The sequence below is a fragment of the Bacteroides muris (ex Fokt et al. 2023) genome (assembly GCF_024704895.1).
In the GTDB taxonomy this organism is placed as follows: domain Bacteria; phylum Bacteroidota; class Bacteroidia; order Bacteroidales; family Bacteroidaceae; genus Bacteroides; species Bacteroides muris.
In genome coordinates, this window is sequence record NZ_JAMZEE010000008.1 from 1 (window position 1) to 57,671 (window position 57,671).

At 45.7% G+C, this 57,671-nt stretch carries 40 protein-coding genes, 1 tRNA gene and 3 pseudogenes (1 of these 44 running past the window's edge); 30 read left to right on the plus strand and 14 right to left on the minus strand.

The genetic code is table 11. The features are described 5' to 3' along the window. Positions 1 to 249: 249 nt before the first annotated feature. From M1B78_RS04745 to M1B78_RS04770, 6 genes are all read left to right on the plus strand, one after another. Positions 250 to 3,714, plus strand: a complete 3,465-nt coding sequence (locus M1B78_RS04745) for a SusC/RagA family TonB-linked outer membrane protein (protein ID WP_257940034.1) — start codon at positions 250 to 252, stop codon at positions 3,712 to 3,714. A 12-nt stretch (positions 3,715 to 3,726) separates the two neighbouring features. Continuing rightward, complete coding sequence (locus M1B78_RS04750) at positions 3,727 to 5,589, plus strand: RagB/SusD family nutrient uptake outer membrane protein (protein ID WP_257940035.1); 1,863 nt, start codon at positions 3,727 to 3,729, stop codon at positions 5,587 to 5,589. 192 nt (positions 5,590 to 5,781) lie between these two features. Then, complete coding sequence (locus M1B78_RS04755; RefSeq protein WP_257940036.1) at positions 5,782 to 6,396, plus strand: hypothetical protein; 615 nt, start codon at positions 5,782 to 5,784, stop codon at positions 6,394 to 6,396. A 110-nt stretch (positions 6,397 to 6,506) separates the two neighbouring features. Then, on the plus strand, positions 6,507 to 6,863 hold the full coding sequence (locus M1B78_RS04760) for a hypothetical protein (protein WP_257940037.1): 357 nt from the start codon (positions 6,507 to 6,509) through the stop codon (positions 6,861 to 6,863). A gap of 106 nt (positions 6,864 to 6,969) precedes the next feature. Next, positions 6,970 to 7,410: a nucleotidyltransferase substrate binding protein gene (locus M1B78_RS04765; RefSeq protein ID WP_008662800.1), complete on the plus strand. Its 441-nt coding sequence runs from the start codon at positions 6,970 to 6,972 to the stop codon at positions 7,408 to 7,410. A 3-nt stretch (positions 7,411 to 7,413) separates the two neighbouring features. Further along, entirely contained in the window at positions 7,414 to 7,722 is a 309-nt protein-coding gene (locus M1B78_RS04770) for a nucleotidyltransferase domain-containing protein (RefSeq protein WP_005824948.1), read from the plus strand. Positions 7,723 to 7,870: 148 nt separating this feature from the next. Here M1B78_RS04770 and M1B78_RS04775 read toward each other — a convergent pair whose 3' ends face one another. Next, positions 7,871 to 8,494: an HU family DNA-binding protein gene (locus M1B78_RS04775; RefSeq protein WP_257940038.1), complete on the minus strand. Its 624-nt coding sequence runs from the start codon at positions 8,492 to 8,494 to the stop codon at positions 7,871 to 7,873. A 371-nt stretch (positions 8,495 to 8,865) separates the two neighbouring features. On the opposite strand from M1B78_RS04775, the pseudogene M1B78_RS04780 reads away from it, so the two are divergent. From M1B78_RS04780 to M1B78_RS04790, 3 genes and pseudogenes are all read left to right on the plus strand, one after another. Beyond that, a pseudogene (locus tag M1B78_RS04780) lies at positions 8,866 to 10,272 on the plus strand (BT4734/BF3469 family protein); the annotation flags it as partial. A gap of 499 nt (positions 10,273 to 10,771) precedes the next feature. Beyond that, positions 10,772 to 11,278, plus strand: a complete 507-nt coding sequence (locus M1B78_RS04785; RefSeq protein ID WP_257940039.1) for an energy transducer TonB — start codon at positions 10,772 to 10,774, stop codon at positions 11,276 to 11,278. A gap of 188 nt (positions 11,279 to 11,466) precedes the next feature. Further along, positions 11,467 to 11,781 carry an immunoglobulin-like domain-containing protein gene (locus M1B78_RS04790; protein ID WP_257940040.1) on the plus strand — a complete coding sequence of 105 codons (315 nt, stop codon included), beginning with the start codon at positions 11,467 to 11,469 and terminating at the stop codon, positions 11,779 to 11,781. Positions 11,782 to 11,878: 97 nt separating this feature from the next. Here the strand turns inward: M1B78_RS04790 and M1B78_RS04795 are convergent, their stop codons facing one another. From M1B78_RS04795 to M1B78_RS04840, 10 genes are all read right to left on the minus strand, one after another. Next, on the minus strand, positions 11,879 to 12,679 hold the full coding sequence (locus tag M1B78_RS04795) for a DUF4595 domain-containing protein (protein WP_257940041.1): 801 nt from the start codon (positions 12,677 to 12,679) through the stop codon (positions 11,879 to 11,881). 49 nt (positions 12,680 to 12,728) lie between these two features. Further along, on the minus strand, positions 12,729 to 13,475 hold the full coding sequence (locus M1B78_RS04800; RefSeq protein ID WP_257940042.1) for a hypothetical protein: 747 nt from the start codon (positions 13,473 to 13,475) through the stop codon (positions 12,729 to 12,731). A gap of 708 nt (positions 13,476 to 14,183) precedes the next feature. After that, complete coding sequence (locus tag M1B78_RS04805; RefSeq protein WP_011964752.1) at positions 14,184 to 14,771, minus strand: tyrosine-type recombinase/integrase; 588 nt, start codon at positions 14,769 to 14,771, stop codon at positions 14,184 to 14,186. 311 nt (positions 14,772 to 15,082) lie between these two features. Continuing rightward, the gene (locus M1B78_RS04810; protein ID WP_257940043.1) at positions 15,083 to 16,093 is read right to left on the minus strand and encodes a DUF3871 family protein; all 1,011 of its coding nucleotides are present in this window, start codon (positions 16,091 to 16,093) and stop codon (positions 15,083 to 15,085) included. 329 nt (positions 16,094 to 16,422) lie between these two features. Then, positions 16,423 to 17,112, minus strand: coding sequence for a radical SAM protein (locus tag M1B78_RS04815; RefSeq protein WP_257940044.1), 690 nt, complete (start codon positions 17,110 to 17,112; stop codon positions 16,423 to 16,425). A gap of 398 nt (positions 17,113 to 17,510) precedes the next feature. Further along, positions 17,511 to 17,774 (minus strand): hypothetical protein, encoded by a 264-nt coding sequence (locus M1B78_RS04820; RefSeq protein ID WP_257940045.1) that lies wholly within the window; start codon positions 17,772 to 17,774, stop codon positions 17,511 to 17,513. 78 nt (positions 17,775 to 17,852) lie between these two features. Further along, a complete protein-coding gene (locus tag M1B78_RS04825; RefSeq protein WP_257940046.1) occupies positions 17,853 to 18,980 on the minus strand; it encodes a hypothetical protein in 1,128 nt (375 codons plus the stop codon). Between the two features lie 271 nt (positions 18,981 to 19,251). After that, positions 19,252 to 19,383, minus strand: a complete 132-nt coding sequence (locus M1B78_RS04830) for a hypothetical protein (protein ID WP_257940047.1) — start codon at positions 19,381 to 19,383, stop codon at positions 19,252 to 19,254. Between the two features lie 1,006 nt (positions 19,384 to 20,389). Next, positions 20,390 to 21,346, minus strand: coding sequence for a hypothetical protein (locus M1B78_RS04835; protein WP_257940048.1), 957 nt, complete (start codon positions 21,344 to 21,346; stop codon positions 20,390 to 20,392). 62 nt (positions 21,347 to 21,408) lie between these two features. Next, on the minus strand, positions 21,409 to 23,085 hold the full coding sequence (locus M1B78_RS04840; RefSeq protein WP_257940049.1) for a recombinase family protein: 1,677 nt from the start codon (positions 23,083 to 23,085) through the stop codon (positions 21,409 to 21,411). 62 nt (positions 23,086 to 23,147) lie between these two features. Here M1B78_RS04840 and M1B78_RS04845 point away from each other — a divergent pair. The 15 genes and pseudogenes from M1B78_RS04845 to M1B78_RS04915 form a co-directional block, all read left to right on the plus strand. Further along, positions 23,148 to 23,843 (plus strand): annotated as a pseudogene (locus M1B78_RS04845) (VapE domain-containing protein); the annotation flags it as partial. Between the two features lie 381 nt (positions 23,844 to 24,224). Next, positions 24,225 to 25,391: an exo-beta-N-acetylmuramidase NamZ family protein gene (locus tag M1B78_RS04850; RefSeq protein ID WP_257940050.1), complete on the plus strand. Its 1,167-nt coding sequence runs from the start codon at positions 24,225 to 24,227 to the stop codon at positions 25,389 to 25,391. A gap of 153 nt (positions 25,392 to 25,544) precedes the next feature. Further along, positions 25,545 to 26,999 carry a sodium:solute symporter gene (locus tag M1B78_RS04855; protein WP_009037758.1) on the plus strand — a complete coding sequence of 485 codons (1,455 nt, stop codon included), beginning with the start codon at positions 25,545 to 25,547 and terminating at the stop codon, positions 26,997 to 26,999. A 15-nt stretch (positions 27,000 to 27,014) separates the two neighbouring features. Beyond that, positions 27,015 to 30,119 (plus strand): xanthan lyase, encoded by a 3,105-nt coding sequence (locus M1B78_RS04860; protein WP_257940051.1) that lies wholly within the window; start codon positions 27,015 to 27,017, stop codon positions 30,117 to 30,119. 19 nt (positions 30,120 to 30,138) lie between these two features. After that, positions 30,139 to 31,998 carry a PQQ-binding-like beta-propeller repeat protein gene (locus M1B78_RS04865; protein WP_257940052.1) on the plus strand — a complete coding sequence of 620 codons (1,860 nt, stop codon included), beginning with the start codon at positions 30,139 to 30,141 and terminating at the stop codon, positions 31,996 to 31,998. Between the two features lie 24 nt (positions 31,999 to 32,022). Then, complete coding sequence (locus M1B78_RS04870; protein ID WP_257940053.1) at positions 32,023 to 33,495, plus strand: glycosyltransferase family 2 protein; 1,473 nt, start codon at positions 32,023 to 32,025, stop codon at positions 33,493 to 33,495. Between the two features lie 100 nt (positions 33,496 to 33,595). Beyond that, a complete protein-coding gene (locus M1B78_RS04875; protein WP_257940054.1) occupies positions 33,596 to 34,528 on the plus strand; it encodes a DUF4922 domain-containing protein in 933 nt (310 codons plus the stop codon). Between the two features lie 41 nt (positions 34,529 to 34,569). Beyond that, a complete protein-coding gene (locus M1B78_RS04880) occupies positions 34,570 to 35,889 on the plus strand; it encodes a SpoIID/LytB domain-containing protein (RefSeq protein WP_257940055.1) in 1,320 nt (439 codons plus the stop codon). A gap of 27 nt (positions 35,890 to 35,916) precedes the next feature. Beyond that, complete coding sequence (locus tag M1B78_RS04885) at positions 35,917 to 37,239, plus strand: MFS transporter (RefSeq protein ID WP_257940056.1); 1,323 nt, start codon at positions 35,917 to 35,919, stop codon at positions 37,237 to 37,239. Positions 37,240 to 37,273: 34 nt separating this feature from the next. Beyond that, a complete protein-coding gene (locus M1B78_RS04890) occupies positions 37,274 to 38,515 on the plus strand; it encodes an exo-beta-N-acetylmuramidase NamZ family protein (protein ID WP_257940057.1) in 1,242 nt (413 codons plus the stop codon). A gap of 154 nt (positions 38,516 to 38,669) precedes the next feature. After that, positions 38,670 to 41,645 (plus strand): FAD-binding and (Fe-S)-binding domain-containing protein, encoded by a 2,976-nt coding sequence (locus M1B78_RS04895; protein WP_257940058.1) that lies wholly within the window; start codon positions 38,670 to 38,672, stop codon positions 41,643 to 41,645. A gap of 33 nt (positions 41,646 to 41,678) precedes the next feature. After that, positions 41,679 to 42,863: an acyltransferase family protein gene (locus tag M1B78_RS04900; protein WP_136008904.1), complete on the plus strand. Its 1,185-nt coding sequence runs from the start codon at positions 41,679 to 41,681 to the stop codon at positions 42,861 to 42,863. Positions 42,864 to 42,929: 66 nt separating this feature from the next. Next, positions 42,930 to 43,769: a BadF/BadG/BcrA/BcrD ATPase family protein gene (locus M1B78_RS04905; protein WP_257940059.1), complete on the plus strand. Its 840-nt coding sequence runs from the start codon at positions 42,930 to 42,932 to the stop codon at positions 43,767 to 43,769. Positions 43,770 to 43,814: 45 nt separating this feature from the next. Beyond that, the gene (gene murQ / locus M1B78_RS04910; RefSeq protein WP_136008902.1) at positions 43,815 to 44,651 is read left to right on the plus strand and encodes an N-acetylmuramic acid 6-phosphate etherase; all 837 of its coding nucleotides are present in this window, start codon (positions 43,815 to 43,817) and stop codon (positions 44,649 to 44,651) included. Positions 44,652 to 44,745: 94 nt separating this feature from the next. Next, positions 44,746 to 46,602 carry a serine hydrolase gene (locus tag M1B78_RS04915; protein ID WP_257940060.1) on the plus strand — a complete coding sequence of 619 codons (1,857 nt, stop codon included), beginning with the start codon at positions 44,746 to 44,748 and terminating at the stop codon, positions 46,600 to 46,602. A 72-nt stretch (positions 46,603 to 46,674) separates the two neighbouring features. On the opposite strand, the gene M1B78_RS04920 is transcribed toward M1B78_RS04915, so the two are convergent. Together M1B78_RS04920 and M1B78_RS04925 are read right to left on the minus strand one after the other, a co-directional pair. After that, positions 46,675 to 47,307, minus strand: a complete 633-nt coding sequence (locus M1B78_RS04920) for an FKBP-type peptidyl-prolyl cis-trans isomerase (protein ID WP_257940061.1) — start codon at positions 47,305 to 47,307, stop codon at positions 46,675 to 46,677. A 67-nt stretch (positions 47,308 to 47,374) separates the two neighbouring features. Further along, positions 47,375 to 48,916 (minus strand): glycine--tRNA ligase, encoded by a 1,542-nt coding sequence (locus tag M1B78_RS04925; protein WP_257940062.1) that lies wholly within the window; start codon positions 48,914 to 48,916, stop codon positions 47,375 to 47,377. A gap of 596 nt (positions 48,917 to 49,512) precedes the next feature. Between M1B78_RS04925 and M1B78_RS04930 the strand changes: the two genes are divergently transcribed. From M1B78_RS04930 to M1B78_RS04955, 6 genes and pseudogenes are all read left to right on the plus strand, one after another. Next, a complete protein-coding gene (locus M1B78_RS04930) occupies positions 49,513 to 49,728 on the plus strand; it encodes a hypothetical protein (protein WP_246866868.1) in 216 nt (71 codons plus the stop codon). 143 nt (positions 49,729 to 49,871) lie between these two features. Continuing rightward, positions 49,872 to 52,553, plus strand: a complete 2,682-nt coding sequence (locus tag M1B78_RS04935; RefSeq protein ID WP_176468011.1) for a DNA gyrase/topoisomerase IV subunit A — start codon at positions 49,872 to 49,874, stop codon at positions 52,551 to 52,553. A 13-nt stretch (positions 52,554 to 52,566) separates the two neighbouring features. After that, on the plus strand, positions 52,567 to 53,421 hold the full coding sequence (locus M1B78_RS04940; RefSeq protein WP_257940063.1) for a DUF3316 domain-containing protein: 855 nt from the start codon (positions 52,567 to 52,569) through the stop codon (positions 53,419 to 53,421). Between the two features lie 36 nt (positions 53,422 to 53,457). Beyond that, positions 53,458 to 54,474 carry a S41 family peptidase gene (locus M1B78_RS04945; protein WP_257940064.1) on the plus strand — a complete coding sequence of 339 codons (1,017 nt, stop codon included), beginning with the start codon at positions 53,458 to 53,460 and terminating at the stop codon, positions 54,472 to 54,474. Between the two features lie 76 nt (positions 54,475 to 54,550). After that, positions 54,551 to 54,632, plus strand: a tRNA-Leu gene (locus M1B78_RS04950). A gap of 95 nt (positions 54,633 to 54,727) precedes the next feature. Next, positions 54,728 to 54,994 (plus strand): annotated as a pseudogene (locus tag M1B78_RS04955) (IS4 family transposase); the annotation flags it as partial. 267 nt (positions 54,995 to 55,261) lie between these two features. Here the strand turns inward: M1B78_RS04955 and M1B78_RS04960 are convergent. Next, positions 55,262 to 57,671 carry the 3' portion of a TonB-dependent receptor domain-containing protein gene (locus M1B78_RS04960; RefSeq protein WP_257940065.1) on the minus strand. It continues 104 nt past the right edge of the window, so only the last 2,410 of its 2,514 coding nucleotides appear in the window; the start codon falls outside the window, past its right edge; the stop codon is at positions 55,262 to 55,264.

Below are 57,671 nucleotides of genomic sequence, written 5' to 3' on the forward strand. Positions count from 1 at the left end.
CGTTTTAGTCAAAACAAGACGATAACAGACTAACAATAAGATACTATCTGACTGAATTCCAAGTTCCGTTTGAACTTAGCAAACAAATAGGAAAACAAGAGATAATATAAAGTTATGAACCTTTAAAAAGAGAAAATGCCTATGGAAAAAGAAACAATCCTGCAAGTTGAATAGTCTCACTATTCGGCCCTTATTACCCTTACCCTAAATTTAAGAAGTATTTAATTAACAACAAATCATCAATCATTTATGAATGAAGATCACAAAAAACGAGGACTAACACATAGCAAACTCCTCACAGCAGTGGCAATCAGCTCACTGTTATTAAGTAGCGGCAACGTGATGGCTGCACAAGCCAATCCTGATAAATCGCTTGGCGTAACAGAACAATTACAAACTATCACCGCTACCGGTCTGGTGGTAGACGCAGCCGGTGAACCGGTTATCGGCGCCAGTGTAGTGGAGAAAGGTACTACCAATGGTATTGTAACCGACATCGACGGCAAATTCACATTAAGCGTAAAACAAGGAGCAGTACTTCGTATTTCGTTCGTAGGTTACCAGACCCAAGATATAAAGGCAGACAAGAACATGAAAGTAGTCTTAATGGAAGACGCAGAAATGTTGTCCGAAGTAGTTGTTGTAGGTTACGGTGCACAGAAGAAAACCAACCTAACAGGTGCCGTAGCTACAGTTGATGTAGGGAAGGCTCTGGATAGCCGACCGATCTCAGACGTAGGCCGTGGGTTACAAGGTACTACCCCGGGGTTGACAATCACTATCCCAACCGGCGAAGTTGGCACAGACCCCAACATTAAGATTCGTGGCGCAATAGCCTCATTGGAAGGCAATTCCAAACCGCTTATTTTAATGGACAATGTGGAAATACCCAGTATCAGCTTAGTAAACCCCGATGATATCGAATCAATATCCGTATTAAAAGATGCAGCAGCATCTTCGATCTACGGTTCAAAAGCTGCATTCGGTGTTATCCTAATTACGACTAAAAAAGGTGCCAAGACGGATAAAGTAACCATTAATTACTCCGGAAACGTAGCTTTCCAAACTATAGCCAAAGACAGCAATGTCGGTGGCATTAGTGGTATGGAGTATATCATGGATGCAGCAGAACGTGCTGGCGGCACAGTGGCCGGCGCCTTTTTCTACATTACCCGTGAAGGCATTGAACGGTCTAAAGAGTGGGAAAAGCTTTATGGCGGCAAAGTGGGCAAGAACGATCCTACTGTCTATGGACGTGACTGGTATCTTGATGCCAACAACCGAAAAATCGGTGTACGTCATTACGACCCATACGATTACTTGGTCAAAGACGTAGCTGTAGCCCAGACCCATAATGTCTCTGTGAATGGGAAAAGCGGGAAGACGACTTTCAATATCGGCTTGGGATACTTGGATCAAGACGGTATGAACAAAGCCGCCAAAGAAGACAACTTCAAACGTTACAACGCTTCTATCAACCTGACTACCGAATTCAATAAATGGATTACCTTGAAAGCCGGTGCCATCTACTCAAAACGCGAAAAGAGCTACCCTTACAATGCTACCGGTGTATTCGACCCTTGGTACTATTGCTATCGTTGGAGTGACATCTACCCAATGGGAACAGATGAAAACGGCAACGAGCTTCGTAGCCCGGCCTCTGAATTCAGCCAGGCCAATACCGCCAAGATGACCCGCAACTATACCAATATCAATATGGGACTTCATCTGAATATCTTGAAAGGATGGACTGCTGATTTTGATTATTCGCATGCTAACCAAGAATATATCTGGTTACGTCCCGGTACCCGTTTCACAGCAGCCGACACTTGGGGTGGCGCAACACCACGCTTGGATGCCAATGGCAATCGAGTAACTGTAAACTACTACGGTCAGGATATGCCTGCCTACGATTTAGTCATGAGTACTTATACTGGCGTAGGCTCTGGAGTCGATCAATTGGATCGTTACACCGAAAATTCCATGCGCAACACCATTAATGCCTATACTACCTATGAATTGAACTTAATGAAAGACCACAATATGAAATTCATGCTTGGTATGAACCGCGTAACTTACGATATGGAATACAGCCAAGCCCGTAGAAAACAAGTCAATGACGTGGAGAATCCTCAATTCAACTTTGCCACCGGAGAACAATATGTTTGGGGTGACAAGGATTGGAACGCCCAGTTGGGATATTTTGGTCGCTTCAACTACGACTATGCGGGTAGATACCTATTGGAGGCCAACCTACGTTATGACGGTACCTCTGTCTTTGGTGCAGACCAACGTTGGCGTTGGTATCCTTCATTCTCCGCAGGATGGCGTGTAAGTGAAGAGGCTTTTATGCAATCCATTAAAGAAGCCGTATCGGCTCTGAAGCTACGTGCATCCTGGGGTAAAATCGGCGACCAGTCCGTGCCTAACTCACTGTATGTTTCCACTATTTCTTCTGGTTCTACAGTTAGCTGGATTGGCGGAGACGGCAACTTACTCAACTATGTAGGGACTCCCACTTCAGTTGCCCGTGACATCACTTGGCAAGACATCTCCACATTCGATATTGGATTGGATGCCCGCTTCCTGAATGGAGAACTTGGTTTTACGTTCGACTGGTTCCGCCGCAAGACAGAAAACATGATTGTCCCCAATCAAGATTTAACCTTTACTTATGGAACATCTTCATTGAAAGGAAACTATGGCAACCTGCATACCGACGGATGGGAAATAGGCCTCGACTACAGCCATCAGTTCAAAAACGGTTTGCGCATCACAGCCAATGCCACTTTGAGCGACTTCAAGACTATCATCGACAACTACGGTAATGTGACCGGCCTAGACAGCAATTACAAAGGCAAACGTTATGGAGACATCTGGGGTTACAAAGTAGAACGCCTCTATCAGAAGGACGATTTCGTTTATGATGCCGACGGCAATTTCGTAAAAGAGAAAGTAACAACTGGCAAGGGCGCAGGAGTTGAAATCAATAAACTGAAAGACCCGAATGCCCACAACCAAGCTTATTTGCAGTCAGGCAGCCTTGTCTTCGGTCCTGGTGACGTGATGTACAAAGACCTTGACGGTGACGGTGAAATCACATCGGGCAGTAACACCATTGACGACCACGGCGATAAAGTAGTGATCGGTAACTCTACTCCGAGGTATCAATACAGTTTCCGCGTGGGAGCAGACTGGAAGGGCTTTGACCTTTCACTCTTCTTCCAAGGTGTAGGAAAATGCGATATGTGGGGTTCTTCTTCACTGACATTGGCAGGCTTCAACACCGGTGACGGTGCCATCGCCAAACGATTCAGCACCGACTACTGGAGAGAAGACCGCACAGATGCCTTCTACCCACGCGCTGTCAACATGGGCAATGGAACCAACTCATTCAACATGTGTTATTCTGACCGTTACTTGCTGAACATGGCTTACCTGCGTCTGAAGAATATCACCGTAGGTTATACATTACCTCAATATCTGACCAAGAAAGCTCTTATCCAAAAAGCACGCATATATGCTTCTTGCGAAAATCTATTCACTTGGGATCACTTGGACGGCACCCCTGTCGACCCCGAAGCCGCAGTACTGAAGACCGCAGATTATGAATACCTGACCAACAGCAGTACAAGCAACTATGCCGGTGGTCGTGTAGGTATCGGTACTCCTGCTTTCCGTACAATATCAATCGGTGTTCAATTAACCTTCTAAATTTTGGAAACAATGAAAAAATATATTATAGCAGCATTTTCCATCGCATGTCTGGGTCTATCTTCTTGTACCGATGTGCTGGACAGACCAAGCGAAACGAAATATACCGACGACACTTATTGGACAAGTGAAGACCAATATCGTCTCTACTTCAACTACTATTATCCTTACTACTTTACAGGATACAACAGCAGTTATGGCACTAACTTCACTCCCGTAAGAGGCTATACATTCAGTGACGACTTTGCCAATTCTGCCAAACAAACCAGTTTCACGGCTGTTGTCCCGGGAGACAATGGCAAGTACGATTTGGACACATGGGCCGGAGCCGAGTATGGAGGCCGTCAATGGGACTTTGCATGGGTACGAAAGACAAACATTGCTATTGACCGCCTGGAGTCACATAAAGCCAATCTCTCCGAAGAAGCTTACAATCATTGGATGGGCATCGCCCGCTTTTTCCGCGCTTACGAATATTATCGTCTTGTAATGACTTTCGGTGATGTGCCTTATTGGGATGCTCCAGTAGATGAAACCGACCTGGCTTCCATGTACAAAGACCGCGATTCGCGCAGTACTGTGACAGATGCAATCTACAACGATTTGAAGTATGCACTGGAGAATGTACGTACAAACGACGGCACCATGAACATCAACCGCTACGTAGTAGCCGCTGTCGCTTCCAACATCATGCTGTTCGAAGGAACCTGGCAGCACTACCATAAAGGCAATGCGCTCGAAGCCAGCTCCAAGCTGAGTGATGAGAATGCAAAGAAATACCTGCAATTTTGTATAGAGGCATCCGAGATTGTCATGAACAGCAACAAGTGGTCTTGCACGAAAGACTTCCGCTCCATCTTTGGCAGCAACAGCCTTGCCGGTCATCCGGAAGTTATTTTCTACCGCAGCTATGAGGCCGGTAAAGTGACCCACTGCTTGGGTTCCTACTCCAACGGTGAGGAGACATTAAGTTCCAATGCAAATCTGGCACTGCTCCGGTCATTCATCTGCACCGATGGCAAACCTTATCAGGTATCCGACATTGCAAATGCCAAGAGCTTTGCAATGAAAGACTTGGCAAAAACCCGTGACCCGCGCTTAGAAGCCACTTTCTTGAACTTCTCCTGGAAGAACTCTTTTACCTATATTTATCAAGACAAGTTCATCAGCCGTGAAGGAGCTACTTATTATGCTGACAACGCCAACCGCCCCGATGAGTTCAAAAGCAACGTCAACGTCAACGCAGCTCCTTGCCTCCGTCTTTCAGAGGTTTTGCTGAACTGGATTGAAGCGAAAGCAGTCATGGCCGAATTCTTAGGTGGCGCAGCTGTTACCCAAGCCGATATAGACAAGTCTATCAATGCTATCCGCAACCGTCCGTTGGACGAGACTGCCATTGCCAACGGTGTACAGAAAACCGCCCCGTTACAGATTGCTTCCATCGCCAATGACCCGGCACGCGATGCTGATGTCAGCGCCCTGATGTGGGAAATCCGTCGTGAACGTCGCATGGAATTTATCTTCGAGACACAACGTTTGAATGATATACGCCGCTGGTTCAAGTTGGACTACATGGACAATGAAAAGTATCCTGAAACCATGTTGGGTGCATGGGTTGATCTGCCAAATGAGTTCCCCGAACAGCTGGACGAAGCAAACAAAGATGCCGGCAAGTCTGTCATGAAAGAAGACGGAACGGTAGTTGTGTGGAATGGCAGTAACCAAGCAGACATGGTGGGCTATGCAATTCCTATCAACGCTGCTGCAAGAAATGATTTTTCGGCCAAGAACTATCTTTCTCCAGTCGGTTCCAGTATCATTGCAAGCTACAAGAACAAGGGTTTCACACTGACTCAGACTGGTGGCTGGCAATAAGTGAAAATTGTGTAAGAGTTGTATAGCGCAGCAGTACAGCTCTTATTCAAAACCTCCGTGAAAATTTTCCACCACATCTCTCTACTCTTGTAGAAATACGAAATACAACATTAAATACCCATTCATTTTTTTGCTTTTAGAAAAATGAATGGGTACATTTGTTCTACCACCATCCCTCAATCAATATTAATCATGAAAAAGAAGAACATATTTTTCGTACTACTAATCTGCCTCATCAGTAGTAGTTGCAACAAAGAAGAACAAACAGACGAGTTACAAGATAAGGATTTCTATTCTGATGTCACAACACGTGCTTCCTACATAAGCGGTACTATTACGGGCGAAATGAACCCCTATGTTGGTGATGGTTACTATACTTATGATTTAAGTATTCCTATACAAAAACAAGCTGTAGGTATAAGAATTTCAGCAGTCGGTGGAGAAGCACGATTCAAAACAAACTACCAAGAACGATTCGAGAGCACATGGGTAACCCAAATTCCTGCAGGAAAAAAACATTTTCCAATAAATGTATTATGGACTAAAGCAGGTAGTAATTCTACCTTGATGGTACGTCCTGAAAAAAGTACAATCGAACTTACCGCAGATTTAAGAAACATCAATGTCAAAATGAAACCTATGCCAATCAATGCCCCTTCAACATTTGAATTGGGAGATACGATAACACTTTGGTGCAATTATCCCATAAACAAAGATACGGACATAAAGTGGACTTACGATAAAAATCTATTCGCTGAAATCTCTCAAAGTGCATCTGCTACAACAGTAGTAAAAGTTTCAGTATAAAAGACCAACCCTCCGGTTCAAGTGTACAATGGCGTACTACTGGAGGAACAAGCCCACAAAACTACATAGGAGATATTTATACTTGTAAAAACATTTGTTCTACCATTACAATGCCCAGATTATACGCAACTATAGTCTTACCCTCTGGATTCACAATAGAAAAAGAAAGCTATCTCAGACTTTTCAATCCAAATGCTTCTTTTGAAAAAGGGAATTTAGTTCCAGACCAAATCGATGCTGTCAATGCAAATATCACTGTAAGTTTAATGGGATATCCAAATTGGGCCACTAATTTTACTTGGTCATCGACAAACGTCTCTGAAATTTGCATACAAGGGCAATCATGGACATGTATTTCTTACAACTCTTTTGAAGTATGGGATAATGAAGTAGAGATTAAAGCTGCATATCAATCACCTTGTGGGGACTGGTATGAAGTCAGTGAAATGTTCCCAATCGTTCATTAATGATAATACTATAACATATCGCCCTCACAAGCGAAAAAGCCCCCATCCATTTGCTCGTTACACAAAAGAAGCTTATATTTGCTTACCTAAAAAACAAACAGCTATCATGGTACAGCAAGACATACGATGGATACAGCGTTTTTCCAACTACCGCAAGGCTTTAGCCAAATTAAGCCAAGCCATGGCAATCATGTCCGAACAATTAGCGTTCAACGATGGAGTGGACGAATTATTGCAGGAAGGCATGATACAGCGTTTTGAATATACCCACGAACTGGCCTGGAAAGTGATGAAGGACTATGCAGAATATCAGGGGTATACCGACATCCGCGGCTCCCGTGATGCCATACGCAAAGCCCTTGAAATGGGATTGATTGATGACAAGCAATGGATGGAGACTATAGAAGCCCGAAATCTGACATCGCACAATTATGACAACGATGTAGTCTCTGAAATCTATGAAAACATCACAAACTTCTATTTCCCCCTATTCTGCAGATTTGAAGAGAAAATGCAATCCTTGAATACACCATCCTTATTCGATTGAGCTATGTACGGATTGACCGACAATGAACTGGAAAAGCTATGCAATCTCTTCCGGAAACATGAAGAAATAGAGCAGGCTGTTTTGTACGGCTCACGAGCCAAAGGAAATTTCAAGCCTTTTTCCGACATAGACATCACGCTGATGGGAGACAGACTTACGTATAATACTTTAAGCAGCCTTTCCGATGAAATAGACGACCTGCTTTTGCCTTACAGCGTAGACCTTTCCATCTATGGCAAATTAAAGAATGCCGACCTTTTGGAACATATACACCGTATGGGAATACCCATATTCAGCCGCCCATCAAACTAAACTAAATTTCACACATCCACCCTCACCACCCTCACCTTTCGCACGCATCGCCCTATTCATCGGCATTCAAGAGGTGGGTGAGAGCAAATTTAAAAAGTGAGGGCAAAATTTGCCCTCACCACAAGATTTCTTCGTTCAAAATCCTAAGTCACTCATTCCTACCGTAATATCCTGAAACGGGTACATAAATCGGTTGTAGCATTGTTCCCTCATTCTTCAACTTTCCTTCGGTGCGCAGCCGACGGATATGCCGCATGGCAGTAGTACGCATCATGCCGCAAACGCTCTGAAAGTCATTCCGTGTCATAAAAGGGCGAGTGGCGAAATAGTTGGTCAGGCGACGGTCTATCTCCTCATCCGTCAGTTTAGCCGAATGCTCGTTTGCCTTCAAAGCCTTTGCCTTGATGGTACCAATTTCATTTTTCAGTTTCTGGTCGGCACGAAATTTCACACCCGCCATCTTCACCTTCGTCAACTTACGCTTGGTAGCAGCCACTACCGGTTCAATCGTGGTGAGCGACACGCGAAAGTAGCCGATGCCGTCGAGATGCACCTGCCTTCCTTCGGCAAGTTCCCTGCCCATGACGTGCGACACAGCATCGAGCACAGCCGTCACATCGGTTTCTGTCAATGAGCAACGTGCCTGGATGTCCCGCCGCAATTCATCGGTAGACCTGCTCCCATTCAGGCGGAGACGGGGATGAAGGATTTTATCTTCCGGAGATTTGTCGTACGAGTCCGGATTCTCGTACCAATCAAACAAAATAGCCATAGTTCAAACTGCGTTAAAGGGTTACATTATACGATAAAGCACTTCACGGAACACGTGCGAAGTACGTACGCAGTCTGTTGAAGTACAAAGGTTATATCACAGCCCAGCCCGTGAGCAGAACCATTCACTGTAGTGAGCTGCTCCGTTCACTAATATGAACAAGAAAGACCACTTTAGTGGACTGTTCATAAACTCTGGTGTAAAAGTAGACAAAACTATGGGGATAAGCAAAGAAACGAACACCTTTTATAAAAGAAACGTATAGACATTCCACCCCAAAAAAGAAGCCAATCGGAAAATAATCCTTGAAAAGCTTGTATTCACCCCTTTCCCGGCGTATCTTTACAAGAATATTACATACGCGATAAAGAATGAAAATCACACTGATCAGAGAGGAACGCGAAAGCGGAAAAGAGGCCGTCAGCACACAAGAAACGGACATGTTGATGGAAAAGCTGAAAACCGAGAACAAGACCGGATACATTACGGAGCTGCGTAGCATCATCCCGCATTTGAAAGGGACCGACGCCCGGTATGAACACATAGACAAGCTGCCACGCATCTATCCTGCCGTGGAAATGACCCGCACCAAAGCAGGAGAACACCGAATAAAGACCTACAACGGGCTGGTACTACTGGAAGTAAACAACCTTGCCGGGGCTGCCGAGGCCGAACTGGTGAAACAACAAGCCGCCCTACTGCCGCAAACCTTTGCCGCCTTCTGTGGCTCCAGCGGACGAAGCGCCAAAATATGGGTACGCTTCACCCTGCCCGACGGAGGGCTTCCAAAGAATGAAGACGATATCGCCTTATTCCACGCCCACGCCTACCGCCTGGCAGTGAAGTGCTACCAACCCCTTCTCCCTTTCCCCATCACCCTCCAGGCTCCTTCACTCCTACAAAGCTGCCGGATGACCGTGGACGAACAGCCCTATTATAGCCCCACTGCCGTGGCCTTCTGCCTGGAACAGCCCTGCGCCCTGCCCTCGGAAGACAACTACCGCCAACGGAAACAGCAGGAAAGCAATCCGTTGCTGAGAATGACTCCCGGCTACGAAGTGGCGGACACATGCAACCTGCTCTTCGAGGCCGCCCTCGACCGCGCCTTCCGCGATTTGGACAACTGGCGACGGGGCGACGACCTGCGCCCGTTGCTGTCCCGCCTTGCCGAACATTGCTTCAAAGCCGGCATTCCTGAAGAAGAAGCGGTGCGCCAGACACTGATGCACTACTACCGGGAGGCAGACGAACCTCTTGTACGCCTGACGCTGCACAACCTCTACGGAGAGCTGAAAGGCTTCGGCACCTGCAGCAGCCTGAACAAAGACCAGGAAACGGCTTTCCGGCTGGAAGAGTTCATGAACCGCCGCTACGAGTTCCGCTACAACACCGTGCTGGGCGACCTGGAATACCGGCAGCGCGACTCCATTCATTTCTACTTCAAGCCTGCCGACCAGCGCGTACGCAGCAGCATCGCCATGAATGCGCTGAAAGAGGGGATACGCGTGTGGGACCGCGACATCACCCGCTTCCTCGCTTCGGACTACGTGCCGCTGTACAATCCCATCGAAGAATATCTTTACAACACCGGACGCTGGGACGGCAAAGACCGCATCCGCGCACTCGCCGACCTCGTGCCCTGCCACAACCCGCACTGGCGGGAACTGTTCTACCGGTGGTTTCTCAGCATGGTGGCACACTGGAGGGGCATCGACAAGCAGCACGGCAACAACACCTCGCCCCTGCTCGTAGGTCTACAAGGTTACCGCAAAAGCACCTTATTTGACTTTTCAAAGTTATACCTTGCTTAAAATAAAGAAATACAGTATATTACGAAATATATCGTATGCTTTCATTTTGATTCTTCTGTAATCCAGAATACTGTTGTATATGTGAAACTTAAAATTTTATAGCTATGAAAAAATTAATAAAGAAACCTATTGTTAACAGAGAAATAATGCGAAACTATTTCTCTACTATCGGGCTTATCCCTACGGTGAAGTCTAAAAGATGATGTTAATAATTTAAGTGTTCAGAACTGAAAAAAGCGATATTTGGTATTGTGCCAAGTATCGCTTTTTTGTTGCCTTAATTATCTGTTTTTGGGATAGAATCTCATAATTCATATTTTACGCTAGTTTTTATAATGATTTTTGCTATATTTGAAGATGGTAATGTGTTATTTAAAGCTTTATGTTTATGAGAATCCGAATATTGCATTTTATATTATTTAGCTGTCTTGTTATTGGTTGCACTAGTAAATCTTCCAAAAAGGGAATGGTAAACTTTGACAGTATTCAAATAGTAAAGCCGATTGCAGAAACTATTGATGTACCGAATGCAGAAACTATTCATGTGAATTATGAAACACCAGTGTCTATTAAATATGTGCCAGTGGTAGAAGAGGAAAAAACAGATATTTATCAAATAGCAACAGATATACCGCCAGAGTTTCCCAAAGGGAATAAAGCAGTGTTAGATTTTATCTATGATAATCTGCAATATCCAAGTGAAGCATTGGAAAAGAAAATACAAGGAAAAGTTGTAATACAAGTTGTTATAGATGAAAGCGGTTCAATAACACAACCTAAAATACTAAAAAGTATATCACCCTCTTTAGATAAAGAAGCATTACGGATTGTCTCAATTATGCCTAAATGGAAAGCTGGAAAACTAAATGGAGTACCCGTTAAAGTTAAGATGGCATTTCCAGTAATATTTAAACTACCTAATGACGATAATGTTTTAAAAACAGATAGTGTTATTAAATCAATAGAAGAATGAATATGCAGTATAGCTTATTATAAAATTTTGAATATATGAAATTTAATATTATACATATTATCATTTGCATTTTTGTATTTGTAGGATGCACACAGCAAACAGTAAATAATTCAGTTGAATGTTTTACTATCAAAGAATCCGGTTCAAGTCTTGTATATTGTAGTGACACATTAAAATCAAAAATCCAGATGGAAATAATAAAAGGACATTATACTGTAGAAACTAAAGAAGTTTTTGCTATTGTATCAAATCCGAAACATCTTTCTTTGGGCTATGATTCAGCTTGGAACTTGGAAAAATGGGAAAATAGCCAATGGATAATACTTGACAAGAAAAAACATACTAATTATTTTGCAGAATTGCCTTTTCTTGCTGCTTACTACTATTGTTTTAGTTTTCCTATTGAATATTATCCTATAACAAAAGGTAAGTATCGTATAACTAAATCCTTATGGGATAAGGATAGAGAAATTAAGTTAAATGCCATGTTTGAAATCAACTGAATAGAATAGATATAATAAAAGCCAACTTATCCGTTGTTTGAAGTGCATACTTCAAATGGGTAGGTTGGCTTTTTGCATTAGTTATAGTTTCACTAGACTATTCCCATTTGAAAGTATAAATTGTGGTTTCCGTCCTTGTATCATCAATGTCTAAGCGTTTGTAGGTAGATACCTCAGTACAGCTTTCCACATATCCCTCTTTATCAAATGTATAGGTATATTGTTCTGTTTCTTCGTTGTATTCATCTTTACTATATACTTTGTCTGGAAGCTGGTTGCATCTCATTCCTGCCAATTCGGGATGTGCTTCTAATAACGGACGCAAATCATCCACACTCCATACCATTATCGGGAGATAGCCTTTACAAGTTTTTCCGCTATAAGACAATTCGTGAATATCTTCATCGCTAAAGCTCCATGCCATTTTAGTTAATTTTTCACCTTGCCATGTGTAAGACAGATAGTCCTCTTCGTCATATTGCAATTTTACTAGCTGATTGTTTGCATTATAAGTAAAGTCTGTATTATCTAAATCTCCTCCGTCACTATCAGAAGTATGTGTTATCAATCCATTTTCTAATGTATATGTGATTGCCTCTCCATTTCTGCTTTCAATGATTTTGTTTGCTCCCCAAGTGACTGTATAAGTACTGGTGTGTGTACTACCATCGTATCGTTCTGTGTTTGTAGCTGATACTAGCTTACCATTGCTATCGTAGGAATATTCAGTAATAGATACCTCATCTTCGTATGTCATTCTTAATTCAACAAGTTGTTTTTGATTGGTAATCACACCATCATCATTTTTACTAGGTTCATCATCATCACTGCAAGAAGTGAAATTCATGCTCATTACTACGGCTAATAAAGCCATTCCAATTAATCTAAAAGTTTTCATTTCTGTTTGATATTTAAGTTATTAATTATGTTGATTAAATCACTGGATATTATTTATAGCGTCTAAGTATTCTGCTTCTTAATCTAATATCAATTATCATAGCAATGATACTAAAAAGTAATATTGAAGAACAGAATGTAAAAAGCATATCTATAAAACTTCTAAGGCTATGTGTTGGAGGATAATAAATAATAAACAGAACTGTATATATCACGAATATACTCCCTGCAATTATGCCGAATTTTAAGTAATAGTTACAACTCTTCAAAATTTCCTCTTCTCGTTCTTCCTCTTTTCTTCGTCTTTTCTGGTCTATCTGAAATTCTCTTCTTTCTTTTTGTTTGGTTTCTTGTTGTTTCAACAAGATTCTTTTTTCTTGCTGCCTTTCTTCTATACTTCTACGCTCTTTGTTCTCAAAATAGGCGGTAAGCTCTTTTAGTGATTTTGGATGAAAGAAGTTGCTTTGATTTTCTTCTATCATAAAGACAAACCTCTCTGTTCCATCTTGTTGCAAGGCAAATATAACATCATCCTTGAATGATGGATGAAGCATATAAGATTGTTCTTTGAAAGAAATTACTAAGGAATTGTTCGCAGAAATATATTGCCACGTAGCATTTATAACACTACCATTTACAGAGGTAATTAGAGAGCCGTTTTCTTGAAAGATATATAACTCCTTATCTCCAGAATCATTAAATATCAACCAAGACTTATTACATAGAATAGTCTTAACATCCAGATTTTTACTGAATCTGTTGTATCTGTTAGGAATATCCAATAAGTAGGCTTTCATCTTGTTTAAATCCATGCTTCCCAGTTTCCAGATAGAAGCGGATAAAAATAAGGCGTGGAAACTTTAACTTATTATTCCACTTAGGCTCTGGACTGCCCTGACTGTATAATAAGCAAAGTCCACGCCTAATGATATGATATTCCTATAGCTAGGATATAAAATACCATAGACGCAGACGCTTCTTGCTCATTATCCACAGTCAAGAATTGTCCAGATTCAAGTGAAGGATAACTTTGCTAAACGCCCTTTTAATAAAATATGTCCTTCCAGTGTCTTAACACATTAAGACCTCTGAAATTGCTGCAAAGTTAATGAAAGGTTTTGAATAGCTAAAGATAAAACACTGATAAATGCAGTTCCAAGTGTTCCAAAACATATCTGTAGTAAGTAATTAGCTAGTATCAGCTTCTTTTAGTTGTAGCTTCATTGCGGTGTAAAAATTAGAGGTGGGCATATAAGACGGAACTCATACTTACTGTTAGCTAGAAAGATTATAGCTAATATTGCAGATTGGCACGACCATTCAAACCTTATTAGTAGTTCCCAAAAATCACACATACCATAAACTACAAGCCGTACCATGCCTTTTTAAAAAGACAGTTTTCACTTCATTTCGGAACTGGATTGCATAGGACTATCAGAATGTGACAAAACTTTCTATTTCTGTAAATGGTTCAGAAATTTCAAACTTTGTCACATTCCAATAGATTAGAAACTTAGACAGTCATAAGTATTTAGTAGTTCTTCCTGCCTTAAACCTAAATATCTTTTAGTAATGGTTACACTGGAATGATTAAACAGTTCCATAAGTTTAACTAAGGCTAGTTCTGAATTATCACTATTCATATTATAAACTTGTCTGCCAAAAGTCTTTCTAAGTGAATGACAGCTAAAGTTCTTAATCTTTAATTTGTACTTCTTTTTCACCTCTTTTAGTATCACATTGATTCTTTGGATAGTGAAAACAGTTCCTTTTTGGCTCACTAAAATAGGTGAGTTAATCCCTATTGGCTTTATCTGTTCATAACATTCTTTAATGTGCTGCCCAAGTTGGGCATTTATCCTAATAGTTCTCACCTTATTTGTCTTTTTCTCTATTACTGTAAATTCACTGGTATTTAATATCTGTTTCCATCTCAAAGCTAGAATATCAGATATTCTTAAACCTGTGAAACACCCTAAAGCTATAAGAAGTGAAATTTTGTAATTCCCATCTTTAGCCAATTTTCTTATTAAATTCATTGCATCAGACCAAACTAAATAATCTGCTGTAGTGCTTGAATATTTTAAACTCATAATGTTCTGTTTTATATGTAAATAAATAAAAGTGAATGTTTCACCATTACCAATATACTAGCCAATTAGCTAACATGTTGATTTATAGCAAAACATTCACTTTGTATATTAGTGAGTATTTATGATTGTATATAAATAAAGATGGATAAAATCAATATTAGCAAAAAGGGATTTATAATACCAATTATTATTAGTAACAGTACTACTAGTATGCCCCATAGTACTAGTTTTTCATTATCATTCATTTTGTAGTATTTTTAAGTTATTAAAAAAGAAAGGACACCTAATAAATAGATGCCCTATTAGTTAGTTTAGCCCAAGAACCAAGAATATTTATTATCCAGTCCTTGTAATACATTGTTTAATCCAACACTTACCTCTGTAGCATTTACCCCACGTTGTAAATAGCTGTCTATGTAGCTATTTTTGTTTGATTGTGTGAGTAAATTATGAAAATCAAAAAGAGATATAGCATTATCTTTCACTCCAAACACTTCATTTGTGTAATAATCACGACACACACTATTTATTTGGCTGTCAGTGATTAAAAGTCTTGGTATTGCCTTCTGTCTTGCTGGTGAAAGTGCTTGATACATTCTCATTCTGCCTACCACTTGTGCAAACTGTGTTTCAGATAGATAAGTATCTGATAGTGTTTGCATCAAATGTATTTCTTTGGCTGCATTGAAGTTGTTAAACAATTCCAGTACATTTCTGTAAAGCTCATTGATATTGGTTACTTCTATGTTGAACCTCACACCCTCACCAGTAAGAATCTGATTAGAACAAATTTTCATTCTCCAACCAATAAAGATAGAGAACTTTTCTAAGCCTTTGGAAGAACGATACAGATTCAAGTCACTGTAATTTCTTACCCCACCTATGCACAATTCAAGTTTTTGCCCTCTTATTGTTTCAAAAATAGTTGGAACAGTAAAAGCAAATGCAAGCCTTTGATAGAATTGTGTCTTTTCACATTCTAACAGTTCACTTGCTTTCTTGCCTAGTGCGGACGGTATTCTACCACGTACTATATGTGAAACTCTTATTTCTGGAAAGCTCACCTTTTCACCTGCATAGAATGTACTTGCAGCTTCATGCACACAAGAAATAAAGTCTTGGTGTGCAATGGTTAATTCTTGGTTTGCCCAAGTAGGCACAACACATTTGTTTGTAAGTTCTTCCAGTGTGATAGAATCTGTATTTGCTTCCAAGAAAGTAATGTTTGGCTTTGCAGTTTCTTCAATAATGGTTGCTTCTTCTGCAAACTCACCTAAATTTAAAGTTCTTTTCTCTGTTGGCATGATAACTAAATTTCTCATATTGATAAAAGTTTAAATGATTAATAATTCTTTTTATATCAATGTACAGAGGGGGGACTAATCGGGTTGTAGACCGTCGCTACAGCCACTCTTATATATTTTAGGTCACTGGCTGAATGGGGAGGGGGACTTCTGTATTAAGTACCTTATATATCTGTTCTCTTGATTTTTAGCTAAACTGCATATAGGTGATTCTTTAATCAGGTAGTCTTTTTAATATCATTGGCTGTATGTGGAATATTATAAAGTATAGGCTATATAACTCTAATAAAAAACGAAAGTTGGATTCCGCCATATTGCAGGTTTCCTCCAACTTTCTTTCTCTGCCGTTACTTGCGCCATATCAAAGCGTTGTCTTTCACGTTCACATTGGCAAACGATTTCAGTTCCGCAATGAGTTGCTGGACTTCTTCTTGGGTAGGCTCTGGCAGCTTGACCCTCCCTTTGCTCTCCTTTCCGATATTCACCAACTTGGGGCTGCATCTTCTGATAAAAGACACCATTTCTTCATGGTCAAACTGCATCAAAGGTTCTGCCGTTATCATTGTGGGGCGTCCAAGCCTTGCTATCTCTTCCATAGCTTCCACCCGTTCCTCAATTCTTGGAGCTTTGTTCATTATCTCCGGATAGAAACGGTTGGTTTCAATGGTCGTGCAGAATATTACACGTTCCATAATCGGATGGTCGATGAACTCCAAAAACCTCTTGGGGTTCTTGGACTGTAATAGATAAGCGTTGGGGGCTTCCGCATTATGATTCTGATAACAATAATCCAAAATTCGTACTATCCATTCAGACGGAACATCTTCCGCAAACGCATCTGTAGAACTACCAATGAAAATACGGTTTCCATTTCCCAAGTCTGTTTTAAACTCATTCTCTGCCAATAAGAGGTGCTGATACTGTGGTATTGTTTTCATGTAACAATAGCTGCAATCGTGCAGGCATTTGCCTTTGATGGGATTCCAAGTATAATCAATAAACTTATACATATCCCCATTTTTGATATTTAAGCTCATAATTATATAGATTTAAATGTTTATATGTGTTATCTACTTAATTATTTATGTAGTTCATATCCTTTATATTTCTTCCCATTAATACGTTTTGATACAAGGATAGAATTAACATAATATCTCGTTATATCTGTAGCTTTTGCCGTTTTCTTCAACCCCAGCTTATTATAAATATCCTGTAAGATAAATTTTAGTTTTGAACATTCTATAAACGTATTGATATTAAGTTTATCCAGTTCATGTATTACTTTACTGTCATTGTTCTTGTTCTTTATCTCATTCTTCAAATTGCTTTCTTTATAACTTAATGACTTGATTCGTTTGCTTCCAAGCATATCATAATAATGCTTTATGTTAATATCTTTTTGTTCTATATAGAAAATAGCAAAACTATATTTATTCTATTTTGCTTCACAATATGATTTCATCAAGTCCTCAAAACTTTCATTACCTGTTATTATATCCAACTGTTTGGTTACTGCACTAAATTTCTGATTCCCTAAAGTCTGCAAATTTCTTGTTTCATTAATTGATTTCTTTACAGCAATACCGTCTTGATAATTATTCCTTTGCGTATCATAAACAAATATATCATTGAGGTATGCCATTTTATTAAATGCGAACTTTGTTCCAGTATAATAGGTATAGCTGTCTTCAAATTTCATTATGGATATATTTCGTCTGTTATCTCTGATAAGTTTTTCCTTTAACTCTTTAGGAGCATTGTTATAACTCTCTATCTCCTATAATGTAACAGTAGTTTTAGTATCTATCATATTATTAAATTCAATATCATCAAGTTCTTCCCTGTTTGTATTATAAATAAAGTATATATAATATCTAAACGGGTTGTCCGCATTTCTTAGTCTTCCTGCTATTTGAACCAGTTCTGTACTTATATCCACAGTGGTATTTATCTTGTTACAGTCACTTATGACGAATGTAAGTGCATTACCAGAATACATATCCACTCCAAAATAGGCAGTGGAAGTGCATAACGTGATAAGTTTGGGCTTTTCATCTTTTAGCGGTATTCTGCCTATATCAAAACCATTTCCCAAGCTCTTTTTAATTTTAGTCCTGTTGTCTTCATTTTCAGCACATATAATATTGACATCATTACTTTGTAGTTTTGTTGTCTTGACTAATGAAATGATGTTGTTTACTGAATTAAGGTATATGACGGCTTCCCTGCTTGTTTCACCTGTTTCCAATGCCGGAAAATTACCTTTCTGATACATTTCTATTATTTCAATTCCCTTGTTTATAGGCTTATTCACCTTTCTTCTGAACACATTGACCTTATATGTATCAGTGAACTTGCATTCATAATAAGGCATATCTTTTAGTATATCCATCTGACTTATATATTTATTCAGTAATGGTGTGGCAGACATAAAAGTAATATTCTTAATCCCTGTAAGCCCATGCAGAAAATTCATCTCCGTAACAGACTTCAAACTGCTGTCTGTTAATACGCATTGAAATTCATCCACTACTATATGCCAGTTATCTATATCTGTTATAATATCCAATACCTTATACAAGCTATCATAGGTAACTAATATTTTGGGTATATCAATATTATTAATGTAGTTGACTATTTCGGACTTATTAATTCCGCCAATAACCAACATAGTGTTAGGATATTGCCCATGTTTGTTTTTAAGTAATGTTATTCTGGGACTGCATATAATCGTCTTTCTGTTATCCTCCAAGGCTATAGTAGTACCACCACATCCTGTAAGTACCTTGTTAAATATGCCATTGGGCAAACTAAACTTGTCTTTAATCAGTATTCCGTTTAATTTATATTCTGTCACTTCATTGAGGTAGGTAATCCCCTCTCCAAATTCTATTATATTCTTCATTGATATTCATTTTTAGCTTTCTATAGAAATATCACCTTTATGATACATTTATAGAAAAATGTTCCACTTTTGTTATCTTGGACTATGATTTATCATCTTTATTACTTCATACCATCTATTTCTTTATATGCTAGCTTTTTATATACCTGTCATATAATTTATTCTAAGGAAAGCTCGGTGAAAAAAAGTTCCACCTAAAAATAAAAAATATGCTATCATTTATAGATAGCACTCATTTAATATTGCCAATCTTGAAATATAGTGTAATACGCTACTTGTTCATCTGCTTCTTTTTCTTTAGAAAGCCTTTCATTTTAGCCCATATACCGATAGTCACCTTGTTGCCGGTAATGCCCTCACTAAAAGCCATCTGTTTTAACTCTTCAAAGGTGTAATACTTCATAATTGAATTGTTTTAAGTTAGTTTCATTATATACTGTAAAATCTATGGTGTTTGAGTTACTTTATGTAATTCTGGTTATACCCCTGCTCGTGGTAATTCCAATCTTTTTATCTCTGTACGATTATACTCACCTCTGGGCGGTGTACCTAATCAAAGGGGCACTTTCTATAGCCAGCTTACCTATATCGCCATATTGCCGTTATTTTCTTCTGTCAGTAAGCTAACAGATAAGGATGGTGACTTTAAGAACTTCTTTTGACAATAGTTTATATTTATGGCTATTGACGAATAGGCAATATTCGGAACAGATAGTTAAATGGTTGTATATTAGCGACTAGTAGATATACCGAAGTAGGTACTATATAACTTACCTAGTAGATAAAAAAGGCAGTCAATTATCCTGCTGCCCTTGTGAACCAGTGGAATACTGATTCAAACAATATAATGCAAAAAGCCTGTCGGAAATTTTCCAACAGGCTTTTATGAATATACGGTTTACCGTTTTATGAGTGATAGAGTAAATTGAAATCTATCCTATCCCCTGTGAGAGAACAATATATTTGTGGGTTAAGTGCCCTCCCACCAGTTAGATGTTCTAGTTCATCCACGAACTGCCCACTTTCACATATCTTGTCACATATCTGCTGTACCAGACCTATAGTCAAAGGGAATAGCTTACAGCTAGTCAGATAGACATTATTTATTACCCCTTTGTCAGTTCGCAATCTCTTGGCTTCTTCTTTCAAATTCCGTACCAACAAACTTTTAATACTTTCAAATAAGCCTTCAATACCTATTAAAGTTTCCATATCCTTTTTGTTGGGCTACCCAGTGAAGAACTCTCTTCAACTTTCGTCCCTATCTCCTGTAAGACGGTGCAAAGGTAAACAATATTTTGAATCGGACAATATTTAATATTCTGATTATCAAATAATTACAAGTGTGTTAAAAGAGAACGATTTTCAACACACCAATCTTAAACACTTAAAAATGGGTCTGTTCCGTATTAGCCATAAATGACACCAATGGTAGTATATTTATAATTTTCATATCTTCTAATAAGGTTTTTCAAGAAGTTCCTCTTTTCATTAGTGGCAAGGTCGCATTCTTGATAGAATCTTTCATCATCTGATAGTCCCAATATCTTTATCATTCTGGAAATAAGCAACATTTTGTCTATAGACTTGGGGTAAGGTGGCATTGCTGTGTAAGGAGTTAAAAAAAACTTCATCATTTTAGTGAACAAAGCATACATGGGAGTTTTGTCTATGGTAACTTTTTCATTTAGCATTTTCTTTAAGTCAAGTTGCCCTCTGTTGAGTCCGTTGTTCTCCATAAGTTTTTTATATACGACTAAGGCTACTCCGATTTCCTTAATTGTAGGTTTGTCTGCTATGACATATTTTTGTTTCCCCTCTAGTTTGAAGATTAATTCGGCATTTTTTTCATTGGGCATTTCATTTATTCTACCTACCAATTCTTGAATCCGTTCATTAGATGTTTCAGCAGGCATGGCATCAACGCATTTATCCAGTACCACATCTTTTATAAAAAGTGCTAGATACCAGAATTTGCTAATATCTATATGATATGAGTTTAATACGTCCAAGATTTCTTCTGATTTCAGATATTCATTCTTGAAACGGACATCTAAAGGTCTATATCTATTTTTTGATTGTGAGTATTGTTCAAAGGTTGTATTACACATACCCATCTCTTTGGCTCTCTTATATTTTTCTTCAATAGTCAGATTTCTTTCAAAATATCTATTGGAGAATATAGCAGGTGCGGAAGATTCTACGGGTATCATTCCCTTATCTGTTTCTTCATAACTAGGCAGGAAGTGGTTGGCTACTTCCCACACATACTCTAATAGTGGCTCATTTAGGCATTTGCAGCTTTCAGTCCAATTTACTTTCAAATCTGGAAGTTCCTCTATCTGATATAGTTTTTCTTCTGGCATGGTACATTCATTATTAGTTATATTGCAAAATAACAGAAAAGTCTGCAAATTATGGACTTTCTTTATATTTTCCATTCTTCCAGATTGAAACTTTCCTGCAACTGTTTAAATGTGTATTCTTTCTCTTTTATACGTTCCAAGACAAAAGAAGTCATTCTAGGTTGCTCTGGTAAAGTTGGAACTATTACAGTACGTTTTACCTTGTTGAATCTGAAAGTAATAGGAAGTGCCCATAAAAAAGGCTTGTTTCTGTTATGATACACAATGATAGTTTCCAAGTCATTCTTATAAGTAATGACTATGAATCCGCTATTTAAAGAAACGGAATAATAGACTACTTTACTAAGTAACTCTCTGAACATTTCTCCCTTGCCCTCCAGAGAAAGGCTGTCAAGTTCTTTTCTGGACTGGCTCTTTATTTCATCCGCTATTCTTCTGTTATTGGATGCAATTTCTTCATCAATGGCTTTCTTTTCCGCTTCTATACTCTTTATCTGGCTGTCTATTGAATCCGCCTTGCCATTCAATGCCTTGACTATTGCGATATTGGTGGAAGCCATAACATTGTCTATGACTGTTTTCAAATCAGACTGTAGTTTGGCTATTTCAGAATCCTTTTTTTTTATGCTTTGTGTCAGTTTTATATTTTCAGCTTCTATTTCTGCTATTTTCTCATTGCTCTTGGCTTGGTAAGTTTCATCCAGAGTTCTAAGTCTGGCATCTTTCCACACCGCATATATTAAAGTTTCAGCCTTTATGCCAACATTGGTACATGAGCTTTTTATTCCCATCTTTATTCTGTCAAGACATCTATAGGTGATGCAGGATGAGGTTCTGCCATACATTGAGGTTTGTCCACAAGGACACTTGATAATACCTTTCAACGGGTTATAATGTTTTTGTGCCTCACCGCTATAATTCTTGTTCTCCTGCACTTTCTTATGTGCCAGATTCCAGATTTCATCTGATACGAATTTTACGGGAAGTTTCAGTTTCATGCCTTTCCAATATCTGACACCGTTATAAATGGAATCATTTATAATTGTTCTGATAGACTGTTCATAGAACGGTTTGTTTCTTGCTGTCCTATATCCAAGCATATTCAGTTTTTCTGCCGTTTTTCCTAGAGAAAGACCGTTTGCCACATAGTTAAATATATCTCTGACTAACTGCATACGTTCCTCATCTTCCACCAATAGCATTTTTGGGGTTGCTCCCTTTATATAATTCGGATTGGGCACTGCCTTAAAGCCAGTTGGTATATTACTGTCTGTAAGCATTAACGGAAACGCTTGTACTTTACTGTCTTTACCTGTAGTCATACGGCTTACTATTTTCTTTCTTTCATCCGCTGCTCCATAGGCTTTGATTGCCAGCATTAAAAAATCAGAAAGAATGATAGTTTTTCCTGCTTCATATACTTTGTCTGGTTCGTCCAGTATTACTAAATCCACGTTTCTAATGATTGTGTGAATCTGTGTCAAAGTTTCAAATATATCATCTTGACGTGACAGTCTAGACAACTCACTAACTACTACCATGTCAGCAACGCTATTGGTAATGTTTAGAATACTGTTCAATCCGTTTCTGTTGCTGACTGTTCCAGATATGGCATAGTCTTCTTCTATTCTTAACAGAGAGTACCCCTTATTCTCACAATATTTTCTAATCAACACTCTTTGTCTTTCTAGGTCTTGATTATCAGTAGAAACACGAATGTAACCTATAACTCTTTTCATTGTTTATCTTATCTTTGATGCAAAGATAAAGAGTATTTTCAATAGCAGGGTATAACTTTGAAAACTTAACATTCTGCCGCATCCTGCTGCCACCGGAACTGCGTTTCGGCTACACCGACAGCATCGACTTCAAGAGCAAGCAGGAGGCAGAGCGCAGCCTCGGCCGCTTTTTCCTGATTAACATCGACGAATTCGACCAGATAAGCGCCAACCAGCAAGGTTTCCTAAAGCATCTCCTGCAAAAACCGGTTGCCAACCTGCGAAAGCCCTATGGCACCGCCATCCAGGAAATGCGCCGCTACGCCTCCTTTATCGGGACCAGCAACCTGAAAGACCTGCTGACCGACCCGTCGGGAAGCCGCCGCTTCATCTGCATCGAAGTGACCGGCCCCATCCGGACAAACGTCAGCATCAATTATCGCCAGCTCTACGCCCAAGCCATGCACGACATCCTGCAGGGCGAACGCTACTGGCTGGATGATACCGACGAAGCAATTGTAAAGGAATACAACCGGGAATTCGAGCGGGTGGATCCATTGGAGCAGCTTTTCCTCTGCCATTTCCGTGGCGCGGAGGAGAGCGAAGAAGGCGAATGGCTCACAGCCATGCAGATTTTCAACGACCTGCAACAGAAAACGAGGGATAAGTTGGCCATCAACCGGATAGCGGCTTTCGGGCGCACGCTCCGCAAGCTGGACATCCTCAACAAGAAATCGAACCGGGGAACACTTTATCATCTGGTAAGAATAGAAGAATAAAACGGCACCCCTGCCGGTTACACCAAAGTGAGGGCAAATTTTGCCCTCACTCTTTCTATTTGCCCTCACTCACCGCTCAAACACCGATGAATAAAGGGACAGAAGGGAAAAGTGAGGGCAGTGAGGGCTACATCAAGAAAATCGTATTAGTTTTGTCACTACCCTGACTGTTAAGGCGGCAACACGCTTTCTTCGCAAAAAGACAGTTCCATACAGAGTTTGGCAGGGAGCAGATGCAGTTCAGCCACTATTTAAATAAGGTGAGCCGTCGTTTATTTGCAAATTATGATTGATAATACTAAAAATACTCAAATAAGTGTTTTTGATATTAAAATAAAACGTATCTTTGTTGCAGACAACATCTTCCTTAACAATACTATTATGAAGAAACTGCTGCTTTTAGCCTTTGTGCTATGTAGTTCTTTACTGTGCCGGGCACAAGAAGAACGAGTTATTTTAGGTGATGAACAGACTTCCGAGTATTTTCCAATCCTAAAAGATAAACGGATTGCAATATTCTCCAATCATACAGGAATGATAGGAGACAAGCATCTGCTGGACATCCTGCTGGAAAACAAGTTCAACGTAGTAGCCATTTTCTCCCCTGAACACGGTTTCAGAGGAGATGCCGACGCAGGCGAACACGTGTCCAGCTCGGTAGACAAGAAGACCGGAGTACCTATCCTCTCGCTGTACGACGGAAAATCCGGAAAGCCAAGCGAAGCATCCATGCGCAAGTTCGATATCCTTGTGGTAGACATCCAGGATGTAGGCCTGAGATTCTATACTTATTATGCCTCCATGTGCCGGCTGATGGACGCTTGTGCAGAATACAACCGAAAGGTGTTGATACTGGACCGCCCCAATCCGAACGGACACTACGTGGACGGCCCGATACTGGACATGAAATATAAATCCGGCGTAGGTTGGCTGCCGATTCCCGTGGTGCACGGCATGACGCTGGGCGAACTGGGCCTGATGGTAAACGGCGAACGCTGGTTGCCGGCGTCACGCACTTGCGACCTGACCGTCATTCCCTGCAAGAACTATACGCACCAGACCCTATACAAGCTGCCGATTCCCCCATCCCCCAATCTGCCGAACATGAAGTCCATCTATCTGTACCCCTCGACCTGCTACTTCGAGGCCACTCCGGTCAGCCTGGGAAGAGGAACCGACCTCCCCTTCCAGGTCTACGGGCATCCCAACATGACGGGCTACAGCTACAGCTTCACCCCGCGCAGTGTTCCCGGAGCCAAGAATCCGCCCCAGCTGGGCAAGCTTTGCCATGGCGTGAACCTGAGCAACATGAGCGACGAGGAAATCTGGAAACGTGGTATTGACTTGAGTTACGTGATAGACGCTTACCGCAACCTGAACATGGACGACCACTTCTTCCGTTCCTTCTTCGAGCTGTTGATAGGCACCGACTACGTGCGCAAAATGATTAAGGAAGGAAAGAGCGCCGGCGAAATCAAGGCAAGATGGAAAGACGACGTGGAGAAATTCAAGGTACAGCGCAAGCCCTACCTGCTCTACGAAGAATAAAGGGATGTACGATTTGGCGATTTACGATTTACGATTGAGAAATGAGCGTGAATCGGAGAAGAACGTCAGAGCGTACATTAGGATAATCAAAGTCGTACAATATCATCAAGAGAAGTAATTTCAATCGTAAATCATTAAATCGTAAATACCCTTATGACTCCACTTTCTGTAATCATCACCATAGCCGCCTACTTCGCGATACTGTTCACGGTATCCTATATTGCAGGAAGGAAGGCAGACAATGCCGGCTTCTTTGTGGGTAACCGCAAGTCATCCTGGTATGTCGTGGCCTTCGCCATGGTCGGTTCCGCCATTTCAGGTGTGACCTATGTATCCGTACCCGGCATGGTTGCCGCCAGCAGCTTCGGCTATCTGCAAATGGTGTTGGGCTTCATTGCCGGACAGCTCATCATAGCCTATCTGCTGGTACCGCTGTTCTACAAAATGAACCTGGTATCCATCTATGAATACTTGGAGAACCGTTTCGGCATGTCTTCCTACCGCACGGGTGCCTGGTTCTTCTTCATCTCCAAAATGCTCGGTGCCGCTGTCCGTCTGTTCCTCGTATGCCTGACGTTGCAACTGCTGGTATTCGAACCTTTCGGACTGCCTTTCCTGCTGAACGTGGCCATCACGGTGGCACTGGTCTGGTTGTACACTTTCCAAGGTGGCGTGAAGTCCCTTATCTGGACAGACTCTCTGAAGACATTCTGCTTGGTAGTGTCGGTCGTACTCTGCATCTGGTATATCGCTTCCGACCTCAATCTGTCATTTACCGGTATGGTAAGCACCATTGCCGACAGTGACATGTCCCGCATCTTCTTCTTCGACGATGTGAACAGCAAGCAGTACTTCTTCAAGCAGTTCCTCGCCGGTGCCTTCACCATGATTGCCATGACCGGGCTGGATCAAGACATGATGCAGCGCAACCTGAGCTGCAAGAACTTCAAGGACTCACAGAAGAACATGATTACCAGTGTCATTTCGCAGTTCTTCGTCATCCTGCTCTTCCTGATGCTGGGCGTGCTACTCTACATCTTTGCCGCCAACCAGCAGATTGCGGTGGAGAAGAGTGACGAACTGTTCCCGCTGATTGCCACCGGCAACTATTTCCCCGCCATCGTGGGCATACTGTTCATCATCGGCCTGATTTCTTCTGCCTATTCAGCCGCAGGCTCGGCACTCACCGCGCTGACCACTTCCTTCACCGTAGACATTCTGGGAACGAAAGGCAAGTCGGAAGAGACGGTTGTGAAGATGCGCAAGAAAGTGCACATCGGCATGGCGGTTGTCATGGGAATCACCATTTTCGTATTCAATCTTCTGAACAACACCAGTGTCATCGACGCTGTATATATTCTGGCAAGCTATACCTACGGTCCTATCCTGGGTCTGTTTGCTTTCGGCATTTTCATGAAACAACAAGTGCGTGACAAGTACATCCCGCTGGTTGCCATCGCCTCCCCGGTTCTCTGCTTCATTCTGCAGAAGAATTCCGAAGCCTGGTTCGGAGGTTATCAATTCAGCTACGAATTGCTGATTTTCAATGCACTGTTCACTTTCATCGGTCTCTGTCTATTGATTAAGAAAGATAAAAAGAACAATTAACTTAATACATCATCTATGACTGTAAGACGTCAGTTTTTACTTAGTCTGCTTGCCGCCTCCCTCTTCCCCCACGCGGGAGGCGCGCAAGGACTTCCGACAAATGTCTGCCAAGCAATCGAGAGATTCTTGGATGCCACTGCACGGAAAGAAATCTCAGTAGGTCGTATCAGCATCGACTCAGTAGTCGTGGAAGGAAATACGCTGCAACTGTTTGCCAACATGAACTGTGCCTATATTCCTTTCCGTGAGGACAATGTGGCCGAAATCTACCAAGGCGTAAGCGCCCTGCTGCCGGCGGAGTTTGCCAAATACAAGCTGCAAATCCGTACCAACAAGCGCAGCATCGAAGAACTGGTTCCCCAAGTCCTGCGTAGTAAAAAAGACAAAAAGACGAAGACATTCAATCCCGTCGCTTCCAAGCCTCTGGTTACCGACGTTTCCGCCCCCTACACCCCCACCAACGGCTTGCAGAACCGGCACATCGCCCTATGGCAAAGCCACGGCTGGTACTACGAACAAAAACTCGACCGCTGGGAATGGCAGCGTGCACGTATCTTCCAGACAGTGGAAGACCTCTACACCCAGAGCTACGTATTGCCCTTCCTCGTACCGATGCTGGAAAATGCCGGTGCCAATGTGCTGCTTCCCCGCGAACGCGATTGCCAGACGGCAGAAGTCATCGTAGACAATGACGGTTGCCTGACCGGCCGTTCCGTCTATACGGAAAATTCCGGAGACAAGCTTTGGAGCCAGGGAGAAGGACAAGGCTTCGCCCACCTGCGCCCCCAGTACATCGACTTTGAGAATCCTTTCAAGGAAGGCACCTACCGCACCATAGAAACCATCAAGAAAGGAAACGCAAGCACTGCCGAATGGATTCCCGAAATTCCTTCGACCGGGCAATATGCCGTATATATCTCTTACCAAACCTTGCCAAACAGTGCTGACGATGCCCTTTATACCGTCTATCACAAAGGCGGCGCCACGCAGTTCAGGGTGAACCAGCAAATGGGAGGCGGCACCTGGATTTACCTTGGCACCTTCGGTTTCAATGCCGGCCGGAACAGCGCATGCAAAGTAGTGCTAAGCAACCTCTCCTCCCGAACAGGCAGAGTCATCACTGCCGACGCCGTGAAGATAGGCGGCGGCATGGGAAACATAGCTCGCTGCATCTCCGAAGAAGGTGCCACCGAAAACCTGAAAAGCTCCGATACCCGCAACCTCACAAGCGAACACAGCGCAGCCAATTCTCAATTCTCAATTCTCAATTCTCAATTCAAAGAGGAAGTCAGCGGTTATCCCCGCTTCTGCGAAGCCGCCCGCTACTGGCTGCAATGGGCAGGAATACCGGACAGTGTATATTCAGAAAGCAACGGCAGGAATGACTACACCGACGACTATAAATGCCGCGGCATCTGGGTGAACTACCTTTCCGGAGGTTCTGCCGTGAACCCTACGGAAAAAGGGCTGAACATCCCCGTCAACATGGCCTTTGCCTTCCACTCCGATGCAGGAACCACACTGAACGATTCCATCATCGGGACACTCGGCATCTACTATACCAACGCCTACAATGAGAAGTTTGCCAACGGATCATCCCGCTATCTGAGCCACGACCTGACAGATTTGATTCAGTCCAACATCGTGCGCGACGTGCGTACCCTCTACGAACCCCAATGGACACGCCGGGGCAAATGGAACCAATCCTACTACGAAGCCCGTGTGCCCCGCGTACCGACCATGTTGCTCGAACTGCTTTCCCATCAGAACTTTGCAGACATGCGCTACGGACTGGACCCGCGTTTCCGTTTCACCGTAAGCCGCGCCATCTACAAAGGCATGCTTCAGTTCCTCTGCTCGCAATACCACATGGATTATGTAGTGCAACCGCTACCGGTAGACCACATGGCCCTGCGCATGACCGGTGAAAATGAAGTGGAACTGACCTGGCAACCCGTGGCGGATGCGTTGGAACCGACTGCCGTAGCAGAGAAATACATTGTCTACACCCGCATCGGCGACGGAGATTTCGACAACGGAGTATTGGTGGACGGCAACAGTTACCGCACCACCCTCCCCGCCGGCATGGTGTGCAGCTACAAGGTAACTGCTGTCAACAAGGGCGGCGAGAGTTTTCCTTCCGAAATTCTTTCCGCCGGACGGGCGTTCAATTCCAAAGGTACCGTATTGGTGATAAACGGATTCGACCGTATCAGTGCCCCTGCCGACTTTACGGTCCCCGCCCCCGCCGACACCCTCCTTGCCGGATTTCTGGATGAGCAAGACCACGGGGTCCCCTATATCCGGGACATCAGCTACATTGGCAAGATGAAGGAATATCGCCGTTCCATTCCCTGGATGGACGACGATGCCTCCGGTTTCGGCGACAGCTATGGGAACTACGAAACTCAAGTGATTGCAGGAAATACGTTCGATTATCCTGCCATACATGGCGCCGCTATCCTAAAAGCGGGATATTCGTTTGTATCGGTTAGTAATGAAAGTCTTTCCCCCGTAGGAAAGGGAGAGAGGAATACTCCGGTGAATATGAGGGAGTATAGGTATGTGGACTTGATACTTGGGAAGCAGTGCCAAACCAAGATAGGACGGGGAGGCGTAAAACCGTTGGAGTTCAAGACTTTCAGCAAACCGATGCAGGAGGCTATTGCGGCTTATTGTAAGCAAGGTGGAAATATCTTTGTTTCGGGCGCTTTTGTAGGAACGGATTTATGGGACAACCGCCTTGCAACCGCCGACGAAGCCGACAAGAAATTTGCGATGGAAGTACTGAAATATAAGTGGCGTGTGGGACAAGCGGCTACAATGGGTAAGGTGAAAAGCGTAGCTTCTCCGTTCCCCGCCCTTTCAGGAAACTATACCTATCACAATGAGCTGAATGCCGATTCGTATGTGGTGGAATCACCGGACGCCATTGAACCGGCAACCAAAGATGCACATACCGTAATGCGGTATTCTGAAAACAACCTGAGTGCCGGTGTGGCCTACCAAGGCGACTACAAGACTTTTGTATTGGGATTCCCTTTTGAATCCATACGTACTGACTCTGAAAGAGAGGCACTCATGAATGCTGTGCTGGCATTCTTCAACGACAACAAATAATATCAACCAATCATCATCTATGAACAGAAGACTGTTAATAATCGTCCTGATGGCTTGCCTGCTCCCCCTGGGGATGCAGGCACAGCAAGGGACATTCCGTTTTGCCCAACTGACGGACATTCATCTGACCCCGAACAATCCGAACCCCACTGAGGACCTGCTGCGTTCCGTGGCACAGATTAATGCCACCGACAGTATCGACTTTGTCCTGGTGACGGGCGACCTGACCGAAGAAGGCGACCGTACTACCATGGAAAAAGTGAAATCGTGCCTTGACTTGCTGAAAGTACCCTACCACGTAGTCCTAGGCAACCATGAAACGAAATGGAGCGACTCCGGCTGTACCGCTTTCGGAGAAATCTTTGGCGGCGAACGCTTCGAGTTCGAGCATAAGGGATTCCTTTTCCTCGGCTTCAACTCCGGCCCGCTGATGCGTATGGCCTACGGGCATGTAGTGCCGCAAGACATCCGTTGGATGACGGAAGAAATGGATAAAAACGGCAAAGACAAACCGGTGATACTTGTCACCCACTACCCACTGATGGAGGGGGATGTGGACAACTGGTATGAGGTGACGGATGCCGTCCGCCCCTACAACGTGCGTCTGTTTATCGGCGGGCATTATCACAGCAACCGGGATTTACGCTATGACGGCATTCCGGGCGTACTGATGCGCAGCAACCTGCGCGACAAAGAAGGAAAACCGGGATACGGCATCTATGAAGTAACCGGGGATTCCATCCGGGTATACACGCAACGTATCGGCGAGTCCAAAAGGCAGTGGACAGCATTCTCGCTGACCAAGCAATATTACGACCGCAACGGAAAGGCAGAGAAATATCCCGACTTCTCGGTCAACAAAGAATATCCGCAAGTAAAGGAGCAATGGATGGTGCAGACGGGCGCAGGCATTTACTGCTCTCCCGCCGTAGAAAAAGATAAAGTGTTCGTAGGGGACGATATGGGACGGCTGACGGCCTACACCCTGAAAAACGGCAAAAAGCTATGGAGCTTTGAATCCGGCAAACGCATTGTCGGTACTCCGGCCGTAAGCGAAGGTGTCGTTGTATTCGGCTCTGCCGACCGCCACATCTACGGATTGAACGCCAAAGACGGCAACCTGCTCTGGACGGTAAGAGCTGCCGAACCGGTACTCGGAGCCGTGACCATCGCAGACGGTACCGCCTACATCGGTGCCAGTGATGCCACTTTCCGCGCCATAGACATCCATACAGGAAAAGTAATCTGGACCTACACCGACGTGAAGGGTTACATCGAAACCAAGCCGTTGGTGACGGAAGACAAGGTCATCTTCGGCGCATGGGACAATACACTGTATGCCTTGAACAAGACTGACGGACGTGAGTTGTGGAAATGGACGGGCGGACTGACCCGCATGCACTTCTCTCCTGCCGCCGTATGGCCGGTGGCCGCCAACGGCAAAGTATTCATTACCGACCCGCAACGCGCCATGACCGCCATAGACATCCATACGGGCAATACCGTGTGGCGCACCTTTCAGTCCATGGTGCGCGAGACCATCGGACTTTCCGAAGACGGTGAACGTATCTACAGCAAGACGATGAACGACAGCATTGTTTGCTATGCAGCCCGAGGAGATGCTCCGCGGGAGTTGTGGGCAACCAATGTAGGTTTCGGTTATGAGCATGCCCCCTCCATGCAAGTGGAAAAAGAGGGGGTAATGTTTGGCAGTACCAAAGAAGGACTTATCTTCGCACTGGAAGGAAAAACAGGCAAAGTACTGTGGAAACATAAAATAGGGAATTCACTCATCAGTACCGTAGTTCCGTTGAACGGTCACGAAGTTCTGTTCACGGCAACCAGCGGGGAAACGGGACTTCTGAGAATTAAAAATTGAGAATTAAAAATTAAAAGATATATCATGAATAAAATCAGTTGCTTTCTTCCCTACGCAGGAAAAGAACAAGTAGAAAAAACAGTAAACAGCCTACAGGCGACAGGACTTATAGAAGAAATCCGGTTAATCACGACCGATACCACTCTGGAATCGCTCCCGGGCTGCGAAATATTGTTTGTAGACATGCCCTACAGCAGTGCAACCCTCAAAGCTATTGCTAATGCAGCCAAGGGAGAATACACATTGCTTTATACCAAAGAAACCACGCTCGAAATGGGTATGTTTGCACTGGAACGTATGATACACATCCTTGAAGATTCAAGCGCCGGTATGGTATATGCCGACCACTACCAAATAGCAGACGGCAAGCAAAGCAATGCTCCGGTAATCGACTACCAATTCGGTTCCTTGAGGGATGACTTCAACTTTGGCTCCCTGCTCCTTTTCAACACCGAAAAACTAAAGGAAGCCGCTGGGCACATGAAGTCTGACTACAACTTCGCCGGACTTTACGACCTGCGCTTGAAATTGAGCCAACATTCAGACTTGGTACATATCAACGAATACTTATACAGCGAGGTGGAAAACGATACCCGCAAGAGCGGCGAAAAGATTTTCGACTATGTAGACCCCAAAAACCGTGACCGCCAGATTGAGATGGAGCAGGCATGCACCGAACATCTGAAAGAAATCGGGGGGTATCTGGCACCGGAATTCAAGAAGATTGAGTTCTCTGCCGGTAACTTCGAATATGAGGCCTCCGTCATCATTCCGGTACGCAACCGCATCCGTACCATCCGTGACGCCATCAAATCTGTATTGATGCAGAAGGCAGACTTTAAATATAATCTTATCATCATCGACAACCATTCCACAGACGGCACAACGGAAGCCATCGACGATTTCAAGGACGACGAACGCGTCATCCATATCATCCCCGAACGCAGCGACCTCGGCATCGGCGGTTGCTGGAATATGGGTGTACACCACCCAAAGTGCGGCAAGTTTGCCGTGCAGCTGGACAGCGACGACGTATACAAAGACGAAAACACACTTGCCATCATAGTCCGCGCCTTCTACGAACAGAATTGCGCCATGGTGGTAGGCACCTATATGATGACGGACTTCAACATGAACATGATTGCTCCGGGCATCATCGACCACAAGGAATGGACTCCGGCAAACGGACGCAACAACGCCCTCCGCATCAACGGTCTGGGTGCCCCGCGCGCCTTCTACACTCCGGTGCTGCGCGAAGTGAAAGTACCCAATACCAGCTATGGCGAAGACTATGCGCTGGGACTGAACTTCTCTCGCCAGTACCAGATAGGACGCGTGTACGACGTGGTCTACCTCTGCCGCCGCTGGGACGACAATTCCGATGCGTCGCTGGATATTGTAAAGATGAACGGACACAACCTTTACAAAGACCGTATCCGTACTTGGGAACTCCAGGCACGCATAGAAATGAACAAAAAGAATGAAACAAAGCATTAAATGTCAACAGCTTGCACTCGCGCTTTTCAGGCATTGGTGTTTGACGTGACAGACACCAGTGTTTGACAGAACGCTTATAATCACTAATTTAAAAAATCAAATGAATCAAACGATACACAATCTTCTGACTGAACAACTGGCATCCTGGGAGACGGCACGCAACAACTATGCCGCCCTCTCCGGAGTGCGGGTGAAAGAGCTGAATGTAAACGGCATACCTTATAAGGTACAGTTCAACCCCGCACGCATCGTTTCCTCCGGTGCCAAGGTGGATGCCAAGTCCATCCGGGCACGGAAATGCTTTCTGTGCCCGGCAAACCTGCCACCGGTACAGAAAGGCATCTCGTTTGGTGGACACTACCATATCCTGGTGAATCCGTTCCCCATCTTCCCCCGTCACCTGACGGTACCGGAACTGGCACATACCCCACAACGCATAGCTACCCGCTTCACCGACATGCTGGAGCTGGCCGAGGCGCTGACGGATTACACCATCTTCTACAACGGTCCCAAATGTGGCGCTTCCGCCCCCGACCATGCCCATTTCCAAGCAGGAAACAAAGGCTTCATGCCCATTGAAAAGGACTGGCGCGGACAGACCGCCGGGAAAATAGCCGATTATAGGAAGGCAGTACTGTGGTATCTTGACGATGCCCCCAGAGCCACGCTTGTGATTGAGTCCGCCTCCAAGGAGGATGCGGCAGACCTGTTCGACATCGTTTACCGCTCTCTGGACACGAAACCCGAAGAAGACGAGCCGATGATGAATGTACTGGCCATGTACGAGGCCGACCGTTGGGTGGTCTTTATCTTCCCGCGCGAGAAGCACCGTCCCACCTGCTACACCGCCGAAGGAGAAGCCAATCTGCTGAGCAGTCCGGCATCCGTCGACTTGGGAGGTGTCTTTATCACCCCCGTAGAAAAGGATTTCTTGAAAATCACTGCGGAAGATGTGGCACAGATATTAAGTGAGGTATGCCTCTCTGCCACAGACTTCCACAAGATACGGCAGCGTATCAGGGAAAAAATGTGACTTCTGAAATCCAAGAACTCTAATTTTAAAGAAATACCATTATGAAAGAGCCCAAAGTACAAGTAGGCATCCTGTTTGAACCGCAGATAGAATTCGTTTTGCTGAACCCGTATCGCATGGACGGAACGGAAGTCAGCGGCAAGCAGGTAGTGACCTACGACGAAGGAAAGATTCTTTGGAACGGACGCCGGTATGACGAACTGCTGTTCGAACCGCAACACGAGCAGACCGATGCCTTCGAACTATTGGACGTTACCATCGGCATCAATTTCCATTGGGAGCGCAAGGAAGACCAGCGTTTTCCGGGTGCCCTCAAAATCATCGTTGAGAATGGAAAGCTCACCGGCATCAACGTCATCCATGTAGAAGATTATCTGACCAGCGTCATCTCTTCTGAAATGAGTGCCACCGCTTCTCTGGAACTGCTCAAGGCACATGCTGTCATCTCCCGGAGCTGGCTACTGGCACAAATACAGAAGAATAAGGAAATCACCGAAGCCCAAGCCAACTACTCGGCCTTTACGCAGACCGACGAAGAGCTGATTCGCTGGTACGACCGAGAGGACCACACACGTTTCGATGTATGCGCTGACGACCATTGTCAGCGCTACCAAGGCATTACGCGTGCATCCACTAATATTGTGAAACAAGCCATCTCCGCTACCCGCGGCCAAGTGCTGACGTCCGACGGAAAGATTTGCGACGCCCGTTTTTCCAAATGCTGCGGCGGTGCTTTCGAGGAGTTCCAATACTGCTGGGAAGACATCAAATACCCCTATCTCACCCGACAGCAAGACAGCAAAACGCCCACCACGCTACCCGATCTGACGCAGGAAGCCGAAGCGAACCGCTGGATTCGCACCTCCCCCGAAGCATTCTGCAACACCACCGACAAGAAAATCCTCTCGCAGGTACTCAACAACTACGACCAGGAGACTACGGACTTCTATCGCTGGAAGGTGGAATACACCCAGGAAGAACTTTCAGCCCTCATTCTGAAACGTTCGGGCATTGACTTCGGACAAATCATCGACCTTATCCCCATAGCCCGCGGAACCAGCGGACGCCTCTGGAAACTGAAAATTGTGGGAACCAAACGCACGCTCACCATCGGCAAGGAGCTGGAAATTCGCCGTACGCTCTCTACTTCACACCTCTACAGCTCCGCCTTCGTGGTGGACAAGGAGGAGTTGTCCGCCGAAGGCATTCCCGGACGCTTCATCCTCACCGGTGCCGGTTGGGGACATGGCGTGGGGCTTTGCCAGATAGGTGCCGCCGTGATGGGTGAGCAAGGATATAAGTATGACGAAATACTGCTGCACTACTATATAGGTGCAAGCATTGACAAACTGTATGAATAATCAGATAAAACACAATAAATCAATATCATGAACTATACAAAAAACATATCACCATGGGCCTGGGTACCCACCTTGTACTTTGCACAAGGTATTCCGTATTTCATCGTAAACAACATCTCCGTGATGATGTTTACCAAAATGGGCGTACCGAACGGAGAAATGGCCTTGTTTACAAGCCTGCTCTATCTGCCCTGGACTATCAAACCCTTCTGGAGCCCGTTTGTCGACATCATCAAGACCAAAAGATGGTGGACTCTTTCCATGCAGATTCTGATGTCTGTGGCATTCATTCTGCTGACGCTCTCCATTCCACGACCGGACGAGGCGACTATGGCAGCCGGAACAACTCCCATCAGCATGTTCAGCATCACGCTGATGCTTTTCATCATTACGGCTTTTGCCTCTGCCACACACGACATCGCTGCCGACGGCTTCTACATGCTGGCACTGAAACAGAGTGACCAGGCAGCCTTCGTCGGCATCCGAAGTACGTTTTATCGGCTTGCCTCTATCTTCGGACAAGGCGTGCTCGTGGCCATTGCCGGTGCCATCGAACTGAAGACCGAGAACATTCCGCTGTCATGGACCATCACGATACTGGTTACAGCCGTTCTGTTCAGCCTGGTGACGTTCTATCACCTCTTTGCAGTCCCTAAACCCGCCTCTGACAAGTCTACACTGGCAGCCGATGCCGCCACTGCAGGAGCCATATTCAGGGAATTCGGACGAACATTCGCCACCTACTTCACCAAACCGGGTGCATTGCTGGCCATCGTATTCATGTTGCTGTACCGCCTGCCTGAGGCATTCCTCATCAAAATGTGCATGCCCTTCCTGGTTGCCTCCAAAGAATCGGGAGGTCTGGAACTATCGACAGCAGAAGTAGGTATCGTATACGGCACCATCGGAGTCATATTCCTCACCCTGGGCGGTATCCTCGGAGGATTGTTCGCATCACGCATTGGCTTGAAAAAATCCATCTGGTGGATGGCAGGATGCATGACTCTGCCATGCCTGACGTTTGTCTATCTTGCCATTGCCCAGCCCGACAATCTGTTTGCTATCTCAACCGCCATCGCCATTGAGCAATTTGGCTACGGCTTCGGTTTCACGGCCTACATGCTCTACATGATGTACTTCTCCGAAGGTGAATTCAAAACATCCCACTATGCCATCTGCACCGCATTCATGGCACTGAGCATGATGATTCCGGGTATGTTTGCGGGATATATCCAGGAGGCTATCGGATATACCGACTTCTTCTGGTTGGTAATGATATGCTGTTTCGCCACGGTTGTGGTCACCCTCTTTGCAGACAGAAGAATAGACCCGGAATATGGGAAAAAATGATGAATGATGAATGTTTAATTATCAGTGATCAGTGATGAAAAAGATTATTGTAATATCCTTACTCTGCCTCCTCTGCGGAGGTGCGATGCAAGCACAGAAGATAAGAATAAAGACTGGTATCGAGGTACTGAAAGAACAGAATTTCCGATGCCTGGAAGGTAAGCGTGTAGGGTTGATTACCAACCCGACGGGAGTGGACAACCGGATGAAGTCCACCATCGACATACTGCACGAGGCGCCGAACGTAAATCTTGTGGCACTCTACGGCCCCGAACACGGCGTGCGCGGCGATGTGCACGCAGGCGACCATGTGACGGACATCAAAGACGCAACTACCGGACTGCCCGTCTACTCGCTTTATGGAAAGACCCGCAAAGCCACACCGGACATGCTGAAAGACGTGGATGTATTGGTATATGACATCCAAGACATCGGTTGCCGTTCCTTTACCTACATCAGTACCATGGGACTGGCTATGGAAGCCGCCGCCGAAAACGGCAAGGAATTCATCGTGCTGGACCGGCCCAATCCCGTAGGCGGACTGAAAATTGAAGGCAATCTGGTTGAAGATGATTGCATTTCTTTTGTAAGCCAGTTTAAAATTCCGTACCTTTACGCCCTCACTTGCGGTGAGCTGGCACTGATGCTCAATGGCGAGAAGATGTTGAAGGATGGGGAACAATGCAATCTCCACATAGTGGAGATGAAAGGCTGGAAACGCAAGATGGATTATACCCAAACCGGACTGCAATGGGTTCCTTCCTCTCCACACATTCCACATCCACATTCTGCATTCTTCTATCCCGTCAGTGGCATCTTGGGCGAGCTGGGATATATGTCCATTGGTGTGGGCTATACCATTCCGTTCCAGATGTTTGCCGCGCCGTGGGTGGAAGCGGAGAAGCTGGCCGGAAGCCTGAACCGTCTGAACGTACCGGGGGTTATCTTTAGGCCGATGTACCTGAAACCGTTCTACAGTGTAGGCAAAGGCGAGTTGCTGCAAGGCGTGCAAGTGCACATTATAGATTTCGGCAAAGCACCGTTGAGCGACCTGCAATTCCTGGTCATGCAAGAAGTCGCCGCCCTCTATCCAGACCGTGCCGTGTTTGACCATGCCGACAAGGGACGTTTCTCGATGTTCGACAAGGTAAGCGGTTCGCGGCAGATACGCGAGCGCTTCTCAAAGCGGAACCGTTGGGAGGACATACGCGACTACTGGTATAAAGATGCCGAAGACTTCCGTAAGTTGTCGAAAAAGTATTATTTATATAAATAAATTCACAGATAAATAAGGAAGGGAAAAGAACCTGATACGAAGACTATTTCAGTCGTATACTTAAATATATTCAGTATACGACTGAATGTACCCCCTCGTAAGACACGTTTACAGAGCACTTTGAAGCGAAGTGATGCAATAAAAAAAAGTGAACATGAAAGAGCATAGTTACATGGCTTTCCTGCAGGAAGCAAAACAATTCATTCCGCAGGAAAGAATTTATACCGACGAACTTCGCCGGCTGGCTTGGGGTACGGATGCCGGTTTCTACCGCCTGATTCCCCAGATTGTAATCCGTTCGAAAGACGAGGACGAAGTTTCACAACTGTTGAAACTGGCGAGCCGCCACAAACTGCCCGCCACCTTCCGGGCGGCAGGAACCAGTTTGTCGGGCCAAGCCATTAGTGACTCCATCCTCATCGTAGCCGGCAAGAATTGGGAAAAATACAGCATATCTGCCGACCATGAACAGATAACCCTCCAACCGGGCATCATCGGACAGCGTGTAAACGAGTTGCTGGCCCCCTACGGTCGCAAGTTTGCCCCCGATCCCGCCTCGGTGAAAAGCGCCATGGTGGGCGGCATCGTCATGAACAATGCTTCCGGCATGAATTGCGGCACGCATGCCAACAGCGACAAAGTGCTTGTTTCCGCCCGCATCATCCTGATGGACGGCACCCTGCTGGATACCGGAAATCCCGTCAGCCGCGCTTCCTTCGAAGTGACCCATCGCGACTTCATCCGCCGCATCTGCATACTGCGCGACGAAATACGCGCCAACGAAAAACTGGCCGAACGCATCCGTTACAAATACTCCATCAAAAACGTAACCGGACTCAATCTGCTGCCTTTTGTCCGTTTCGACGACCCGTTCGAAATCATCGCCCACCTCATGGTAGGTTCCGAAGGTACTCTGGCGTTCCTTTCGGAAGTGACGATGAAGACCGAATATGACTATCCCTACAAGGCCAGCGCCATGCTCTACTTCAAGAGCATCAAAGAAGCGAGCCGCGCCGTGGTAGCCATGAAGAAGCTGGTCGACGAAACCGGCGAATGGACAGTAAAAGGGGCTGAAATGCTGGACTACAAGAGCCTTTCCTCCGTCAGCGACCCCGTATTCCTGAAATACAAAGGTGAAGTTGCCTCCTCTGCCCTCCCCGGCGTAGAGCCGGGTGACGAAACCGGACTGACCGCAGTGCTGACCGAAACCAAAGCCCGCACCCCGGAAGAACTACAACAGAACATATCTGCCATCGAAGCATGCCTGCAAGCCTTCACTACTTATATTCCGGTACGCTTCACCGACCGGCCGGAAGAATATTCCAAATACTGGGCCATCCGTTCCGGCATCTTCCCTTCGGTAGGAGGTACCCGCCGGCCGGGAACCACTTGCCTCATCGAGGACATAGCCTTCCACATTGAAGACCTTCCGGAAGCAACGGCAGAGTTGCAACAACTCATAGCCCGCCACGGATATGACGACGCCTGCATCTATGGCCATGCTCTTGAAGGAAACTACCACTTCATCATCAACCAATCCTTCAGTACCCAAGCTGAAGTGCGACGTTACGAAAACTTGATGAATGACATCAAGACCTTGGTAGTAGACAAATATGACGGTTCCCTGAAAGCCGAGCATGGTACGGGTCGGAATATGGCTCCCTTCGTCCGCCATGAATGGAGAGATGACGCCTACAAAGTCATGAAAGCCGTCAAAGAGCTGTTTGACCCGCAAGGATTGCTGAACCCCGGTGTCATATTCAATGATGACCCGCAATGCCATATCAAGAACTTCAAGCCGTTGCCCTTATTGATGGAAAATGGAAAAGGAAGAAATGACACAGTATCCCATTCCCAGCTATCCACTATCCACTCTCGGTTAAACAAGTGTATCGAGTGCGGTTTCTGCGAAGTCAACTGTCTCTCCTGCGGCTTTACCCTTTCCTCGCGCCAGCGCATCGTGTTGCAGCGCGAAATATCCCGGTTGAAACAAAGCGGTGAAGACCCGACACGCCTTGCACTGCTCGAAAAGCAATACCGCTATCCCGGCAACCAGACTTGCGCCGGAGACGGCCTCTGCTCCATGTCGTGCCCGATGGGTATCAATACGGGCGACCTTACCCATATAATCCGCCGGGAAGCATTGCCCAAAGGCAGCCTGGGATACAAAGCCGGAGACTTTGCCGCCAATCATTTCGCCGGTGTCAAGAGTGCACTGCGTCCCACATTGTCCTTGGCCAACTTCAGCCACTCCCTATTAGGGACAAAGGCCATGAGTAGTATTACCAAAGGCCTGCACAATGCATTAGGCATACCTCTATGGACGCCGGCTATGCCAAAGCCCTTCCAGCCTCTCCCCCTTTATGATAAAGCAAAAGCATCTACTCACCCTCCCTACGGAGAAGGAGGCAAGGAGAGAGAGGCCGTAGTTTATTTCCCCAGCTGCATCAACCAGACCATGGGCCTGGCCAAGAAGTCTCCCGTAGAGCAGCCATTGGTAAATAAAATGGTGTCTTTGTTGCAAAAAGCCGGTTACGAAATCATCTTCCCGAAAGATATGGACAAGCTTTGCTGTGGCACCATTTGGGAAAGCAAAGGGATGCTGGACATCGCCGACCGCAAGACAGCCGAATTGGAAGCCGCACTTTGGGAAGCCAGCGAACAAGGCAAATACCCCATCCTCTGTGACCAAAGCCCTTGTCTGCACCGCATGCGCGAATGTATCAAGAAAATGAAACTGTATGAACCTGCAGAATTCATCTATGTCTTCTTACGTGACAAGCTGATTTTCACACCCATCAATCGCCCCGTAACAGTCCACATCACCTGCTCCATGCGGAAAATGGGACTGGCAGATACCATTATAGCCCTTGCACGCCTCTGTTCCAGCAAAGTCATCGTGCCGGAAGAAGTAGGCTGCTGCGGTTTTGCCGGAGACCGGGGATTCACCTATCCCGAGCTGAACTCGTACGCCCTACGCAAACTCCGTCCGCAAATAGAAGCGTCCGGAGTGAATATAGGCTACTCCAACAGCCGTACTTGTGAAATCGGATTGACAACAAACTCGGGTATCCCCTACGTCTCCATAGCCTATCTGGTAGACGAATGTACAAAGGCGGCTGATAGTTAGGATTAATAATTAACTTAACACACAAATATTACAATGAACAGTACCAAAGTAAGTAAACGCATCCTTGCACTCGACATTCTCCGTGGTATCACCATCGCAGGTATGATTATGGTAAACAACCCCGGTTCGTGGGGACATATCTATGCCCCCTTGCGGCATGCAGAGTGGAACGGCCTGACCCCCACCGACCTCGTCTTTCCCTTCTTCATGTTTATCATGGGAATTTCCACATACATTTCCCTGAAGAAATACAACTTCGAGTTCAGCTATGCCGCCGGTATGAAAATACTGAAACGTACCATCGTCATTTTCCTCATCGGCATGGCCATCGGCTGGTTCTCGCGTTTCTGCTATTATTGGGCTTCAGCTCCGGACGATCTCAGTTTCGGAGAAAAGCTATGGGCTTCCGTCTGGACATTCGAACGTACCCGTATCTTGGGTGTCATGCAACGGCTAGCGCTTTGCTACGGTGCAACCTCCATCATTGCGCTAACCATGAAGCATAAGCATATACCTTATCTGATAGCCGGCCTATTGGCAGGCTACTTCATCCTGTTGATGTGTGGCAACGGTTTCGCCTATGATGAGACGAACATTCTTTCCGTGGTAGACCGTGCCATCCTAACCCCTGCACACATGTACAAGGATAACGGCATAGACCCCGAAGGGCTGTTAAGCACAATCCCTGCCATTGCACACGTGTTGCTGGGCTTCTGTGTAGGACGGCTGATGCTGGATGGCAACAAGTCGGAAGACCGTGCTTCATTTCTCAATTCGCAGCTTATCACCTTGTTTCTGGCAGGTGTCATCCTTACTTTCTCCGGTTTCCTGCTGAGCTACGGTTGTCCTATCAACAAGAAAATATGGTCTCCTACCTACGTACTCGTCACTTGCGGACTGGCATCCAGTTTTCTGGCATTGCTTATCTGGATTATTGATGTGAAAGGCAATAAGAAGTGGAGCATGTTTTTCGAGGCATTCGGTGTGAATCCGCTGTTCATGTATGTATTGGGCGGCGTACTTAGCATACTTTTCGGCAGCATCAGTTTCTCGTGGGGAGACGGCAGCATCAGTGTACACAGATTCTTATATAATATAGTCCTCATGCCCGTTTTCGGTGAAACCGCCGGTTCCCTTGCCTTTGCCCTGCTGTTTATCGCCATTAACTGGTGTATCGGCTACCAGTTGTACAAACGAAAAATATATATCAAAATATAATGATTGAACATCCCCGTTAATCATTGAACATTAAACATCAATCATTGAACATTAAACATTATTTATATGATTCTAATAGCAGACAGTGGCTCTACAAAGACCGATTGGTGTGTTGTAGAGAATGGAGTACTTCTCCAACAGATATTCACGAAAGGGACGAACCCTTTCTTTCAGTCGGAAGAGGAAATCAGTAATGAAATAGCAACAGCACTATTACCTCAGCTGAAGACAAGCGAACTGGATGCCGTATACTTTTATGGTGCAGGATGCGGATTTCCCGACAAGATAAGTATGGTGCACCGTGCCATTACCAAACACCTCAATGTGAAAAATAAAGTGGAAGTCAATACCGATATGCTGGCTGCCGCACGTGGCCTCTGCGGACATGACTCAGGCATTGCCTGCATCATGGGAACCGGCTCCAACTCATGTTGTTATGACGGGAAAAGTATTGTCACCAATGTATCTCCTCTGGGATTCATCTTGGGAGACGAAGGCAGCGGAGCCTGTTTGGGCAAACTGTTGGTAGGCGATATCTTGAAAAATCAGATGACACCCGAGCTTAAAGAGAAATTCCTCAAACAGTTCGACCTGACACCTGCCGATATCATCGACCGCGTCTACCGTAAACCTTTCCCCAACCGTTTCCTGGCAAGCTTGTCACCATTTCTTGCACAGAACCTGGGCGAACCTTGTGTACGCGCTCTGGTGCTGAACAGCTTTAAGGCATTCCTTAAACGCAACGTCATGCAATATGAAGACTATCAACATCAAAAAGTACATTTCATCGGTTCAGTAGCCTTCTATTACAAGGAAATTCTGGCAGAAGCTGCCCAAGAAATGGGTATCCAACTGGGTGCAATCATCAAGAGCCCCATGGAAGGACTCATCAAATATCACAACTGAAAGTGACAAATCGTAAATAGTAAATCGTCAAATAGCATATAGACTATGTTCGTAAAAATCTCTGAGCAACCATCGCTCTACAATGACTTGGAAAAAAAATCAGTCCGTGAAATTCTGGAAGACATCAATACCGAAGACCAGAAAGTGGCGCTTGCCGTACAGAAGGCAATCCCTCAGATAGAGAAACTGGTAACCCAGATTGTGCCTCGCATGAAACAAGGCGGACGCATCTTCTACATGGGTGCGGGTACCAGTGGACGTCTTGGCGTACTCGACGCTTCGGAAATTCCACCGACTTTCGGTATGCCCCCCACACTGGTTATCGGCTTGATTGCCGGTGGCGACACTGCATTGAGAAATCCGGTAGAGAATGCCGAAGATGACATTCACCGCGGTTGGGAAGAGCTGACGGAACGCAATATTACAGACAAGGACACTGTCATCGGTATTGCTGCATCCGGCACCACCCCCTACGTAATCGGCGCCATGCACCAGGCACGTGAACACGGCATACTGACCGGCTGTATCACCAGTAACCCGGACTCGCCAATGGCGGCAGAAGCGGATGTAGCCATCGAAATGATTGTAGGGCCTGAATATGTGACGGGAAGCTCGCGCATGAAATCGGGAACAGGACAGAAAATGATACTGAATATGATTACTACTTCCGTCATGATACAGTTGGGACGCGTGAAAGGCAACAAGATGGTGAATATGCAGCTCAGTAACAAAAAGCTTGTAGACCGTGGTACCCGTATGATTGTAGAGGAACTCGGACTGGACTATGGCAAAGCCAAGGCACTGCTGCTGATGCACGGTTCGGTGAAGAAGGCAGTGGACGCATACAGAGCCCCTCGTGCCACTAAAGAGGAAGAAGAATAGTTTCAAGAACAATTAACCCGATTAATTATCCCCTTCCCCTTTCAAGAGTGTGTCAAAACCCCTTTCATAGGGGGGCGGGGCAAATCTTTTTATTATGAAAGCAATCTGTTTTTTTCTCTTTTCTTTTTGTCTGCAAGCTGCCACCGCGCAGCCTTTACAACGCGTAGCCCCCGAACAAGTGGGAATGGACTCCCGCAAGTTGATGTATGCCGATGAAGCGATTGAAACGGCTATCGCCAACAAGGATATTCCCGGTGCCGTACTTGCCGTAGTGCGCAATGGCAAGATGGCCTATCTGAAAGCATACGGCAACAAGCGTGTTTATCCCGATGCGGAGCCTATGACTGTCAATACGATTTTTGATATGGCATCTTGTAGCAAATCCATGTCGACTGCCGTATGCACGATGATTCTGGCAGAACGTGGCAAGCTACGCATGCTGGACCCCGTCAGCCTCTACATACCCCATTTCAAGAATTGGGAAAGCGAAGACGGCAAAGAGAAGAAGGTAATCCGCATTGCCGACCTGATGACACACACTTCCGGACTGCCCCCCTATGCACCGGTAGCCGAGCTAGAAAAGCAATACGGTTCTCCCAATGCCGATGGCCTCATGGAGTATATCGCTACTTGCAAACGTGACTTCAAGCCACAGACAGATTTCCAATACAGCTGCCTCAACTTCATCACTCTGCAACATATCATCGAGACCATAAGCGGTCAGAGCCTGCGTGACTTTGCCCGTGAAAACATATTCGATGTACTCGGCATGGAGCATACCGACTATCTGCCCTGCCGACGTGACAAGAATGGCAAATGGATAAATACAACGGACGCAAACTGGGCAAGTATCACCGAAGGAGACTGGCACAATGCCATTGCGCCTACCGAAAAACAACCTGACGGGCAAGTCCTCTGCGGACAAGTGCACGACCCGCTGGCCCGTATCATGAACGGAGGCATCAGCGGCAATGCCGGAGTATTCTCCTGTGCCGAAGACATTGCCGTGCTCTGCGCAGCCCTGCAAAACGGAGGTGAATGGAACGGGCACCGTATCCTGAGTCCGCTGGGTGTAAAAACCATGCGTACCGTGCCACGCGCCACTGCCAGCTTGGGACGCACTCTCGGCTGGGACTGCTTTACAGCCTATGCTTCTAATAACGGAGACTTGTTCGGCCCCGGCACCTATAGCCATACCGGATATACGGGTACTTCCATCGTTATCGACCCGGACAATGACACTTCCGTCATATTGCTTATCAATGCCGTGCATCCGGAAGACGGGCATAGTGTGGTTCGTCTGCGTTCGTTGGTTGCCAACGCTGTGGCGGCTTCCATCTGCCCTATTCCGCGTGTTTATACAGACCATTACTACAAACGCTTCCTGCAGTTTATGGACGAGCCTGCCATTACAAGCAAGGACATCGTCATGCTTGGCAACAGCCTGACTGAAGGTGGCGGTGACTGGTCGGCACGCCTCGGCAAGAAGAATGTACGCAATCGCGGCATCATCGGTGATGAAGTGATGGGTATTTATGACCGTCTGCACCAGATACTTCCCGGACATCCCGCCAAGCTGTTCCTGCTTATCGGGGTCAATGACATTTCCCACAATCTGACGCCGGACAGCATTGTAAGTATGATTCGCATGACGGTGGAACGCATCCGGAAAGAATCTCCCGATACAAAACTCTACCTGCAAAGCCTGCTTCCTTTCAATGAAAGTTTCGGACGGTATAAAAGCCTGACCGGAAAAACCGATATGGTCCCTGAAGTCAACCTTCGTTTGGAAGCACTTGCCAAAGAAAAAAACATCGCTTATATCGACCTCTTCCCCTTGTTTACAGAGAAGGGAACGAATGTACTGCGCAGCGAACTAACCGGTGACGGGCTGCATTTGAATGAGGATGGATATAAAATCTGGGTAAAGGCCATCAAGAAGAAAATATAGGCTCCTCTATTATAAAAGCATAAAAAAAGTGGCGAAGAAGAATCTTCACCACTTTTTTATTATCCATACCGGCTATTCAACGATGCGCTCCAGCAACAAATCGAACGTCAATGCAGTATATCCACGAATAGTTCCATCATTGCTACCACTAGATCTATAGGCGCTCTGCCACGGTATATACAGCATCCAGCGTTCGCCTACCCGCATTAACTGCAAGGCTGCTGTCCATCCGGAAATTACATCTGCAACACCAAAAGTGGTTGGAGAATCAAAGGCTGTTGGTTTTTTCACCAAATCCAATGGGATATTAGTATCCAAAGCGCTATACCCATCAAAATTTCCGTCAAATTGATCACCCGTTATTAAAGTTCCGTAATAAAAAGCACTGACAGTAGAATGGTATCCCGTGTATAACGGACGTTCCCCTGTTTCATTCCTCACAAGCTTCTTGCAATAGACATACTGGGCACCTCCAGTGGTACTTGCAGTCGTCTGTATGGCATACAGTTTCCCGAGTTCCATAGCATCAGCCTGCTCTGCCGTGGCAACATAGTTCTCACCCGTCAGCCTTTTTATCGAGTCGGCAAATGCCTCATTGCGTTCTCTCCAGTTATCATACTTTCCAGCCTCTTCCACTTCTTCACAAGAGACAAAGGCACCCGCCAGCCACAGCAGGAAAGGCAAAAACAAAAGGGACTTTTTCATTTACTATTTTACTATTTACTATTTACTATTTCAGTTTGTTCACGCAGCGGTCTATTTCGCAACCGCTTTATTGCAGCGTCTTCAGCAGTGACGTAATGCTTACACGGTCTGCAATAATATTATTCAGTTCAGAGATAGCCACGCGCTCTTGCTGCATGGTGTCACGATTACGCAGTGTCACACAGTTATCTTCCAAAGTCTGATGATCCACGGTGACACAGTACGGAGTACCAATGGCATCCTGGCGGCGGTAACGCTTACCGATAGAATCTTTCTCATCATACTGGCAATGGAAGTGGAACTTCAGGCTGTCGATAATCTCGCGTGCCTTTTCGGGCAGTCCGTCTTTCTTTACCAACGGCATTACGGCCAGTTTCACCGGTGCCAGTGCAGCAGGCAACTTCAAGACAACACGGGATTCACCGCTATCCAACGTCTCTTCACAGTAGGAAGCCGACATGATGCTAAGGAACATGCGGTCTACACCGATACTAGTCTCGATGACATACGGGGTATAGCTTTCGTTGGTTTCCGGATCGAAATACTTGATGTTCTTGCCGGAGAATTTCTCATGCTGTGACAAGTCGAAATTTGTACGGCTGTGAATACCCTCTACTTCCTTGAAGCCGAAAGGCATCAGGAACTCGATGTCTGTAGCAGCATTGGCGTAGTGGGCCAGTTTGTCGTGGTCGTGATAACGGTAATGGTCATCACCGAAGCCCAGCGCCTTGTGCCATTTCAGGCGGGTAGCCTTCCAGGTCTTGAACCAGTCAAGCTCCGTACCCGGCTTTACGAAGAACTGCATTTCCATCTGCTCGAACTCGCGCATGCGGAAGATGAACTGGCGTGCCACGATTTCGTTACGGAAAGCCTTACCTATCTGGGCGATACCGAAAGGAATCTTCATGCGGCCGGTCTTCTGTACATTGAGGTAATTTACGAAGATGCCCTGTGCCGTTTCCGGACGGAGATATATCTTCATGGCACCGTCGGCAGTAGAACCCATTTCCGTAGAGAACATCAGATTGAACTGGCGTACCTCTGTCCAGTTCTTTGTGCCACTGATGGGACAAACGATTTCTTCGTCGAGGATAATCTGACGGAGTTCGTCCAGATTATTATCGTTCAAAGCCTTGGAAAAGCGTTCGTGCAAGGCATCACGCTTGGCCTGGTGTTCCAGCACACGTCCGTTGGTGCTACGGAACTGGGCCTCATCGAAAGCATCGCCAAAACGCTTGGCCGCCTTTGCCACTTCCTTGTTTATCTTGTCATCGTATTTGGCAAGCTGGTCCTCTATCAACACATCGGCACGATAGCGTTTCTTGGAATCGCGGTTGTCAATCAGAGGGTCATTGAAAGCGTCCACGTGTCCGCTGGCTTTCCAGATGGTGGGGTGCATAAAGATAGCCGAGTCGATACCGACAATATTTTCGTGCAGCAGCACCATACTCTGCCACCAGTATTGTTTAATGTTATTCTTGAGTTCCACACCCATCTGACCGTAGTCATATACGGCTCCCAGTCCATCGTAAATATCGCTGGAAGGGAACACAAAACCATATTCCTTACAGTGTGAAACGAGTTTCTTAAAAACGTCTTCTTGTGCCATTTTCTGTTGTATCTAAATTAATTTGAATCTTATTTTCAGCTAAAAAGCGCCACAAAGATAGAGATTTATATCGTAAGTAGGACAAGGAGGGTATTAATTTATCTTATTACCAACAATAGAAACGGCACATATGCCTGTCGGTTGAATTGAATCAGGGAATATTTATCCGACCAATCGGACGATGATTAACGAAACTGGCATGTTGCACGAAGGTCATAACTGCGATTCTGCCAGCCACGCGGGAGAAAGAGCCCCGGCCTCGCGCCCACTCATATTATATTACAAATACGAGTATAATCCGCTTGCATTCACACATCTTCCCATCTCACTCGCTGAACGAACGTGATTCAGTCAGGGACTGAAAGCCTTTCACTCAGGGACTGAATGCCATTCAGTCCCTGACTCATTGTACCCCCTCTCAGAAGGTATCAGGAAGGGGGGTATAGCAAGCCACCCGACCCGCAAGAACCGACAATAAAATTATAGGACATCATCATCTAAAAGCCGGCATACTTTCCTGATTACTTCCTGCGGACAACCGCACTGCAAGCGGCCTATTCAAAGAAGCTATCCATAGTAAGGCCGCCAACAATCCGGTGCTGCAAAAGAACACAGAGCAAGGCGGCATCGTGACCGGAACCGGGCATTGCATGCTCATCAATATTCGCAACCGGCTCTACTGTGTCTATCATGGACGTACCGAAGCCACCGGCGACGAACGAATGGCATTCATCGACCCCGCAGACATCCAACCGGACGGGAAACTGGTGGTCTGCGGACCGAATACCGGCTCACAGCAAATTGAGCATTGAATGCAGCCAGGCAAACACCGGTGCGTTGAGGCATACTGCTAAAAAACTATCGCACCGGTTTCCTATATATAGAATTAAATTAGTATTTTTGCCTGCAACTGGAAAACCAGCAATATCATAGAATAGACAATTCCCGAACAAATATGAGCGAAGATTTTGAAGCACCGAAAGATGATTTGGACAAAGAACTCCCAACCGGAAGAGAAGAACATTCGGATTACAAACCTGCAGACGCAAAGGATGCCAACGTAAAGCACCAACTGAGCGGCATGTACCAGAATTGGTTTCTGGACTATGCCTCATACGTCATATTGGAACGTGCCGTCCCCCATATCATGGACGGTCTGAAGCCCGTGCAACGGCGTATCCTCCACTCCATGCGCCGCATGGAAGACGGACGCTACAACAAAGTGGCGAACATCGTAGGGCATACCATGCAGTTCCATCCGCATGGCGATGCTTCCATCGGCGATGCGCTGGTGCAGCTGGGACAAAAGGACTTGCTCGTAGATTGCCAAGGAAACTGGGGCAACATTCTGACGGGAGACAGCGCCGCCGCCCCCCGTTATATCGAAGCACGCCTCTCCAAGTTTGCATTGGACGTAGTATTCAATCCCAAAACCACCGAATGGAAACTCTCTTACGACGGACGAAACAAAGAGCCGGTGACACTACCGGTAAAATTTCCACTGCTGCTTGCGCAAGGCGTGGAGGGCATCGCCGTAGGCCTGTCGTCCAAGATATTGCCGCACAACTTCAATGAACTGTGCGACGCTTCCATCAGTTACCTGCACAACGAGGAATTCAAGCTCTACCCCGACTTCCAGACCGGAGGCAGTATCGATGTTTCCAAATACAACGACGGCGAACGCGGCGGTGCGGTACGCGTACGTTCCAAAATAGAGAAGATAGACAACAAGACACTTGCCATCAAGGAAATCCCCTACGGGAAAACGGTGGCCAGCGTATGCGACTCCATCGTAAAGGCCAGCGAGAAAGGAAAAATCAAGATACGTAAGGTAGAGGACCTGACATCCGGCAACGTGGAAATACTGGTGCATCTGGCTCCGGGCGTATCGTCGGACAAGACCATCGATGCCCTCTATGCCTTCACCGACTGTGAAGTGAGCATCTCTCCCAACTGCTGCGTCATCGACGAGCAAAAGCCGCACTTCCTCACCGTAAGCGACGTGTTGCGCAAATCAGTCGACAATACGTTGGCACTGCTGCGCCAGGAATTGGAAATCCGCAAGGGCGAAATACTGGAAAGCCTGCACTTCGCTTCGCTCGAAAAGATATTCATCGAAGAACGTATCTACAAGGACAAGGAGTTTGAACAAGCCAAAAACATGGATGCCGCCTGCGAACATATCGATGAGCGCCTGACTCCCTACTACCCGACTTTTATCCGCGAAGTGAGCAAGGAAGACATCCTCCGGCTGATGGAAATAAAGATGGCACGCATCCTCAAGTTCAACTCCGACAAGGCAGAGGAGCTGATAGCACGCATGCGAAAGGACGTAGAGGAGATAGACCGCCATCTGGCAAACATCGTGGAATATACCGTCGACTGGTTCCGTATGCTGAAGGACAAGTACGGCAAAGCCTTCCCCCGCCGCACGGAACTGCGTAACTTCGACACCATCGAAGCAACCAAAGTCATCGAAGCCAACGAAAAACTGTACATCAACCGCGAAGAGGGTTTCATCGGAACAGGATTGAAGAAAGACGAATTCATAGGCAACTGCTCGCCCATAGACGACGTTATCATCTTCTTCCGCGACGGGAAATACATCATCACACCGGTGGCCGACAAGAAATTCGTGGGCAAGAACATACTCTATGCCAACATCTTCAAGAAGAACGACAAACGTACCATCTACAACGTCTGCTACCGCGACGGCAAGGAAGGAACAAGTTATATCAAGCGCTTTGCCGTCACTTCCGTGGTGCGCGACCGCGAATACGATGTGACACAAGGCACCCCCGATTCCCGCATCACCTACTTCACCGCCAATCCCAACGGTGAAGCCGAAATCATCAAGGTGACCCTGAAACCCAATCCCCGCGTACGCCGCATCATCTTCGAGGAGGATTTCAGCGCTATCAATATCAAGGGACGGCAGGCCATGGGTAACATCCTCACGAAACTCCCCGTACACAAGATATCCCTGAAACAGCGCGGCGGCTCCACACTGGGCGGACGGAAAGTGTGGTTCGACCGCGACGTGCTGCGCCTCAACTACGATGGCCGCGGAGAATACCTCGGAGAGTTCCAGAGCGAAGATACCATTCTCGTCGTACAGAACAGCGGAGAGTTCTATGTAACCAACTTCGACCTGAACAACCACTACGACGATGGCATACGCGTATTGGAAAAATACGACCCGAACAAGGTATGGACTGCCGTACTTTACGATGCCGACCAGCAGAACTACCCTTATATCAAGCGTTTCTGCTTCGAGGCAACCGCCCGTAAACAGAACTATCTGGGAGAAAACAAGAACAGCAGCCTTATTCTGCTGACAGACGAATACTACCCGCGTTTAGAAGTCATGTTTGGTGGTCACGACAGTTTCCGGGAACCGATGATAGTGGAAGCCGACGAATTCATCGCCGTGAAAGGCTTCAAGGCAAAAGGCAAGCGACTGACCACCTATACCGTAGAAACCATCAACGAACTGGAGCCTACCCGCCAACCGGAACCCTCGCAGGCAACCGAAGAACAGGAAGCGGATGAAGAACCGGAAATTCTGGACCCCGACCACGGTAAAAGCGAAGGGGACATACTAGACGAGATGACAGGACAGATGAAACTGTTTTGATGGAGGACTGGATATGTACGTATACAAGATAATAATTTTATGCGGCCTGCTCTTGGGAAGTGCCGGACTGAAAGCACAAGAAGCACAATGCGGCATCGACCGGGAGCTACGGGCTGACTCCACCAACCGCAACCGTATCATCACCCGTGCCACCATGTATGGTGTCGGCCTCACCAACGTGTTCGACACTTATCTTTCGCCTCAGGAGTACAAGGGAATCGATTTCCGTATCTCCCGCGAAAGCATGCGGATGACGCGGCTGATGGGAGGCAACGTCTCTCTGCAAACTTTCTTCCAGGCAGACCTGGGGTACACACACAACAAGGTAGACAACAACAATACATTCTCCGGACTGGCAAACTGGAACTACGGCCTGCACTACAACTTCCCCATCACAAGCAACTTCAAGCTGCTTGCCGGAGGAGTCGGCGACTTCAACGGTGGTTTTGTCTATAATCTGCGCAACGGCAACAACCCCGCCCAAGCACGTGCCTATATCAACCTTGCGGCATCGGGAATGGCCATTTGGAACTTGCGTATCAAGAACCGTCCCATCACATTACGCTATCAGATGAATCTTCCCTTGGCAGGCATCATGTTCATGCCCAACTATGGACAGTCCTATTACGAGATATTTACGTTGGGACATTGGGACGGAGTAGTGAACTTCACCTCCCTGCACAACCAGCCCTCTCTGAGACAAATGCTGACTGCCGACTTTCCGGTGGGGCATGCCCGGATGCGTTTTGCCTACATCTGGGATGCACAGCAGTCCAATGTGAACGAAATAAAGACACATACTTACTCGCACGTATTCATGGTGGGGTTCGTAAAGGAACTCTATCTGTTTCCCGACAAGAGAAAGTAAAAAGTGACAAGATGATAAATGATAAGGATAATGTGCATGAAAAGAAGATATCTCTTAAGAATTTGGAGCATCCTGCTCACGTTGCTGCCCCTATCGAGCGGATGTATTCGTGAGGAAGAGTTCAGCAATACCCCGCAAGGCAATTTCGAAGCCTTGTGGAAGATAATAGACGAACAGTATTGCTTCCTGGACTACAAGCAAATAGACTGGGATGCCATCCACGACAAGTACCAGCCGCTCATTACCCCGGGAATGAGCTACGACGGTCTATTTGAAATATTGGGCAACATGCTCGCCGAACTGAAAGACGGACATGTCAACCTGTACTCTTCTTCCAACACGGCACGCTACTGGGACTGGTATCTGGATTATCCTCGTAACTTCAACGAAAGTATCATTGAAAAGTACCTGGGAAGAAACTACCGCATTGCCGGAGGCGCCAAATACACCATCTTGGAAGACAACATAGGATATATCTATTACGGCGATTTCTCCAGTGGCATCGGAAACGGCAACCTGGATGAGATTCTGTTATACCTTTCCGCTTGCAACGGCCTGATTATCGACGTGCGCAACAATGGTGGCGGCAACCTGACAAACGCCACCCGAATGGCACAACGCTTCACGAATGAAAAAGTGCTGACGGGATATATCCAGCACAAGACCGGCAAAGGCCATAGCGATTTTTCAGATCCGACTCCCATTCATGTGGAACCCTCCAACAGTATCCGCTGGCAAAAAAAAGTAATTCTCCTGACCAACCGTCATTCCTATAGCGCAACCAATGATTTTGTCAACTCCATGCGCTGTTTTCCCAATGTCACCCTGGTTGGCGATAAAACCGGCGGAGGGTCGGGCCTGCCATTCTCTTCGGAACTGCCCAACGGATGGGGAGTGCGATTTTCTGCCAGCCCGCATCTCGATGCCCAAAAGCAGCATATCGAGTTCGGCATCGACCCGGACAAGAAAGTGGACATGAGCAAGGAGGATGAAGACAATGACCTGGATACCATCATTGAGGAAGCAAGAAAAATGCTGAAAGTAAAGACATGAAGCTACTTTATCCATCAAACTGTTTGCCAAAACGAAAAATCTTCCTATCTTTGTCCTCGCTAAACGGAATTACCCTGCGGGTGTGGCGTAATTGGCAGCCGCGCCAGACTTAGGATCTGGTGCCGTGAGGCGTGTAGGTTCGAGTCCTATCACCCGCACTAGTTTACTTTAGAGGATTTTTCTTCGGGAAAATCCTCTTTTTTACTTTCATAACTATTTGAAGCTCTCGCTATTACAGCGAGAGCTTCAAATAGTTAAACAACACCTCAGGATTAAGAAGTTTTGGGGTACATCAGAAAACGCTGTACGCATACAAATCTATTGTGCGATAATCACTTACTGCTTAGTAGCAATAATCCAACGCGATATGAAATTAGAACGCAGCGTCTATGAAGTTCTCTAAATTCTCGGAATCTCTCTGACTGACAAAACACATCTCAGCAACTTGTTCGACAAATCGAATTTCAGAAATGTCAAAAACCGATATGATTCAAGTGAACCGAATTTATTCAATTTTTAACCTTGTCCATTTTTAGTGGACAGTAGTAAAAACCACGAGTTTCGTTGAAACAGGTATCGTTTTGTTCTGAGGGAATATAACTCACAAACACCTAGTTCAATCCGAAAAGACCTTTCAAGCGAACAACCCTATTGCTTGCGACCGCTTCAATAGACGTAAAAAGAATTCCCCTTCCGGAATTCGCACTTCTTTCTTCTTTATGAAGGAAGGGTGATGCCGGAAGGGGAATTTTTCTTTTATGTCCGAAACAGAGGGCGTACCTGCAATTTACTCTCCGCCGCCCGAATTGCCGCCGCCACCTTTCACATCGTCATTGCTGATGGAACGGGCAGCTTTTTTCACACTGGCCTTCAACTCACCGAGGCGGTAGCTGACACTCATGCCGAACGAGCGGTTGGCATAACGGCTTTTACTGGCAGAATAGAAGTTTTCGCCAAAAGTCGTATTGTCGAAAGTCCTATACTTGGAGAAGAGATTCGAACCGTATACGCTGACTGTCAGACGGTCTTTCAGGAACGAACGATTCACGTTCAAACTGTAGTAAGAATAGCCGCTTCCTTTGCCCTGCAAAGAAATGTAAGGCGTGCTTCCGCCACCATTCAGACTCGCACGCAATTTCCACGGGAAAGTGTGCTGGATTCCTCCGTATATGGAGCCCTGCCAACCGTAATTATGCAATTCCTGTGCCGGACTCTTTATATCTGAATAATTTCCTCGCCCGTTGATATAAATACGCGTCTTCGGAGATGCATTCCAATTGAAGTAAAGACTCATATTCGTATTACGGCTCTTGCCTATATTGGCATAAGTGCTATAAAGAGCACCCTCAGGAGCAAAGTGGTCGCCGAAAGACTCACCCTCCGGACCTATCAGACGGCTCACACGTTCGATTCCATTGTTGTTGAACGAATGGCGCAAGGCCACGTTGATGTTGAACTTGGAAGAGAAACTGCTGTAGCTCAGGTTGAACGCATGGCTCTTCTCGCTCTCCAGTTCAGAGTTACCTTGGCTGATGAACATCGGATTGCGGTCATCGAAGTAAGGATTCAGATACCAGATTCCGGGACGGTAGATACGCATGTCATAACCTCCGCGCAGCGTCTGCGTGGGGCCCAGCTTGATGCCCAAAGAAACAGAAGGCACCACATCGTTGAAGTTCACCTTGAAATCCTCTCCCGCCCCTACAAGATATCGTACATCCTGTGCCGTATGCTCATAGCGCACACCGGGCTTGAAAGTGAAATCTTTGTAGCGCAGCGTATACCCGAAGTAAGCCGCCAAGATGTCGTTCAGATGCTTGTAGTGGCTGCTACGGCCCTCGTTGTACTGATACTCTCCGTTGCCATCCTCACTCTTGTCTTCCGAAAAGTCGTTCTCGCTGACATTGTTACGGATGATATATTTCACGCCCGCTTCCACGGTATGCAGTTTGCCGATAGGAGTCGTATAGTCTGCCTGAAAGGTATGTTCCGTCGTATTGGTTTTGCCGAATGTGTGCGAATTGTAGAGTTGGAAAACCTCAGGCACCTGATAACGGTCCAAGTATCGGCTGTAATAATCACTCTTGTCGGGCTGTGTGTTGATTTTATAGGAAAGCGTGAACATACGGTTCTTGTTCTTCTTGGAAATGCGTTGGTAGTCCACATTTCCACGGATGGAATACCACGATCCGTCACCTTCTGAGAGTGTGCGGTAGCTGTATGCCTTCTCGTCACGCGCCTCGTTCCACATTATGGTATTGCCGTTGGACTCACTGTCGTTGCCTCCCCCATACATGCCTACAGACATGGTGAGAAGCCGCAAAGTATCTATCTCATAACTGGCTTCCAGATTGCCATGCTGGAACTGTCCACTGTTATCCGAGGAGTTGGCAGATTCCAGATACTTCTGTTCGATAGACTGATAATCTTCACGATAGTTCTCCGAATAGCTGGTAGGCTGGCTATTGTAGCTATAGTTGTAGTTGCCCGTCAATGTCAGCTTGCCCTGCTTGATGGTGGCATAGGCGCCGCCACCCATTCCCATATTGCTGGCCCGTGCACTGAAAGTAGCGGTATATCCCTCGAAGCCACTGCCCACGGTCACGATGTTGAGGATGCCTCCCACTCCTTCGGCATCGTATTTTGCTCCCGGAGAAGTAATCACTTCTATATATTTGATTGTATTGGCGGGCATACTTTTAAGCACCTCTTTGGGATTGTTGCTCATCATATTGTTGGGTTTTCCGTTGACGTGTACCTTGAAGCTGCTACTGCCATTTACTTGAATGTTGTCTTCGCCATCCACCGTCACAAGAGGCACTTTGCGAAGCATCTCTATCACGGAGTTCGTCTTGGAGTCGGGATCATCTTCAATGTTATACTCTATCTTGTCCACATCTACTTTCACCAAAGGCTTTTGGGCCACCACTTCCACCTGTCCCAATTCATTGGAGGCGTCCACGACATAGAGCGTGCCGAAGTCCACCACTTTCTCTCCTACCTTCACAGAGAAGTTCTTCACGATAGGAGTACGTCCCACGGAAGTGATGGTCATCACAAAGTTGCCCGTACCGGATACTTTTTCCTGAAACCGACCCTTCATGTCTGTCACCAGCATTTTCAAGGCTCGTGCAGGAACCTCTTTCTTCACGATTTTAATGGTAGCATAAGGTTCACCTTCCTGAGTAAGTGAGTCG

What these genes read in the sequence shown, in the direction of transcription:
- M1B78_RS04745 (WP_257940034.1), top strand. Translation starts at nt 250, where the DNA reads ATGAATGAAGATCACAAAAAACGAGGACTAACACATAGCAAACTCCTC.
- M1B78_RS04750 (WP_257940035.1), top strand. Translation starts at nt 3,727, where the DNA reads ATGAAAAAATATATTATAGCAGCATTTTCCATCGCATGTCTGGGTCTA.
- M1B78_RS04755 (WP_257940036.1), top strand. Translation starts at nt 5,782, where the DNA reads ATGAAAAAGAAGAACATATTTTTCGTACTACTAATCTGCCTCATCAGT.
- M1B78_RS04760 (WP_257940037.1), top strand. Translation starts at nt 6,507, where the DNA reads ATGCCCAGATTATACGCAACTATAGTCTTACCCTCTGGATTCACAATA.
- M1B78_RS04765 (WP_008662800.1), top strand. Translation starts at nt 6,970, where the DNA reads ATGGTACAGCAAGACATACGATGGATACAGCGTTTTTCCAACTACCGC.
- M1B78_RS04770 (WP_005824948.1), top strand. Translation starts at nt 7,414, where the DNA reads ATGTACGGATTGACCGACAATGAACTGGAAAAGCTATGCAATCTCTTC.
- M1B78_RS04775 (WP_257940038.1), bottom strand. Translation starts at nt 8,494, where the DNA reads ATGGCTATTTTGTTTGATTGGTACGAGAATCCGGACTCGTACGACAAA.
- M1B78_RS04785 (WP_257940039.1), top strand. Translation starts at nt 10,772, where the DNA reads ATGGTAAACTTTGACAGTATTCAAATAGTAAAGCCGATTGCAGAAACT.
- M1B78_RS04790 (WP_257940040.1), top strand. Translation starts at nt 11,467, where the DNA reads ATGGAAATAATAAAAGGACATTATACTGTAGAAACTAAAGAAGTTTTT.
- M1B78_RS04795 (WP_257940041.1), bottom strand. Translation starts at nt 12,679, where the DNA reads ATGAAAACTTTTAGATTAATTGGAATGGCTTTATTAGCCGTAGTAATG.
- M1B78_RS04800 (WP_257940042.1), bottom strand. Translation starts at nt 13,475, where the DNA reads ATGAAAGCCTACTTATTGGATATTCCTAACAGATACAACAGATTCAGT.
- M1B78_RS04805 (WP_011964752.1), bottom strand. Translation starts at nt 14,771, where the DNA reads ATGAGTTTAAAATATTCAAGCACTACAGCAGATTATTTAGTTTGGTCT.
- M1B78_RS04810 (WP_257940043.1), bottom strand. Translation starts at nt 16,093, where the DNA reads ATGAGAAATTTAGTTATCATGCCAACAGAGAAAAGAACTTTAAATTTA.
- M1B78_RS04815 (WP_257940044.1), bottom strand. Translation starts at nt 17,112, where the DNA reads ATGAGCTTAAATATCAAAAATGGGGATATGTATAAGTTTATTGATTAT.
- M1B78_RS04820 (WP_257940045.1), bottom strand. Translation starts at nt 17,774, where the DNA reads ATGAAATTTGAAGACAGCTATACCTATTATACTGGAACAAAGTTCGCA.
- M1B78_RS04825 (WP_257940046.1), bottom strand. Translation starts at nt 18,980, where the DNA reads ATGAAGAATATAATAGAATTTGGAGAGGGGATTACCTACCTCAATGAA.
- M1B78_RS04830 (WP_257940047.1), bottom strand. Translation starts at nt 19,383, where the DNA reads ATGAAGTATTACACCTTTGAAGAGTTAAAACAGATGGCTTTTAGTGAG.
- M1B78_RS04835 (WP_257940048.1), bottom strand. Translation starts at nt 21,346, where the DNA reads ATGCCAGAAGAAAAACTATATCAGATAGAGGAACTTCCAGATTTGAAA.
- M1B78_RS04840 (WP_257940049.1), bottom strand. Translation starts at nt 23,085, where the DNA reads ATGAAAAGAGTTATAGGTTACATTCGTGTTTCTACTGATAATCAAGAC.
- M1B78_RS04850 (WP_257940050.1), top strand. Translation starts at nt 24,225, where the DNA reads ATGAAGAAACTGCTGCTTTTAGCCTTTGTGCTATGTAGTTCTTTACTG.
- M1B78_RS04855 (WP_009037758.1), top strand. Translation starts at nt 25,545, where the DNA reads ATGACTCCACTTTCTGTAATCATCACCATAGCCGCCTACTTCGCGATA.
- M1B78_RS04860 (WP_257940051.1), top strand. Translation starts at nt 27,015, where the DNA reads ATGACTGTAAGACGTCAGTTTTTACTTAGTCTGCTTGCCGCCTCCCTC.
- M1B78_RS04865 (WP_257940052.1), top strand. Translation starts at nt 30,139, where the DNA reads ATGAACAGAAGACTGTTAATAATCGTCCTGATGGCTTGCCTGCTCCCC.
- M1B78_RS04870 (WP_257940053.1), top strand. Translation starts at nt 32,023, where the DNA reads ATGAATAAAATCAGTTGCTTTCTTCCCTACGCAGGAAAAGAACAAGTA.
- M1B78_RS04875 (WP_257940054.1), top strand. Translation starts at nt 33,596, where the DNA reads ATGAATCAAACGATACACAATCTTCTGACTGAACAACTGGCATCCTGG.
- M1B78_RS04880 (WP_257940055.1), top strand. Translation starts at nt 34,570, where the DNA reads ATGAAAGAGCCCAAAGTACAAGTAGGCATCCTGTTTGAACCGCAGATA.
- M1B78_RS04885 (WP_257940056.1), top strand. Translation starts at nt 35,917, where the DNA reads ATGAACTATACAAAAAACATATCACCATGGGCCTGGGTACCCACCTTG.
- M1B78_RS04890 (WP_257940057.1), top strand. Translation starts at nt 37,274, where the DNA reads ATGAAAAAGATTATTGTAATATCCTTACTCTGCCTCCTCTGCGGAGGT.
- M1B78_RS04895 (WP_257940058.1), top strand. Translation starts at nt 38,670, where the DNA reads ATGAAAGAGCATAGTTACATGGCTTTCCTGCAGGAAGCAAAACAATTC.
- M1B78_RS04900 (WP_136008904.1), top strand. Translation starts at nt 41,679, where the DNA reads ATGAACAGTACCAAAGTAAGTAAACGCATCCTTGCACTCGACATTCTC.
- M1B78_RS04905 (WP_257940059.1), top strand. Translation starts at nt 42,930, where the DNA reads ATGATTCTAATAGCAGACAGTGGCTCTACAAAGACCGATTGGTGTGTT.
- murQ (WP_136008902.1), top strand. Translation starts at nt 43,815, where the DNA reads ATGTTCGTAAAAATCTCTGAGCAACCATCGCTCTACAATGACTTGGAA.
- M1B78_RS04915 (WP_257940060.1), top strand. Translation starts at nt 44,746, where the DNA reads ATGAAAGCAATCTGTTTTTTTCTCTTTTCTTTTTGTCTGCAAGCTGCC.
- M1B78_RS04920 (WP_257940061.1), bottom strand. Translation starts at nt 47,307, where the DNA reads ATGAAAAAGTCCCTTTTGTTTTTGCCTTTCCTGCTGTGGCTGGCGGGT.
- M1B78_RS04925 (WP_257940062.1), bottom strand. Translation starts at nt 48,916, where the DNA reads ATGGCACAAGAAGACGTTTTTAAGAAACTCGTTTCACACTGTAAGGAA.
- M1B78_RS04935 (WP_176468011.1), top strand. Translation starts at nt 49,872, where the DNA reads ATGAGCGAAGATTTTGAAGCACCGAAAGATGATTTGGACAAAGAACTC.
- M1B78_RS04940 (WP_257940063.1), top strand. Translation starts at nt 52,567, where the DNA reads ATGTACGTATACAAGATAATAATTTTATGCGGCCTGCTCTTGGGAAGT.
- M1B78_RS04945 (WP_257940064.1), top strand. Translation starts at nt 53,458, where the DNA reads ATGAAAAGAAGATATCTCTTAAGAATTTGGAGCATCCTGCTCACGTTG.